The 57,671-nt window shown below is 41.5% G+C and carries 62 protein-coding genes (2 of these 62 running past the window's edge); 7 read left to right on the plus strand and 55 right to left on the minus strand.

Annotated features, from left to right (window positions below):
* The 5 genes from NSQ52_RS11675 to NSQ52_RS11695 all read right to left on the minus strand — a co-directional run.
* Positions 1-648: the 5' portion of an ROK family protein gene (locus NSQ52_RS11675; protein ID WP_342473352.1), read on the minus strand. It extends 270 nt beyond the left edge of the window; the window shows 648 of its 918 coding nt (coding positions 1-648); the start codon lies at positions 646-648; its stop codon lies beyond the left edge, outside the window.
* Between the two features lie 140 nt (positions 649-788).
* Positions 789-1,217: a Fur family transcriptional regulator gene (locus tag NSQ52_RS11680; protein ID WP_003217433.1), complete on the minus strand. Its 429-nt coding sequence runs from the start codon at positions 1,215-1,217 to the stop codon at positions 789-791.
* Positions 1,195-2,055, minus strand: coding sequence for a metal ABC transporter permease (locus NSQ52_RS11685; RefSeq protein WP_007501274.1), 861 nt, complete (start codon positions 2,053-2,055; stop codon positions 1,195-1,197). The genes NSQ52_RS11680 and NSQ52_RS11685 overlap by 23 nt, the downstream gene beginning before the upstream one ends.
* Complete coding sequence (locus NSQ52_RS11690) at positions 2,055-2,831, minus strand: ABC transporter ATP-binding protein (protein WP_008342368.1); 777 nt, start codon at positions 2,829-2,831, stop codon at positions 2,055-2,057. Before NSQ52_RS11690 ends, NSQ52_RS11685 begins: the two co-directional genes overlap by 1 nt.
* 135 nt (positions 2,832-2,966) lie before the next feature.
* Positions 2,967-3,848 carry a YitT family protein gene (locus NSQ52_RS11695; RefSeq protein ID WP_017367617.1) on the minus strand — a complete coding sequence of 294 codons (882 nt, stop codon included), beginning with the start codon at positions 3,846-3,848 and terminating at the stop codon, positions 2,967-2,969.
* Positions 3,849-3,988: 140 nt separating this feature from the next.
* Here NSQ52_RS11695 and NSQ52_RS11700 point away from each other — a divergent pair, with 140 nt between their 5' ends.
* Positions 3,989-4,243 (plus strand): DUF2624 domain-containing protein, encoded by a 255-nt coding sequence (locus tag NSQ52_RS11700; protein ID WP_008342377.1) that lies wholly within the window; start codon positions 3,989-3,991, stop codon positions 4,241-4,243.
* 49 nt (positions 4,244-4,292) lie between these two features.
* On the opposite strand, the gene NSQ52_RS11705 is transcribed toward NSQ52_RS11700, so the two are convergent.
* Together NSQ52_RS11705 and NSQ52_RS11710 are read right to left on the minus strand one after the other, a co-directional pair.
* A complete protein-coding gene (locus NSQ52_RS11705) occupies positions 4,293-5,186 on the minus strand; it encodes a deoxyribonuclease IV (protein ID WP_017358005.1) in 894 nt (297 codons plus the stop codon).
* Positions 5,187-5,195: 9 nt separating this feature from the next.
* Complete coding sequence (locus tag NSQ52_RS11710) at positions 5,196-6,515, minus strand: DEAD/DEAH box helicase (protein ID WP_024718822.1); 1,320 nt, start codon at positions 6,513-6,515, stop codon at positions 5,196-5,198.
* A gap of 155 nt (positions 6,516-6,670) precedes the next feature.
* Here NSQ52_RS11710 and vrrA point away from each other — a divergent pair, with 155 nt between their 5' ends.
* A complete protein-coding gene (vrrA, locus tag NSQ52_RS11715; RefSeq protein WP_144679327.1) occupies positions 6,671-7,384 on the plus strand; it encodes a VrrA/YqfQ family protein in 714 nt (237 codons plus the stop codon).
* Between the two features lie 156 nt (positions 7,385-7,540).
* Positions 7,541-8,485, plus strand: a complete 945-nt coding sequence (locus NSQ52_RS11720) for a 4-hydroxy-3-methylbut-2-enyl diphosphate reductase (protein ID WP_007501283.1) — start codon at positions 7,541-7,543, stop codon at positions 8,483-8,485.
* Positions 8,486-8,521: 36 nt separating this feature from the next.
* Here the strand turns inward: NSQ52_RS11720 and NSQ52_RS11725 are convergent, their stop codons facing one another.
* From NSQ52_RS11725 to rpsU, 25 genes are all read right to left on the minus strand, one after another.
* A complete protein-coding gene (locus NSQ52_RS11725) occupies positions 8,522-9,643 on the minus strand; it encodes a Nif3-like dinuclear metal center hexameric protein (RefSeq protein WP_327855307.1) in 1,122 nt (373 codons plus the stop codon).
* On the minus strand, positions 9,636-10,352 hold the full coding sequence (locus NSQ52_RS11730; RefSeq protein WP_327855306.1) for a tRNA (adenine(22)-N(1))-methyltransferase TrmK: 717 nt from the start codon (positions 10,350-10,352) through the stop codon (positions 9,636-9,638). Before NSQ52_RS11730 ends, NSQ52_RS11725 begins: the two co-directional genes overlap by 8 nt.
* A gap of 120 nt (positions 10,353-10,472) precedes the next feature.
* Positions 10,473-10,832 carry a cytochrome c550 gene (gene cccA / locus NSQ52_RS11735; protein WP_008342390.1) on the minus strand — a complete coding sequence of 120 codons (360 nt, stop codon included), beginning with the start codon at positions 10,830-10,832 and terminating at the stop codon, positions 10,473-10,475.
* Between the two features lie 301 nt (positions 10,833-11,133).
* Positions 11,134-12,255: an RNA polymerase sigma factor RpoD gene (gene rpoD, locus NSQ52_RS11740; RefSeq protein WP_008342392.1), complete on the minus strand. Its 1,122-nt coding sequence runs from the start codon at positions 12,253-12,255 to the stop codon at positions 11,134-11,136.
* A gap of 204 nt (positions 12,256-12,459) precedes the next feature.
* Entirely contained in the window at positions 12,460-14,289 is a 1,830-nt protein-coding gene (gene dnaG / locus NSQ52_RS11745; RefSeq protein ID WP_008342393.1) for a DNA primase, read from the minus strand.
* Positions 14,290-14,322: 33 nt separating this feature from the next.
* Positions 14,323-14,823 (minus strand): YaiI/YqxD family protein, encoded by a 501-nt coding sequence (locus tag NSQ52_RS11750; protein ID WP_008342395.1) that lies wholly within the window; start codon positions 14,821-14,823, stop codon positions 14,323-14,325.
* A 261-nt stretch (positions 14,824-15,084) separates the two neighbouring features.
* Positions 15,085-15,906 (minus strand): pyruvate, water dikinase regulatory protein, encoded by an 822-nt coding sequence (locus NSQ52_RS11755; RefSeq protein ID WP_008342399.1) that lies wholly within the window; start codon positions 15,904-15,906, stop codon positions 15,085-15,087.
* A gap of 25 nt (positions 15,907-15,931) precedes the next feature.
* Entirely contained in the window at positions 15,932-16,570 is a 639-nt protein-coding gene (locus tag NSQ52_RS11760; RefSeq protein ID WP_024423017.1) for a helix-turn-helix transcriptional regulator, read from the minus strand.
* Positions 16,571-16,736: 166 nt separating this feature from the next.
* Positions 16,737-18,782: a glycine--tRNA ligase subunit beta gene (gene glyS, locus NSQ52_RS11765; RefSeq protein ID WP_342473354.1), complete on the minus strand. Its 2,046-nt coding sequence runs from the start codon at positions 18,780-18,782 to the stop codon at positions 16,737-16,739.
* The gene (gene glyQ, locus NSQ52_RS11770; protein WP_003217487.1) at positions 18,775-19,662 is read right to left on the minus strand and encodes a glycine--tRNA ligase subunit alpha; all 888 of its coding nucleotides are present in this window, start codon (positions 19,660-19,662) and stop codon (positions 18,775-18,777) included. The genes glyS and glyQ overlap by 8 nt, the downstream gene beginning before the upstream one ends.
* Before the next feature lie 329 nt (positions 19,663-19,991).
* Complete coding sequence (gene recO, locus NSQ52_RS11775; protein WP_008342406.1) at positions 19,992-20,762, minus strand: DNA repair protein RecO; 771 nt, start codon at positions 20,760-20,762, stop codon at positions 19,992-19,994.
* A gap of 35 nt (positions 20,763-20,797) precedes the next feature.
* A complete protein-coding gene (locus NSQ52_RS11780) occupies positions 20,798-20,941 on the minus strand; it encodes a YqzL family protein (protein ID WP_008342408.1) in 144 nt (47 codons plus the stop codon).
* Positions 20,942-21,088: 147 nt separating this feature from the next.
* Positions 21,089-21,994 carry a GTPase Era gene (gene era, locus NSQ52_RS11785; RefSeq protein WP_007501305.1) on the minus strand — a complete coding sequence of 302 codons (906 nt, stop codon included), beginning with the start codon at positions 21,992-21,994 and terminating at the stop codon, positions 21,089-21,091.
* Positions 21,987-22,385 (minus strand): cytidine deaminase, encoded by a 399-nt coding sequence (locus NSQ52_RS11790; protein ID WP_008342410.1) that lies wholly within the window; start codon positions 22,383-22,385, stop codon positions 21,987-21,989. The genes era and NSQ52_RS11790 overlap by 8 nt, the downstream gene beginning before the upstream one ends.
* 112 nt (positions 22,386-22,497) lie before the next feature.
* Entirely contained in the window at positions 22,498-22,884 is a 387-nt protein-coding gene (locus tag NSQ52_RS11795) for a diacylglycerol kinase family protein (RefSeq protein ID WP_024718818.1), read from the minus strand.
* Positions 22,862-23,341 (minus strand): rRNA maturation RNase YbeY, encoded by a 480-nt coding sequence (ybeY, locus tag NSQ52_RS11800; protein WP_007501310.1) that lies wholly within the window; start codon positions 23,339-23,341, stop codon positions 22,862-22,864. Before ybeY ends, NSQ52_RS11795 begins: the two co-directional genes overlap by 23 nt.
* Positions 23,342-25,432 (minus strand): HD family phosphohydrolase, encoded by a 2,091-nt coding sequence (locus NSQ52_RS11805; protein WP_173408463.1) that lies wholly within the window; start codon positions 25,430-25,432, stop codon positions 23,342-23,344.
* Between the two features lie 138 nt (positions 25,433-25,570).
* On the minus strand, positions 25,571-26,530 hold the full coding sequence (locus NSQ52_RS11810; RefSeq protein ID WP_008342419.1) for a PhoH family protein: 960 nt from the start codon (positions 26,528-26,530) through the stop codon (positions 25,571-25,573).
* Between the two features lie 3 nt (positions 26,531-26,533).
* Positions 26,534-27,724, minus strand: a complete 1,191-nt coding sequence (gene yqfD / locus NSQ52_RS11815) for a sporulation protein YqfD (protein ID WP_217966988.1) — start codon at positions 27,722-27,724, stop codon at positions 26,534-26,536.
* A gap of 18 nt (positions 27,725-27,742) precedes the next feature.
* On the minus strand, positions 27,743-28,024 hold the full coding sequence (gene yqfC / locus NSQ52_RS11820) for a sporulation protein YqfC (protein WP_012010618.1): 282 nt from the start codon (positions 28,022-28,024) through the stop codon (positions 27,743-27,745).
* A gap of 206 nt (positions 28,025-28,230) precedes the next feature.
* On the minus strand, positions 28,231-28,728 hold the full coding sequence (locus NSQ52_RS11825) for a hypothetical protein (RefSeq protein ID WP_024718815.1): 498 nt from the start codon (positions 28,726-28,728) through the stop codon (positions 28,231-28,233).
* A 31-nt stretch (positions 28,729-28,759) separates the two neighbouring features.
* Entirely contained in the window at positions 28,760-29,752 is a 993-nt protein-coding gene (gene floA / locus NSQ52_RS11830; protein WP_008356247.1) for a flotillin-like protein FloA, read from the minus strand.
* 27 nt (positions 29,753-29,779) lie between these two features.
* Positions 29,780-31,093, minus strand: coding sequence for a nodulation protein NfeD (locus tag NSQ52_RS11835; RefSeq protein ID WP_058336632.1), 1,314 nt, complete (start codon positions 31,091-31,093; stop codon positions 29,780-29,782).
* Positions 31,094-31,234: 141 nt separating this feature from the next.
* Positions 31,235-31,684 carry a GatB/YqeY domain-containing protein gene (locus tag NSQ52_RS11840; RefSeq protein ID WP_007501319.1) on the minus strand — a complete coding sequence of 150 codons (450 nt, stop codon included), beginning with the start codon at positions 31,682-31,684 and terminating at the stop codon, positions 31,235-31,237.
* A gap of 14 nt (positions 31,685-31,698) precedes the next feature.
* Positions 31,699-31,872: a 30S ribosomal protein S21 gene (gene rpsU, locus NSQ52_RS11845; RefSeq protein ID WP_003152957.1), complete on the minus strand. Its 174-nt coding sequence runs from the start codon at positions 31,870-31,872 to the stop codon at positions 31,699-31,701.
* 184 nt (positions 31,873-32,056) lie between these two features.
* On the opposite strand from rpsU, the gene NSQ52_RS11850 reads away from it, so the two are divergent.
* Complete coding sequence (locus NSQ52_RS11850) at positions 32,057-32,986, plus strand: Na/Pi symporter (RefSeq protein WP_138278734.1); 930 nt, start codon at positions 32,057-32,059, stop codon at positions 32,984-32,986.
* Between the two features lie 40 nt (positions 32,987-33,026).
* Here the strand turns inward: NSQ52_RS11850 and mtaB are convergent, their stop codons facing one another.
* The 12 genes from mtaB to gpr form a co-directional block, all read right to left on the minus strand.
* Positions 33,027-34,385, minus strand: coding sequence for a tRNA (N(6)-L-threonylcarbamoyladenosine(37)-C(2))-methylthiotransferase MtaB (mtaB, locus tag NSQ52_RS11855; RefSeq protein ID WP_342474112.1), 1,359 nt, complete (start codon positions 34,383-34,385; stop codon positions 33,027-33,029).
* Entirely contained in the window at positions 34,385-35,155 is a 771-nt protein-coding gene (locus NSQ52_RS11860; protein ID WP_024718812.1) for a 16S rRNA (uracil(1498)-N(3))-methyltransferase, read from the minus strand. The genes mtaB and NSQ52_RS11860 overlap by 1 nt, the downstream gene beginning before the upstream one ends.
* A gap of 23 nt (positions 35,156-35,178) precedes the next feature.
* Positions 35,179-36,114 carry a 50S ribosomal protein L11 methyltransferase gene (prmA, locus tag NSQ52_RS11865; protein ID WP_017358022.1) on the minus strand — a complete coding sequence of 312 codons (936 nt, stop codon included), beginning with the start codon at positions 36,112-36,114 and terminating at the stop codon, positions 35,179-35,181.
* Positions 36,115-36,136: 22 nt separating this feature from the next.
* Entirely contained in the window at positions 36,137-37,270 is a 1,134-nt protein-coding gene (gene dnaJ, locus NSQ52_RS11870) for a molecular chaperone DnaJ (RefSeq protein WP_017367628.1), read from the minus strand.
* 165 nt (positions 37,271-37,435) lie between these two features.
* Positions 37,436-39,274: a molecular chaperone DnaK gene (gene dnaK / locus NSQ52_RS11875; RefSeq protein ID WP_327878413.1), complete on the minus strand. Its 1,839-nt coding sequence runs from the start codon at positions 39,272-39,274 to the stop codon at positions 37,436-37,438.
* Between the two features lie 24 nt (positions 39,275-39,298).
* The gene (gene grpE / locus NSQ52_RS11880; protein WP_342473355.1) at positions 39,299-39,856 is read right to left on the minus strand and encodes a nucleotide exchange factor GrpE; all 558 of its coding nucleotides are present in this window, start codon (positions 39,854-39,856) and stop codon (positions 39,299-39,301) included.
* A 63-nt stretch (positions 39,857-39,919) separates the two neighbouring features.
* Complete coding sequence (gene hrcA, locus NSQ52_RS11885) at positions 39,920-40,951, minus strand: heat-inducible transcriptional repressor HrcA (protein WP_008342473.1); 1,032 nt, start codon at positions 40,949-40,951, stop codon at positions 39,920-39,922.
* Between the two features lie 81 nt (positions 40,952-41,032).
* Positions 41,033-42,172: a radical SAM family heme chaperone HemW gene (hemW, locus tag NSQ52_RS11890; RefSeq protein WP_342473356.1), complete on the minus strand. Its 1,140-nt coding sequence runs from the start codon at positions 42,170-42,172 to the stop codon at positions 41,033-41,035.
* Between the two features lie 114 nt (positions 42,173-42,286).
* Entirely contained in the window at positions 42,287-44,125 is a 1,839-nt protein-coding gene (lepA, locus tag NSQ52_RS11895; protein ID WP_008342476.1) for a translation elongation factor 4, read from the minus strand.
* Between the two features lie 165 nt (positions 44,126-44,290).
* Positions 44,291-44,623 carry a YqxA family protein gene (locus NSQ52_RS11900; protein WP_017358024.1) on the minus strand — a complete coding sequence of 111 codons (333 nt, stop codon included), beginning with the start codon at positions 44,621-44,623 and terminating at the stop codon, positions 44,291-44,293.
* 13 nt (positions 44,624-44,636) lie between these two features.
* Positions 44,637-45,845: a stage II sporulation protein P gene (locus NSQ52_RS11905; protein ID WP_007501337.1), complete on the minus strand. Its 1,209-nt coding sequence runs from the start codon at positions 45,843-45,845 to the stop codon at positions 44,637-44,639.
* Between the two features lie 66 nt (positions 45,846-45,911).
* On the minus strand, positions 45,912-47,027 hold the full coding sequence (gene gpr / locus NSQ52_RS11910) for a GPR endopeptidase (protein WP_342473357.1): 1,116 nt from the start codon (positions 47,025-47,027) through the stop codon (positions 45,912-45,914).
* A gap of 198 nt (positions 47,028-47,225) precedes the next feature.
* Here gpr and rpsT point away from each other — a divergent pair, with 198 nt between their 5' ends.
* Positions 47,226-47,492: a 30S ribosomal protein S20 gene (gene rpsT / locus NSQ52_RS11915; protein ID WP_008342485.1), complete on the plus strand. Its 267-nt coding sequence runs from the start codon at positions 47,226-47,228 to the stop codon at positions 47,490-47,492.
* Positions 47,493-47,626: 134 nt separating this feature from the next.
* Here the strand turns inward: rpsT and holA are convergent, their stop codons facing one another.
* On the minus strand, positions 47,627-48,646 hold the full coding sequence (gene holA / locus NSQ52_RS11920; protein WP_017358025.1) for a DNA polymerase III subunit delta: 1,020 nt from the start codon (positions 48,644-48,646) through the stop codon (positions 47,627-47,629).
* 238 nt (positions 48,647-48,884) lie between these two features.
* Here holA and NSQ52_RS11925 point away from each other — a divergent pair, with 238 nt between their 5' ends.
* Entirely contained in the window at positions 48,885-49,019 is a 135-nt protein-coding gene (locus NSQ52_RS11925; RefSeq protein ID WP_008342491.1) for a YqzM family protein, read from the plus strand.
* 39 nt (positions 49,020-49,058) lie between these two features.
* On the opposite strand, the gene NSQ52_RS11930 is transcribed toward NSQ52_RS11925, so the two are convergent.
* The 3 genes from NSQ52_RS11930 to NSQ52_RS11940 form a co-directional block, all read right to left on the minus strand.
* Positions 49,059-51,386, minus strand: coding sequence for a DNA internalization-related competence protein ComEC/Rec2 (locus tag NSQ52_RS11930; protein WP_342474113.1), 2,328 nt, complete (start codon positions 51,384-51,386; stop codon positions 49,059-49,061).
* The gene (locus tag NSQ52_RS11935) at positions 51,379-51,948 is read right to left on the minus strand and encodes a ComE operon protein 2 (RefSeq protein WP_008342495.1); all 570 of its coding nucleotides are present in this window, start codon (positions 51,946-51,948) and stop codon (positions 51,379-51,381) included. The genes NSQ52_RS11930 and NSQ52_RS11935 overlap by 8 nt, the downstream gene beginning before the upstream one ends.
* A 65-nt stretch (positions 51,949-52,013) precedes the next feature.
* On the minus strand, positions 52,014-52,643 hold the full coding sequence (locus NSQ52_RS11940; RefSeq protein WP_326242667.1) for a ComEA family DNA-binding protein: 630 nt from the start codon (positions 52,641-52,643) through the stop codon (positions 52,014-52,016).
* 90 nt (positions 52,644-52,733) lie between these two features.
* Between NSQ52_RS11940 and comER the strand changes: the two genes are divergently transcribed.
* Positions 52,734-53,582, plus strand: a complete 849-nt coding sequence (gene comER / locus NSQ52_RS11945; protein ID WP_008342498.1) for a late competence protein ComER — start codon at positions 52,734-52,736, stop codon at positions 53,580-53,582.
* Between the two features lie 48 nt (positions 53,583-53,630).
* Here the strand turns inward: comER and NSQ52_RS11950 are convergent, their stop codons facing one another.
* The 7 genes in view from NSQ52_RS11950 to yqeH are tightly spaced (at most 21 nt apart) and all read right to left on the minus strand, a layout consistent with a single transcriptional unit that may run on beyond the window.
* Positions 53,631-54,374 (minus strand): class I SAM-dependent methyltransferase, encoded by a 744-nt coding sequence (locus NSQ52_RS11950; RefSeq protein ID WP_342473358.1) that lies wholly within the window; start codon positions 54,372-54,374, stop codon positions 53,631-53,633.
* Positions 54,371-54,727: a ribosome silencing factor gene (gene rsfS, locus NSQ52_RS11955; protein ID WP_008342502.1), complete on the minus strand. Its 357-nt coding sequence runs from the start codon at positions 54,725-54,727 to the stop codon at positions 54,371-54,373. The genes NSQ52_RS11950 and rsfS overlap by 4 nt, the downstream gene beginning before the upstream one ends.
* A gap of 12 nt (positions 54,728-54,739) precedes the next feature.
* Positions 54,740-55,303: a bis(5'-nucleosyl)-tetraphosphatase (symmetrical) YqeK gene (gene yqeK / locus NSQ52_RS11960; RefSeq protein ID WP_058336622.1), complete on the minus strand. Its 564-nt coding sequence runs from the start codon at positions 55,301-55,303 to the stop codon at positions 54,740-54,742.
* On the minus strand, positions 55,293-55,862 hold the full coding sequence (locus NSQ52_RS11965) for a nicotinate-nucleotide adenylyltransferase (protein ID WP_342473359.1): 570 nt from the start codon (positions 55,860-55,862) through the stop codon (positions 55,293-55,295). The genes yqeK and NSQ52_RS11965 overlap by 11 nt, the downstream gene beginning before the upstream one ends.
* 13 nt (positions 55,863-55,875) lie before the next feature.
* Positions 55,876-56,166, minus strand: coding sequence for a ribosome assembly RNA-binding protein YhbY (gene yhbY / locus NSQ52_RS11970; RefSeq protein ID WP_008342507.1), 291 nt, complete (start codon positions 56,164-56,166; stop codon positions 55,876-55,878).
* A complete protein-coding gene (gene aroE / locus NSQ52_RS11975; RefSeq protein WP_061419622.1) occupies positions 56,160-57,002 on the minus strand; it encodes a shikimate dehydrogenase in 843 nt (280 codons plus the stop codon). The genes yhbY and aroE overlap by 7 nt, the downstream gene beginning before the upstream one ends.
* A 21-nt stretch (positions 57,003-57,023) precedes the next feature.
* Positions 57,024-57,671, minus strand: partial view of a ribosome biogenesis GTPase YqeH gene (gene yqeH, locus NSQ52_RS11980; protein ID WP_007501357.1) — the 3' portion only. 453 nt of this gene lie beyond the right edge of the window; only the last 648 of its 1,101 coding nucleotides appear in the window; its start codon lies beyond the right edge, outside the window; the stop codon is at positions 57,024-57,026.

Here is a 57,671-nt window from a genome sequence, read left to right on the forward strand (position 1 = left end):
GATCATCTTCTCAATGGCCGGATCTTGCTTGGCTTTTTCAAAGATTTCTTGACCGTCGATTTGCTGACTTTGTGGAATGCCCTGCTGCTCTTTGTAACTTCGTATCAATCCAGCTGTCGAAGCACTGCTGTTGAGTGTGGTAAACTGACCATTTTCTGTTTCTGTCAGCATCATGCCAAATTCACCGCCGCGAAAAGAGGCACCGCGAACAAGCTCGCCACCAGCAAAAATACCACCGCCGACACCAGTACCAAGCGTCATACATATAAAGCTGTCACACTCTTTCGCATGACCACTAAATTTTTCAGCCAGAGCTGCACAGTTCGCATCATTTTCTACTTCTACACGAAGTGATGTTTTTTCTTCCAAAAGCGTTTTGACATTTTGGCCATTTAAAGCAATAATCGCTCCTGCAAATTCCGTATAACCCGTTTGACTGTCAACAAAACCCGGAAGACTCATCGCAATCCCTTTGATATCCCAAGTCCTTTGATACTCTTTCACCACGTTCTCCATGTCCTCTAAAAACGGCTCAAGTTGTCGGCAGTTTGTTTCGTAGTCGCCGCTCGTGATCAGCTCACCATTTCGATCCATGACCCCATGCTTTGTTTTTGTTCCGCCTACATCGAAAACAACATAATACGCCACCTTTGACCACTCCCCTATTTCAAAAGACTCATTTATGTTTCAATAGATGATCTATTGTTCTCATTTTAATGAAACAGCTATCCTTTGTAAAACGTTTTCAAGATCACAAAACAAAAAGCCAGCCCATCGGCTGGCTTCTTTCACGAATGAACTTCTTTCGGTTCGCAAGAAGGACACGTTCCGTAAATTTCAAATTTATGTCCGCTAATGTGATAATCCTCTAGATCAGCATCAAGCTTGTCCATAGGGCAAGCGTCGATTTCCTTTGTTTTACCACATGTCAAACAAATAAAGTGGTGATGATGATGGGAAAACGAACATTTAAAACGGAACAGTTTCTCCCCTGATAATTCCGTTGTCTCTAATATCCCAAGATCTTCATATAAAGACAGGTTTCGATAAATCGTATCAAAACTAAGCCCTGGGTAATCTTCACTTAATGCTGTTAATACATTTTTAGCGGTCAAGTATTTATCAGAATCAGAAAACAATTGAAGCATATCTTCACGTTTGCTTGTATATTTATAGCCTTTTTCCTTTAATAAATCAAGCGCTTCTTGTACGTTCATGATGATTCCCCCTTCTGAATTTCCCAATACTAATACACCCGATTAAAATCAAAATAGACAGCATCACAATGGTTCCACCCGGCGCTAAATCAAGATAATAACTTAAAATCAAGCCGACCATAACAGACAATTCCCCAAATAAGATGGAAAGGAAAATCGCCTGTTTAAATCCTTTGGCAATCCGAATACTTGCCGCAACAGGCAGTGTCATGAGTGCGGACACTAGGAGTGTACCGACAATACGCATCGATGCTGCGATGACAAGTGCAACAACTAAAATAAAAATAAAATGAATCCACTTCGCTGAAATACCAGAAGCCTTCGCATGTTCTTCATCAAAAGAAAGCAAAAACAATTCTTTATACAAGAGCACAACGACTAATACAACGACAAGTGAGATCCCAACAATAATCCAAAGATCGAGTCTTGAAACCGCACTGACACTTCCGAACAAATAACTGAACAAATCTGTATTAAAACCATTTGCAAGTGAAATGAAAATAACAGAGATCCCAATACCACCTGATAAAATAATGGGAATCGCCAGCTCCTGATAATGTTTATACACAGAGCGCAGACGTTCGATAAACAATGAGCCAGCCACAGAAAAAGCCATTCCTAAGTAAAGCGGGCTAACCCCTGTCAAAAGTCCAAACTTTTTATCAAGGAATAAACTCGCCGCTATCCCAGCAAGTGACACATGACTAAGTGCATCTGCGATGAGAGAGAGCCTTCTCACGACAATAAATACACCAAGTAAGGGCGCAATAAAGCCGATCAGCATACCTGCGATAAACGCATTTTGTAAAAATTCATAATGAAAAAATGGAAATAGCATTATTCATGTCCCCCATGATGGTGATGATCGTGATGAATCACTTGAATGTCATGTCCGTAAAACTGAGAAAGCGCCTGATCATCCATCGAATCAAACGTTTCCGCATCTCCATGAAAATGAAGTGTCTGATTTAAACAAGCCACATGCGTGACTTTGTCAGAAACGGTTCCTACATCATGTGTAACGAGAATTAAAGACATTCCTTTTTCTTTGTTCAATGTTTCTAACAGCTGATAAAAGCCCTCTACTGTTCTTTGGTCTACACCTACAGTCGGTTCATCTAAAATAAGCAGCTTCGGCTGACTGACGAGTGCACGGGCAATAAATGTACGCTGCTGCTGACCGCCTGAAAGCTCACCAATGTTTTGATGTTTTAAGTCTTGTATGCCAACTGAGCGGATCGCCTCATCTACTTGAAGCTTATCCTGCTTACTCATGCGTTTGAATAAACCAATCTTCGCAGTTAAACCACTTGCCACGACCTCGTATACAGAAGCAGGAAAACCTGTATTAAAGCTATTCGCCTTTTGAGAAACAAATCCAATTTGATCCCAGTCTTTAAATTTTTGAGCAGGTGTGCCAAAGAGCTTCAATTCTCCCTGCTGGGGTTTAATCAAGCCAAGCAGGCATTTTAATAAGGTTGTTTTACCAGATCCATTCGGTCCAACAAGTGCTAGAAAGTTTCCTTCCTCTACTGTTAAATGAATGTGATCGATGACATTTCGCTGTCCATATGAATACGAAATGTCCTTCATTTCAATAATTGGCTTTGCCATAAATCTTCCACCTTTAATCCAATATAAAAAGAATGATTACGATTTATACAACAAAAAGAAAATGGCAAAAGCCATTTTCTTTGTCCATACATACATTTCATTATATAAAAGAAAGATAAAAAAGTAAAATAAAAGCTAATGAATGGCTGTTTTGAATTTACCGCCTTTTGTTTCATGCGTATCCATAATCGTAATAAAGGCTTGACCATCAATTTCAAACACGATAGATTTCAGCTTCGTAATTTCAAGTCTTGTCACGACGGCGTAAATGACATCTTTTTCTTCATCGGTATAACCGCCTTTTCCTCTAAGCTTGGTGGTTCCCCTGCCGAGACGATGAAGGATCGCATCTGAAATTTCATCATAATAATCCGAAACGATAATGACCGCTTTTGTTTCATCAAGCCCTTGAATAACAGCATCAATTGTTTTCATTGCCAAATAATATGTCATGACAGAATACATAGCTTGCTCCGGTCCGAAGACAAAGCCCGCCCAAATAAAAATGAACACATTGACGATCATGACAAACTCACCGACGGAGAAAGGAATTTTTTTCGTCAGAAGAATTCCTAAGATTTCCGTTCCGTCCATTGAGCCTCCATTCCGTATCACAAGCCCAACGCCAAACCCGAGTAACAGCCCTCCAAATACAGTAGCTAAAATCGGCTGCGTCGTAAATGCTTCTACATGATGAAGTGAAGATTCAATCACGGCCAAGCTGACAATCCCAATCACAGTGGAAACCAAAAAGGTTTTCCCAATATGTTTGTATCCTGATATCATAAATGGAATATTTAAAATGACAACAATCGTCGCGAAATTAATGAATGGGTTATCCGTAAAAAGATAATCCAAAATAAGCGAAATACCGATGATGCCTCCATCAATAATATTGTTTGGCACTAAAAATAATTCAATGCTGACTGCTGCACATGCAGCTCCTACTAGAATCAGAAAAATTCTCAAAATAAAATGAGGCACTGATTCCTTTTTATGCTGTTTACTATTTGCCATACGTTCTCCCTTCTACACATGTTTAGTTTTCAATGAACATTTTATTCACTTTACTATTTTATCATTTCACAGAGTAAAATAAAATTTTTTGCACATTTTCCGTTTTCGCCCATACATTGATACAGAGGGGAGGAATGGAATTGATTTTAATTCAAAAAATTGTGTTGCAGCGTCTGAATCAGATCACAGCAAATGACTTGTTAAGGTATGCAAAACAGTATGGGGTCAGCTTAACATCCAATCAGGCTGCAGAGGTCGCCAAACTCATGAATGGGAAAAACGTCAATATTTTTAATGATGCAGAGCGCAACCGGCTGCTTAAGCAAGTGGAAGCGATTACGTCTAAACAGACAGCACAGACCGTCAATGATCTGTTTAATCAATTCACAAATTAGGCAAAAAAGGGCCGCATTTAGCGGCACCTCATCACATTGCATGCACTTTTTATTGACCCGTAATCTTATCTAGTAAACCTTCATCAAATTGCTTTTCTTTCAGCATCGCAATTTCGAATTTATAAGGTGGTTTCTTGTTCTTTTTATCTTCACCTACATAAGGCGTTTCTAGAATCTTCGGCACATCTTGAAGCTGTGGATGATGAACGATATAGCTCAGGGCATCAAAACCAATTTCTCCAAAACCGATATTTTCATGTCGGTCTTTTCTTGCGCCTTGTACATTTTTACTATCATTAATATGAAGAACTTTGATTCGGTCGATCCCGACAATTCGATCAAATTCTTCTAAAACTCCATCAAAATCACTCACAATGGGATAACCTGCATCGTGCGTGTGACACGTATCAAAGCAAACAGAAAGTGCTTCGTTATGTGTCACACCGTCAATAATTTGGGCAAGCTCTTCAAAGCTTCTTCCGCACTCTGATCCTTTTCCCGCCATTGTTTCCAGCGCAATTTGAACCTCCTGCCCCTTCACAATGACTTCATTGAGACCTTCAATGATTTTTTGAATTCCAGCATCTGCACCTGCTCCAACATGCGCACCCGGATGAAGAACAATTTGTCTTGCACCTAGCGCTTCTGTACGCTCTATCTCAGAGCGAAGGAAGTCCACTCCAAGCTCAAATGTCGCTGGATTCACTGTGTTCCCAATATTGATAATATACGGTGCATGAACGACGATATCTGTCATACCATGCTCTTTCATATGCGCTTGTCCAGCTTCAATATTGAGATCTTCAATTTTTTTACGGCGCGTATTTTGTGGTGCACCTGTATAAATCATAAAAGTATTTGAACCATAAGAGGCAGCTTCCTCACTCGCTGCAAGTAGCATATGTTTTCCGCTCATGGATACATGTGATCCAATCTTCAACAATGTGTCCCCCTACTTTCCGTTACGCTTTGACTTTCTACGTTCTTGTCTTTTGATCTTATCCATCTCACGTGTCATTTTCTTTTTATATCCAGGTTTGACGGCTTTCGGTTTTCTGACAAGGCGTTTTGCTTTTTCTTCAATTTCATTTGGTGCTTTTTTACGTCTTTGACGCTTCAAACGATCATCTGCATCTCGCCATTCTCCATGAACAATTGTTTTGTTTTCAAACACAACACCCATTTTTTCAATTTGAACGAGTGCATCCTCATCAGCGAGATCATAAATGGTCATTGCAATGCCAGATGAACCAGCGCGAGCCGTTCTTCCCACACGATGAACATAAAAATCAAGATCGGATGGGAGCTCATAGTTAATCACGTGGCTGACGCCCTTAATATCAATCCCACGGGCAGCAAGATCAGATGCCACAATATAGGTGAACTCCAAATCTTCAATTTGTTTCATCACTTTTTTACGTTCACGAGGCGTTAAACCACCATGAAGTACCCCAATTTTCATTCCTTTTTCCTGTAGGAATGAGGCAATTTCATCAACAGTTGATTTCGTGTTGGCAAAGATGATCCCTAAATAAGGCTGTACATTCGTCACCATTTCATGAAGTAATTTTAATTTATCACGCTGTTTAGATGGAACTAAAATATGCTGAATGTTTTCAGCCGTAATGCGTTTCGGTTCAACATGTGCATATTTCGGATTATCCATATATTTTTTGAGGAAAGGTTTTAATTTTTCTGGAATAGTTGCTGAGAACACAAGCATTTGCAACTGTTCTGGCATTTGTGAACCAATACGATCCACATCTTCTAAAAAGCCCATATCCAGCATAAGGTCTGCTTCATCAATGACAAGAGATGTCGCTTTGTACACATTCAGCGCTTGCTCATGAATAAGATCAGCAATACGTCCAGGAGTGCCGACCACTAAGTGCGGCTGATTCTTTAGCTTTTGAATGGATTTCTGCTTGTCCGTTCCGCCAATGTAAAGCTTTGCCTTGATTTCTTCTTCTGGAGGCGTATTTTTTAAGATCGTTTGTGCTTCTTTAAAAATTTGATTCGCTAATTCTCGTGTTGGTGCAGTAATGACCACTTGTACTTGCTCTTTGCTTGGATCAATTGAATGAATAAGCGGCAATAAATACGCATGGGTTTTCCCTGTCCCTGTTTGAGACTGTCCAATCACGCTTTCACCTTTTAAAACAGCAGGTATGATTCTTTTTTGAATATCAGTCGGCTCATAAAAGCCCAGTTCATGAATAGCATCTATAATAAAAGACTTTAATTCATATGTCGTAAATTTCGTTTCTTTCATGTTTTCACTCCTTAAGGCAATGCCTTTTTGCTCATCTCCTCATTATAGCTGATTTTCCGCAAAAAAACCATGTCCGCTTTTCTCACAGGAAACCAAATGATACTTCCCTGCATAACCTATGAAGAGAAAGAGAATGCAGTAAGGGAGGTACAAGTATGTTAGGGCAAAGGCCTATGGGCGATTTTCAGCCGCATCGCCCCTCACGCCGGCACCTTGGAAATGGCGGACAGCCCGGGATTTTTCAACGGAGACAGCAGGCTCCGATCGAACAGCCTTTTCAAGGGCAAGGCAACCAATTTCAACAAATGATGCCTCGCTCTCCGTCTGTACAAGGCGGCGGTCTACGCGGGATGGGTGGCATTCCTGGAGGCGAAAGCCGTGCACTAGGCGGCGGAGCCGGAATTAAGGGCATGCTGGCAAAATTTCTTCCTGGAGCTGGAGGAGCAGGGATCTCCGGCGCTGGAGGTGGTGCGGGATTACAAGGAATCCAGAGCTTCGCAAACCCTGCGAACCTTTCAAGCATGTTAGGAAATGTTCAAAAAGTACTCGGAATGGCGCAGCAATTCACGCCTATGATTCAGCAATACGGTCCTTTAGTCAGAAATTTGCCTGCCATGATTAAACTCTATAGCCAGCTTGGCAGTGCGGATGACGATGAAACAAATACGAATGATGCAGACGAAGAACCAAAAGAAATCACTGCAGAAACAGACGTTCCGCACGAACCAGTTGATGATGAAATAGAAGAAGGAAAAGAAGAAGAACCAGAGGACATCCTTGTCAAAAAAGGGACTGTACACACATCAGCTGCTCCTGAAGCAAAACCGAAAAAAAGATCGGGCAGTTCCATTCCGAAACTATATGTCTAGTGATCTTTTAAAGGCGAAGTGTTTCCCATGTATAACAATCTTTGATATATGCGCTTACTTTGGCTATAATGAAGGAAGAGAATGATCAAAAGCCGTTTTTCACGGCTTTTTATATTGTTCTTCTCTAGCAGCACTTCCCTACAGGAGGACGAATAAATGAATGTAATTAAAATTTCGCCGCGTGGCTATTGCTATGGCGTTGTAGATGCAATGGTCATTGCTAAAAATGCCGCACTTGATAAAAACTTGCCACGCCCAATTTATATATTAGGTATGATTGTGCACAACAAACATGTCACAGATGCCTTCGAAGAAGATGGAATATACACACTGGACGGACCAAACCGTCTGGATATTTTAAAACAGGTTGAAAGTGGCACAGTGATTTTCACCGCTCACGGCGTATCTCCTGAAGTCCGTCAAATTGCAGAAGAAAAAGGCCTTGTCGCCATTGATGCGACCTGTCCAGATGTCACGAAAACACATGAACTCATTTCAGAAAAAACAGCTGATGGATATGACATTATTTATATCGGGAAAAAGGGTCACCCTGAGCCAGAAGGAGCCGTCGGTGTTGCACCTGACAAAGTGCACCTTGTCGAAACAGAAGCTGATATTAAAGCGCTCGATTTAACGTCAGATAAACTGCTCATCACCAATCAGACGACAATGTCTCAGTGGGATGTTCATGATCTGATGGAGCTCATTAAAGAAAAATATCCTCACGTCGAGTACCATCAAGAGATCTGCCTTGCGACACAGGTACGTCAGGAAGCTGTGTCACAGCAAGCAGGCCAAGCCGATCTGACCATTGTGGTCGGCGATCCAAAAAGCAATAACTCAAATCGTCTGGCGCAAGTGTCAATGGAGATTGCAGGAACGCAGGCTTACCGAATTGGTGATCTCAGTGAGTTAAAGCTTGAATGGCTCCAAGGGGTAAAAACAGTTGCCGTTACTGCAGGTGCTTCCACACCAACACCTATTACAAAAGAAGTCATTCGTTTCTTAGAAAACTACGAACCTGATGATGAATCGACATGGAAAATTGAACGGACGGTTCCTCTTTCTAAGATATTACCTCGCGTGAAAACAAAGAAATAAAAAAACGTCAGAGCTGCTATGCTCTGACGTTTTTGCTTACACAAATTGAAACGGGTTTGTGTTTGATTCTGATACAAAGAACTGCACATCATATTTTTTATCTGTACATAGCGATTCTAGTTTTGTCTTCACGCCTTCTTTCATGATCTTTTCTGCGTAATGACCCGGGTCCACTACATTCAGTCCGAGCATCATGGCATCGTGAGCGACATGGAAATAAAGGTCGCCAGTCACGTACACATCTGCCCCCATTCTTTTCGCTTGATGGATATATTTATTTCCGTCTCCTCCAAGCACAGCTACTTTTTTCACGACCGCTTCCTGATCTCCTACAAAACGCGCTCCATTCACATCTAACTTCGTTTTCACAAATTGAGTGAAGTCTTTAAGTGTCATAGGTTCTTTTAATTCTCCAATACGGCCAAGGCCTTTTTGAATAGGAGGAAGATCTGTCGTGTGTACACTGTAAGCCACTTCTTCATAAGGGTGTGCTTTGATCATTTCACGAATCACTTGTTTTTCAATACTTGCTGGGAAAATGGTTTCGATTCGTACTTCTTTCACAAATTCCAATTTACCCGTCTCACCAATAAATGGCACAGCTTCTTCTGATGGCAGAAAACTGCCTGTCCCTTCATTTGAAAAAGCGCAATGACTGTAGTTGCCAATATGGCCAGCTCCCGCATTTCCTAAAGCCGTCCTGATGGCCTCTTCAAATTCCACTGGGACATACAAGGCTAGCTGCTTAATTGGATCTTCGTATGTTGGAACTAGCACTTTTGTTTCCCCGAGCTCTAAAGCCTCTGCAAGCAAGTCATTGACTCCTCCATCAGCCACATCCAGGTTTGTATGTGCTACATACACCGCAATATCATGTTTGATGCATTTCTCAATGATCCGTCCTGCCGGCTGATCTGTCGTCACATGTTTTAATGGACGGAAAATTGGCGGATGGTGGGCAATAATGAGATCCACCTTCCGCTCAATTGCCTCATCTACCACATTTTCTAATACATCTAAGGTGATCATGACATTGGTCACTTTTTTATTCAGCGTTCCAATCTGGAGCCCGATTTTATCACCTTCCACCGCATATGCCTTTGGTGAAAATTGCTCAAATAATTGGATGATTTCATGCCCGTTCACTGTTTTAGCCAACAGTCAAAACCTCCTTTAGAATTTTTATTTTCGCATTCAGCTCTTTCAGACGTTCTTTGTTCTCTTCCGTCGGCGCTGCTTGTTGAATCTGGCTTTCTATATGCTCCATGTGCTGAAGCTCATTCATCCATTTGCGCCGGAAGACATCATTTTGCTCTTTGGCAAGAACCGGACCAACGAGCATGCCTGTTTCAATCGACATGCCTTCATAGGCTTTATCTTTGTCGCCAGTTTCGGCAATGATGATTTCGTATATTTTGCCATCCTCTTCTAAAATCACTTCATCCATCAGTTCATACCCCTCTTGATAGAGCCATAAACGAATATGGTGGGCATGAATATTAGGCTGAAGAATAAGCCGCTCCTGCCCTGTGAGCTTGTGTTTACCTTCATTTAGAATGCTTGCAATGAGTGCTCCGCCCATTCCTGCAATTGTGACAGCATTCACCTCGCCTTTTTCAATCACTTCAAGGCCATTGCCTTTTCTGACTGAAATCTGCTCATCTAATTCAAGCCTATGTACTTGCTGCTTCGCAGATTGAAGCGGTCCATCAGTAATTTCACCAGCAATGGCTTTCAATGCTTTATGATGTAATATCGCATAACATGGCAAATAGGCATGATCTGAGCCGATATCAGCAAAGACCGCCTCTTTTGGTAAAAAGTCTGCGACTCTTTTTAATCGTTTTGACAAATTCATTTCATTCATCCATATCACTACTTTTCTTTAATGTTCATACTTGTCTATCTTATATAAATTATGGACTTTTTAAAAGTCGTTTTCAAATGAAAAAAGCTCTTCTGATGAAAAAGAGCTTTTTGCGCTTTATTATTTAATTTTGGATACCCATTCTGACATTTCATCGAGCTTTTCATTCGGAATTAACCCGCCCGGCATCCCATTTCCGCCTTCTTGAATTTTCTTCTTGATGTCTGCTACTTCAAGCTTGTCGCCAACACCTTTTAATGCAGGACCAGCGCCACCTTCGTAGTTTTCCCCATGACAGCTAATACAGTTCTGCTTATACAATTCTTCCGGCGTTGCATTTGCGGTCTCTTCTTGCTTTTGCTCTTTGCCCCCAGAGGCAATTTTGTCTTCATCTTTCAGCCCCTTCATTGATAAGAAAAAAGTGAGTCCAATACCTAAAATGGCAATCAATAAGAATGGTATAAGTGGATTCCGTTTCATTTCTTTCATCCTCCCCTTTGTGAAAAACCCCTTTGAGACTATGCAAACAATTCTAATTCTACTTTAATTTTACAAAAAGTAAACGAATTATGATACAAAACTTTGGTCAAGTTCACAGATTAGACAAAAATGATTCAAAATGAGAAAAGAAGCCTTCAGCACATTTAGATGTATTTTTTATACATCTTTTCTCTAAGAACGTTGCAAATTCATTTGTTATTCAGTAAAATATAATCAGATCAAAAAAGCGTTTTCATTTTGATGAAGAAAGAACGGATCTCTCTCAAGATCCGTCCGGTTTCTATTCTAAGAAGTCTTTTAATCGTTTACTTCTGCTTGGGTGTCTTAATTTGCGAAGAGCTTTCGCTTCAATTTGGCGAATACGCTCTCTTGTTACGCCAAACACCTTTCCTACCTCTTCTAATGTGCGTGTTCTTCCGTCATCTAGTCCGAAACGCAGTCTCAGCACATTTTCTTCACGGTCCGTTAGCGTATCTAATACATCTTCAAGCTGCTCTTTTAAGAGCTCATAGGCAGCATGGTCTGATGGAGAAGTCGCCTCTTGGTCTTCGATAAAATCACCAAGATGCGAGTCATCTTCCTCACCAATAGGTGTTTCTAAAGATACTGGCTCTTGCGCAATTTTAAGAATTTCTCTTACTTTCTCTGGTGTTAAATCCATGTCTTCCGCAATTTCCTCTGGCGTTGGTTCTCTACCTAGATCTTGTAGAAGCTGTCTTTGAACACGGATTAATTTATTAATGGTTTCCACCATATGAACCGGGATCCGGATTGTTCTCGCCTGATCGGCAATCGCACGTGTGATCGCCTGTCTAATCCACCAAGTCGCATACGTTGAGAATTTGTATCCTTTGCGGTAATCAAACTTCTCAACCGCCTTCATGAGCCCCATGTTTCCTTCTTGAATCAAGTCAAGGAACAGCATACCACGACCAACATAACGTTTCGCAATGCTGACAACGAGACGAAGGTTAGCTTCCGCTAATCTTCTTTTTGATTCCTCATCGCCTTCTTCAATCTTTTGAGCATACGTAATCTCTTCTTTAGCAGATAGCAAATTGACGCGCCCGATCTCTTTTAAGTACATACGAACAGGATCATTAATTTTGACACCTGGTGGTACGCTTAAATCATTCAGGTCAAATTCCTCTTCTGCCTTAGCCAGCTGCTGAACATTTGGGTCTTCAGTCTCTTCATTTTCACTGATGAGTTCTACACCCTGTTCGCCTAAGTATTCATAGTATTCATCCATCTGGTCTGATTCAATTTCAAAGCTAGACATACGCTCTGCAATTTCTTCGTATGTTAAAACGCCCCGTTTTTTACCCGTTTCAGTGAGCTTATCTCTCACCTGTTCAAAGGTTAATTCAGTTTCAGTTTCGTGGGCTTGTTTATCAGCCATTATGGATCCCTCCTTCCAAAGCTTGCAACGAATTCTAAAGTAACTTGCGATTTGCTTCTGCTCTGCCTTTCTCTCTCTATCAAACAGAATGAGCAAATAGGAATAAAAATAAATAATGATGAAGGCAAGATGCTTGCGGTCTTATGCTCCTCCCATTAAAGGATTCATTGCCAGCCGTAAGTCTTGTCATAAATAGTAGACGTATTACTTCAGCGAACGGTTCAACTGAATAATTTCTTTTGCAAGTGTTGCCGCTTTGAAGAAATCTTTTTGCCTCTCCGCCTCTGCACGTTCTAGTTCTTTTTCCTTTATCATTGACAAATTCCGATGATTCAACACTTTTTTTACATAATCACTTAATTCAGCTTCACTTAGTTCGTCTCCAACTTGAATCATGAATATATCCGTCAGGAGCTGATTAATCACATCATCTTCTATACGGTTCATCAGATGCTGCGGGGTCGGCTCCTTGCCTTCTTCATACAATGCATAAATGTATGTTGCCAGCGCTCTGTGCGAATCTATATTAAATTCAAACCCTATCCTATCAAGCACTTTTCGGATCACGTCATCATTTTTCAACATATGTGCAAGGAGCATTCGCTCTGCGTTTTCATATGCCGGCCTTAGACGTTTTCGTCTTACCTGTGTTGACAGATGTGCACGCCGCTTTTCAAGTCCATTTTCTTCTTGCGAGCTCTTGGCCTCTTGTCGCTGCTGCTTTTCAAAAAGCTCCAATTGCTCCTTTAATGAGTCAAGTGAAATGGAGAACTCCCCAGCCAGCTGCTTCATGTAAATCTCTTGTTCCAAGGAACCGTTTAATCGGCTAATTTCTCGGAGAACCTGCTTCATGTATGTCAGGCGGTCTCCTTCGTCAGACAAATTCTTTCCTCTTCGGAAAAAGTTCATCTTAAATGTCATTAATGTCACACTTGCATCTATGATGTCATTCCTAAATTTCTCGCCGCCATATTTACGAATGTAATCATCTGGATCAAGTCCATCTGGTATCATGGCAACGCGAACTTTACATCCTCTTTTTCCAAGCAAATCTGATGCTTTCATGGTCGCTTCATACCCGGCCGTGTCAGAGTCATAACATAAAATGATCTCTTCAACGTTCCGCCTAAGAAGCTTTACGTGCTCTTCTGTTAAAGACGTACCCATTGTTGCAACACTTTCGCCAACACCACTTGTGACAGCCGAGATGACGTCAGCAAATCCTTCGAAAAGGACTGCACGTTCGCGTTTTCTAATATGCATACGCGCGTCATGAAAGTGATAAAGCAGCTTACTTTTATGAAAAAGTGGTGTTTCAGGACTATTCATATACTTTGGCTGCTGATCACCAAGTGATCTTCCAGAAAAAGCGACGACCGTCCCGTGATGATCATGAATTGGAAACATGACACGATCTCTAAAGCGGTCAAAAAAACCTGTGCCGTTTTCTCGTTGAATCAAAAGACCAGCCTTCTCCATCATCGCAGGATCAAACCCTCGTTTTTCTAAAAACTTGGTCACAAAATCCCACGAGTCGAGAGCATACCCGATCTCAAACTTGGCAATTGTTTCATCCGTAAAGCCCCTGGACCTTAAATAATCGAGTGCGTTTTGACCTTCCTTTGTATTTACCAGCAAATGGTGGTAAAATTTCTTAAGAAGCTCATGCGCCTCAATCATTTTATGATCTGCTGTATCCTCTTGCTGTGAGGAACTGATCTGCGCATTCGCTACATGATCCGGCAAATCAATATGGTACTTATCAGCAACATGTGAAACGGCTTCAATAAATGAGTAGCCTTCCATTTGTCTGAGGAACGAAAATACATTGCCTCCTGCACCACAGCCAAAACAATGGAAGATTTGCTTATCTGCTGAAACAGAGAATGAAGGAGTATTTTCACCATGGAATGGACAAAGACCGAAGTAATTCCGACCTTGTTTTCTAAGCTGTACGTATTCTCCAATCACTTCGACAATGTCTGCGTTTTTTTGGATTTGCTCCAAAAGTTCATCTGGTATACGTTTGCTCATCCTAATAACACTCCGTCGTACATTATTCGCCTTTTAATTCAAAAATCCTTCATGATTCGACAGGATTTTTTGTAGTTGGGCAATAAATCGCTTTTTATCCTCTTCTAAAAGCTTTTTGGGACCTTTTCCGTATACACCTTTTCTTCGCTGTTTACTGGAAACATGCCTGCGTTCCAAATCAAAATCAATTGTTTCGTTTGTGTACATTCGTCCTCTTTCAGACAGAACAATGACTTGTCTTGGAAGCAGTAAGGAGGCCAGACCAATATCCTGGGTGACAACAATATCGTGCTTGACAGCTAAGTTCGCAATGACTAAATCTGCTGCTTCCTTATGCGTATCAACAAACCGCCAATCTTCAAGTGGTGATCGTTTGGTTTGAAAATGCTCATATGAAGCAATGAAAGTCACAGGTACTTGAAATTGAGATGCGACAGAAAGGATTTCGTCTTTTACAGGACAAGCATCTGCATCGACATAAATCGTCCTTTCTTTTTTACGTTCATTCAGGTGACTAATTCTCCATCCCTCCACCTTATTCCTGCTTTAGAGAAGCAAAAAGACCATACTTTTCCCCCATAAAGCAATCAACAGTAAAACTCATTTTGTCGAAAAGTTATGTTCAGAATCACTTGACTTCTGCCAATATTAGTTTATTCGTTCTTGACTTAACTTAAACCTAAAATCAATCATTTTATCACAATTTTTTATTATAATACAAATGCAGCAAATATGCCATTGTTTTTGTTTACCCGTTTCCCACCATAGGAAAAACCCAGGAGGAGCATCCTGAGTTTATTCGGAACCTCTTTTGGTCAGCATTTGATGAATGACATTTGCTGTCTCCTCAACTGCTTTATTCGATACATCCACAACTTGACAGTTAATTCGGTCAACCACTTTTTCGAAATATTCTAGTTCCTCTTTAATCCGCTCGATATTCGCATAAATGGCACGGTCATTTAAACCGAGTGATTTTAAACGTTCTTTACGGATATGATTTAGTTTGTCTGGACTAATTTTCAGACCGATGCATTTTTTTGGATCAACTGAGAATAACTCCTCTGGCGGATCAACTTCAGGAACAATCGGAACGTTTGCTACCTTCAAGCGTTTATGTGCTAAGTACTGAGAAAGTGGTGTCTTAGACGTACGCGATACACCAATCAGCACAATATCAGCCTTTAGAATACCTCTTGGGTCCCGGCCATCATCATATTTCACAGCGAACTCAATGGCTTCTACCTTTTTAAAATAGTCCTCATCTAATTGACGTACACGACCTGGCTCATGTTTCGCTTCATTTCCATATGCCGTCTCCATTTTATCAATAAGTGGACCGATAATGTCATAGTACACGACGCCATTCGCTTCTGCTTCTTCTATTAAGAATTGGCGCATTTCTGGCACAACAAGAGTAAAGCAAACGATCCCATTATCTGCTTTCGCCAATGAAATCACTTCTTTAATCGTACCGACATCCTCTACATATGGGATTCTTCTAATATTTGAATGGTCGGATGAGCCGCCATCAAATTGGCTAAGTGCCGCTTTGACCACGAGCTCTGCCGTTTCTCCTACTGAATCTGATACAACAAAAATTACGCGATTACTCATAACATCCCCTCGCAGTCTTCTGTAATTAGATAATTTCGTTCTCTGATAAGCTAACAAGTATTTTCGTCATGTTTGTTTTCGTAATTCTGCCGACCACTTCAAAGCCTTTATCCGTATCTTTTATAACAGGAAGTGCATCTATTTGCTTTTCAATCAAGTGCTTGGCCACATCCATAATAAAATCTTCTTTGCGGCAAACGGTAATGTTCGGCATTCTTGTCATAATAATATGGACAGGTATAGATGGAAGCTCTTGTTTCCCAATACTTGCTCGAAGGAGGTCTTTTCTTGATAACACGCCTGTTAAAATAGAGTGATCGTCCACAACGAATAATGTGCCCACATCCTCTAAAAACATCGTACAAATCGCATCATAAACCGAAACATTCTCGTGTATCACGACCGGAATGGACTGAAAATCTTTCACTTGAAGTTTTTTCAGCTTATCTGCCAGAAGCTGCGTGCCTGTTTTGCCTGTAAAAAAGTAGCCGACCCTTGGTCTTGCTTCTAAAAAGCCAGACATCGTTAAAATGGCTAAATCCGGTCTGAGGGTAGCCCTTGTTAAGTTCAGCCGATCGGCGATATGCTCTCCAGTGATCGGACCATTCTCTTTGACAATCTGTAAAATCTGCTCTTGCCGTTTATTTAACTCGATTGTACTCACCACCTTTAAATAGAGAGAGCGAATCCTTACTTTATGTATATCAATTTCATAACTCATCATATTATAGCGCATCTTCGTCCGAATGAAACAAAAATCCACTCAAAAACCGTGAATTAAATGAGTAAAAAACGATTGCCCTTCGAAAAAGGCAACCGTTCTTAGGTATTTATTTTACAATTAAATTGTTCATATTCGCAAATGATTGAATGACTTTTGCAAGTTTGACCATTTGTGCCAAACGATTTTGTTTCAGTTTTTCATCATCGGCATGAACCATGGTATGGTCGAAATAATGAACAATTGGTGCTTTTAACGTATCTAACGCTTCAAGTGCTGATTGGTACTGACCTTTTGCCATATACTCGCTGACGGCTTTTTCCGCTTGCTGATACGCTTCAAATAGCTTTTGTTCGTGTTCATTTTCAAACAGTTCAGGCTGAATCTGTGCGTCTTCCCCTTTTTTACTGATTGAAATGACGCGGCCTAGTGCCTCAGCCGTTTCTTTGAAACTCTCCTGTTTCACGCTCTCTTCAAGAACAGCCGCTTTTTTCACAACCGCATATGGTTCAATATTTTCAACATCAAGGACTGCTTCCACCACGTCATGACGGATATGTTCTGCTTGGAGAACATATTTCAAACGGTGTGTTAAAAATTCAATGAGAGCCGCTTCATGTTTTGCATCTACTTGAGCTAGTGCTAAAAGCTCTTTAAATGAAAGATTCCATTGGCGGTCGAGCAGGATTTGAACGATACCGCTCGCTTGTCTTCTTAATCCATAAGGATCTTGAGAGCCCGTTGGAATGACATCAATTGAGAAGAATGAACAAATAGAATCTAACTTATCCGCCACTGCAACAATCGCCCCAATAAGTGTTGACGGCGCATCGTCACCGGCAAAACGCGGCATATAGTGCTCGTTGATACTCTTTGCCACTTCTTCATGCTCGCCAAGTGCTCTAGCATATTTTTCACCCATGATTCCTTGCAGTTCTGGGAATTCATAGACCATCTGAGTCACAAGGTCAAATTTAGAGATACTAGCTGCTCTTGCAGCGCGTTTAGACGTTTCTTCATCTGCACCCACATGACTAGCAAGGCGGACGGCAATGTCTGTTACTCTTTTCAGCTTGTCGCCAATCGTGCCAAGTTTCTCATGGAATACGACTTTATCAAGCTTTTGAATGTTGTCTTCAATGACGAGTTTTTCGTCTTCTTTATAGAAAAATGCCGCATCTGATAAACGTGCACGAAGGACCTTTTCGTTCCCTCTTGCCACATTTTCAAGTGCCTCACTGTTCCCGTTTCTGACCGTAATAAAATGCGGCAGTAATTCCCCTTGTTCATTTTTCACTGGGAAATAACGCTGATGCTCTTTCATTGTCGTGACAAGCACTTCTTCTGGCAGCGCAAGAAATTCTTCTTCAAAAGAACCAAATAGAACGGTTGGATATTCAACGAGATCGTTCACTTCTTCTAGAAGCTCAGGATCAACTGGAATGACCCAGCCTTTTTCGGAAGAAAGGGCATGTAATTGCTCAGTAATTAATTGTTTTCTTTTATCTGAATCAACAATGACAAATTGATCTCTTAATGTTTGCTCATAAGAAGCTGGTGTGTCAATGCTGGCTGTCGTCCCTAGGAAACGATGTCCTCTAGTCTCCCGTCCGCTTTTCACTCCTGCAATTTCGACAGGAATGATCTCTTGACCAAATAAGCAAACAATCCATTTAATTGGACGGATATAGCGTAAATCCTCGCTTCCCCATCTCATGTTCTTTGGAAAACTCAATGAAGCGGCAATGTCCCCCAATGCTGGAAGAAGGTCTTTGACTTGCTTACCTTCTTGAAACTTTTGGACATGGACATAATCCACACCTTTGATGTCTTTGAAATACAGATCATCAGTTGAAGCGCCTTGTCCGCGGGCAAAACCTTCGGCAGCTTTTGTCCAATTGCCTTCAGCATCTTGAGCAATCTTTTTAGCCGGTCCTTTTGCTTCTTCTTTGATGTCCTCTTGTTTTTCTGCAACACCTTTGACGAGTACAGCTAGACGTCTTGGTGAATTAAATAAAGCAACGTCTTCGAATGAAATATTTTGCGCTACGAACCAAGCTTTTACTTTGTCACCTAGCTGCTTTGTGCTTTCTGGCATGAAACGAGCCGGCATCTCTTCTAAGCCGATTTCAAGTAATACATCTTGTTTATTCATGAGAAGCCGCCTCCTCTTTTAGCATAGGGAATCCTAGTTTTTCTCGTTCTTCGTAATATGTTTTGGCTACTTTTCTCGCTAACTGACGTACTCTTCCGATATAGCCTGTTCGCTCAGTCACAGAAATCGCGCCTTTGGCATCAAGCAGGTTAAATGTGTGAGAACATTTGAGTACATAATCATATGCTGGGTGAACAAGCCCTTTGTCCATTTGGCTATGTGCTTCTTTTTCATATGTTGTAAATAAATCGAACAGCATATCCGTATTAGATGTTTCAAACGTATACACAGAATGCTCGTATTCAGCCATTAAGAATAAATCTCTTACAGTAAAGCCATCTGTCCATTCAAGGTCAAATACATTTTCTTTGTCCTGGATGTAAGAAGCAAGACGCTCAATTCCGTATGTGATTTCAACAGAAACTGGCTTACATTCTAAACCGCCGACTTGCTGGAAATACGTAAATTGCGTAATTTCCATTCCATCAAGCCAAACTTCCCAGCCAAGTCCTGCGCAGCCAAGAGATGGGTTCTCCCAGTTGTCTTCCACAAAACGAATATCATGTTTCAGCGGGTCAATGCCAAGCGCCTTCAATGATTCTAGATACAGTTCTTGAATATTGTCAGGTGATGGCTTAATGATCACTTGAAATTGATGATGTTGATACAATCTGTTTGGGTTTTCTCCATATCTACCGTCAGCCGGGCGTCTTGAAGGTTCTACATAGGCTACCTTCCATGGCTCTGGCCCAATGCTTCTGAGGAACGTGTATGGACTCATCGTTCCAGCACCTTTTTCTGTGTCATATGCCTGCATTAATACGCAGCCTTCATTTGACCAATGCTTTTGCAGTGTCAAAATCATGTCTTGAATATTCAATGATCGCACCTCCATCTTTTTTACACCATCCGCTATGTATGGCGGTGGGGCCTAGAACCTTTTTGCAAAACACAAAAACTCCCGTCTCTATGCTCACAAGGTTCCTTGCAAACATAGGGACGAGAGTTTTTCCCGCGGTTCCACCCTATTTGCTGGTGTCGTAGCACCCAGCCGCTTTGTTTTACGTTGCTCAAGAATGCCTTTCGTTACGTGTCCATCCTTAGCTCACACCGCCCTAAGGTCGCTTTTATGGCTGATACGTAAGTACTTCTTTCTGTCAATGCAACATATTTGATCTTAGATGATCTTACAAAAAGTCACGAGAGATGTCAACTTTTGTTTTCACCGTCCATTAGCTTTTTCATGGATTCCATTTGATTCATGAATTTTTTTGATTTTAAATAAAGACCTGAATACTCTTCATAATAATGATCGAGCACTTGACGAATTTCTTGTTTCGTTTGTGGTTTCACGTCAACCTGACCAAGCCTTGATAAATCAAAATAATGAAACAAACGGAGCAGTCTTGCTGCTGCTGGGGATAAGGGCAGTTTATATGGATCTTTAGAAAAGCATTGCTTACAGATGAATCCGTTATCTCTAATTGAGAAATGGAACTGCCCTTCTTTTTGACCGCAGTGTACACATTGGTCCAGTTCAGGCTTCAACCCCATCACTGACAGCATTTTAACCTCTACGATAAATAAAATAATATCAGCATCTGTGCCTTCATTGAGATGGCGTAAAGATTGAAGAAGAAGTTCAAACAAGTAAGGGTTTGGCTTCTTTTCTTCTGTTCCTTTATCAAGTAATTCTGTCATATATGCGGCATATGCGGTCAGAAATAAATCTTCCCGAATGGTTCGCATGCTTTCCATCATTTCACCTTGCTGGAGCGTTCCAAGTCCTGTTGATGATTGGATCAGGAAGGTTCCGTATAAAAACGGCTGGCTTATGGCTGACAGGCGGCTGTTCGATTTCTTAGCGCCCCTTGCCATCACACCAATTTTCCCATGTTCTCTAGTGAGCAGCGTGACAATTTTGTTTGTTTCGCCATAATCTGTTGTTCTAAGGACGATTCCTTCACTTTTAATGAGCATTTGTCTACACTCCGAGCGTTGGAGGGGGTCAAGAATTATAAGATTGGAAAATCAAGTCGTGCTATTTCTTCTTCAAGTACATCGGGTCTTTCCAGGTTCTCCTTTTCTAACTCTTTGAAAAGCAGATACGTGTCAACGCTTCCTGTTTGTGAAAATACGTTCCATGTAAAATTCAACATAAAAACCCCACCTTTCTTTATTAGAAGCAGCAACGCTACATCCAACATATTAACTTTATCTTGACCAGGCTACCTCCATTTCATGATAAACAATTTTTACTAATCGAACCGCACCATTGTCAGATCTACTAACAACTGTATCGGTTTTTAATATTCGTCTTCTCTAAATCCGAAATCACGAAGATGTGTGGATTTATTACGCCAGTCCTTCTGCACTTTTACCCAAAGCTCTAAATACACCTTTGAGCCTAAAAGTGCTTCAATGTCTCTGCGCGCTTTTTGTCCCACTTCTTTTAATAAGCTGCCGCGCTTACCAATCACAATCCCTTTTTGTGAATCACGTTCTACGACGATGGTCGCTGCAACATGAATCTTGCCGTTTTCATCTGGCTTGATCGATTCAATCGCAACCGCAATACTGTGAGGGATCTCTTCTCTCGTTAAATGCAGCACTTTTTCACGAATTAATTCAGAAATAATAAATCGCTCTGGGTGATCTGTTACTTGATCTGCCGGATAAAATTGAGGGCCTTCTGGAAGATAACCTTCAATTTGCTGAAGAAGCGTATCAATGTTGTTGCCTTCAAGTGCTGAAATTGGCACAATTTCCTTAAATGGGTAACGTGTGCGGTATTCATCAATTAAAAGGAACAGTTCATCCGGATGAATTTGGTCAATTTTATTGACGACAAGGAACACCGGTGTCGATGTTTGCTTTAGTCGTTCAATGATGAATTCATCACCTTTTCCATAGCCTTCCTGTGCGTTGATCATAAACAGGATCAGGTCGACTTCCTTGAGTGTATTTTGAGCCACCCTCATCATAAAATCGCCAAGTTTGTGCTTCGGTTTATGAATTCCTGGTGTATCGATAAAAATCGTTTGTGACGTGTTCGTTGTCAGAACACCTTGCACTTTGTTTCGAGTCGTTTGGGGCTTATCACTCATAATCGCAATCTTTTGTCCAATCACACGATTAAGAAAGGTCGATTTCCCTACATTTGGTCTTCCAATAATTGATACAAATCCTGATTTGAAGCTTTCGTTAGTCATTTAAATCCTCCGGTGAAAATGCGCCTGGCAATAGTTCGTTTACTGTCGTTTCGTATATATGTCCTTTTAAGTTCGTTAGAATCACTGGCATATCAGGTGCACATAGCTCTGAAATGACCTGTCTGCATGCGCCGCATGGTGAAACAGGTCGATCTGTATCAGCCACTACTGCAAGCATTTGAAAAGATGTGATGCCCTCTGAGTAAGCTTTAAAAAGTGCTGTTCTTTCCGCACAATTACACATACCATATGCTGCATTTTCAATATTGCAGCCGCCATACACTTTTCCGTCATGCGATAATAATGCTGCACCGACTTTGAATTTAGAATAGGGTACATATGCAAAATCTCTTGCTTTGACTGCTTCTGAAATCAACTCTTGTTTGTTCATTCTAGTTCCCACTTTCAGAAGAAATGGTACCACTGTCACATTTATATTTTACATAATTCACGTGACATTTTCACGCCCATTTCTAAAAATGTTAATAAATAGTAATATTGTTCTATTGCATGATCTTCGGTAAGAAGATCATCAACCCAATCATAACCGAAATGGCGGCGTAAACGCAAACAGCGCCTGCTGCCGCGTCCTTCGCTCTCTCAGCAAGAGGATGCTTCTCTTCTGTGAAAAGATCTACTGTATGTTCAATCGCTGTATTCACAAGTTCTAACGCAAACATCCCGCCGCATAAAAGCAGAATGATCATCCATTCAACCGGATGAATGTGAAACCAAAAGCCGCAAATCACCACGATGATGGCTGCGACTGTGTGAAACCGAAAATTCCGTTCATTCAAGAAAGTTCGCCATATTCCTCTAAATGCATAATAAAAACTCCGAAAAAAACGGACAAGCGGCGTTCGCTTCTTACGATGATCTCGAAAGGCCATAATCATCCAAGATTTTTGTCTGTTTGGCGAACATTTCTTTTTCATCTTCTTCTGTCATATGATCATAACCAAGCAAATGAAGAAAACCATGAATCGTTAAAAATCCTAGCTCTCTCATAAAGGAATGTCCATATTCCTCTGCTTGCTCTTTCGTACGATCAACACTAATGATAATGTCACCAAGTACAGGCGGAATGTCATCAGCTCCAATGATTTCAATTTCCCCTTCGCCTTCTTCCTCAAGGGCAAATGAAATTACATCTGTTGGTGCATCTTTTCCTCGGTATTCTTTATTAATTTGATGAATTTCTTCATTTGAAACGATCGATACTGATACTTCTGCTTGATCTTTTACTTCAAGAGCATCCGCAGCAAATTGAAGAAGTTTTTCCACTTCTTCAAGCTGCTCTTTCGATACTTGTCCTGTTTCATCTATTAAATCGATTAACAATGTCATTTACTTCACCTTCTGCTTCGGGGCATCTGGATATTCAATCCGAGAATGGAAAATCCCCTTTAATGTTGTACAAATTGTTTGGCTAATAATATTTAATTCTTTAAATGTCAGATCACATTCACTAAATTGTCCATCCTGCATCTTATCTGAAATAATGCCCTTCACAAGCTTTTCAATCCGCTCAGGGTTTGGATTATGCATCGAACGAACCGCCGCTTCCACGCTGTCAGCTACAGAAATAATGGCCGCTTCTTTCGATTGCGGTTTTGGACCAGGATAACGAAATTCTTCTTCTGTCACCTGATCATCCCGTTCTTTTGCCTTATAGTAAAAGAACTTCAGCAGGGACTTTCCGTGATGCTGTTCTGCAATGTCCACAAGTTCCTCTGGAAACTTCTTTTCTCTCAGCATTTCAGCACCATCTGTCGTATGGGCAATAATAATATTCTTGCTCAGCTGAGGAGAAAGCTTGTCGTGCGGATTATCAATGTTCATTTGGTTTTCAATAAAGTATTGGGGTCTTTTCGTTTTTCCAATGTCATGATAATAAGCTCCAACCCTCGCTAACAATCCATTTGCACCGACTGCTTCACATGCAGCATCCGCTAAATTCGCCACCATGACACTATGATGATATGTACCTGGCGTCTCTGTTAAGATCTTTTTCAGTAGCGGATGATTCGGGTTCGATAATTCAATAAGCTTCATGGTCGAAAGAATGCCAAACATGCTCTCAAAGACTGGCATTAACCCAATAACCAGAATAGCCGATGCAAACCCTGACACAATCGCCATGATGAGGTTCACACCTATTTCAAGCCCTGATGGAGAAGAATTTTGAATCAGCGTAATGGACAGCACGACAAGTACATTCACCAAAGCTACCCAAAGCCCCGCCTGCAAAATTTTCGATCTTGCATTGTGTTTTCTCAAAAATAAAATTCCTGCCATCCCGCTTATTAGATAATAAGCACAGATGACATAGTTAAAGACACCTGTTACTCCTTGATTAAACATCATACTGCCGCAAAGGGCAAATACAAGGCCGGAGAAGATTGCCAGCCGCTCATTGATCAGCAGCTTAATCAGCATCGTACCAAGTGCAACAGGCACGACATAGCCTATGGTCGTATACTTCGTTTCCTGGAAGAGACTGAATACTTCCATGATGATTAAAATGATGGTGAAAATGAGCGAGTACAGCAGTAATGATTTATTCTTATGGACGAGCGACTTTTTCCTCGATTCCAGTGAGTGGACAATCGCCGCTAAGAAGAGACCGATTAAGATGATAAGACCGCTTACAGGCTTAAACAAATTGGAGCTGTTTAAAAGGCCGGTCAGTTCTAATTTGCGATAAACTTCGCGGTCAATGAGCTCTCCTTCTTCCACTAAAATTTGCCCTTGCTTGATTTGAACCGGCTGGATATTATCAGCTGCTTCTTGTCTTTTCTTCTCTGTTGCGACCGGGTCAAATACATAGTTTGGAATAATCGCAAATTCACCAATTTCTTTCGCTGCATTTAAATATTTTGATGGAATCGAATTGTTTTCAAGCTCTGCTTTCACTTGTTTCTTTTCATCTTGCAGCTTAGAAGCTGTGATTTCTTTACCCATGAGAGAATTGACCACTGTGATGATGGAATCCTTTGTAAAAGAAAGGTTTTCGTCACTTGCTTGGAGCAGTGCTTTAATCGATTGATCCGAAACAGCTTCCTGCATATCCGTTGTGAGTTTTTCTTTTACACGCTTCACCATCTCTTGATCTGTTGGCGGGTTCTCTTTATCATCAGCTGCTGCTTTCTTCTCTTCTTTAATGGCTTCAAAGAGGGATGAAATGAGGTCAACACGATTATCAGAATACGCTTTTTTGAGTGTATATTGGTCTTCTACTTGATCCGTTGCTTCTTGTTTCTTTTCTTCTGTTGCTTCTTGATCATCAACGGTAGACGGAGAATAGATGGTCTGCTCGCTCACTGAAAACAAATCTAGGTCGAGCGATTCAGGCTTTACATGGAAGAAGAGCACCACAAACAGAATGGCTGCTAAACCAGCGTATAGCAGTACGTTTAAATAGCGTGAGCGCTCCATTTTTTGAGGTTCTTTTTTAGACAGCAGTCTTTTTCGCTTACTGCCTTTCTGATTCTTTCTCAAGGAAAGTACCTCCTTTTTTACTTTAAACCACGATCGAAACAAAATGACCCGATTAAGGCGATCGGGTCACTCAGTTCATTTTTGCTTTTCGTATGCTCCAATGATCTTCGCCACAAGCGGGTGTCTGACCACATCTGTCTGATCTAATTCAATGAATGAGATACCCTTGATCTCAGCAAGCATGTCCTTTGCAGCCGCAAGACCTGACTGCATACCTTTAGGCAGGTCAATTTGTGTAATATCTCCTGTAATGACCATTTTAGAACCAAAGCCTAGTCTCGTCAAAAACATTTTCATTTGAGCTGGCGTTGTATTCTGCGCTTCATCTAAAATCACAAATGCATCATCAAGCGTCCGCCCTCTCATATAGGCAAGAGGGGCAATTTCAATCACTCCGCGCTCAATTAAACGTTCCGTATGATCACTGCCAAGCACATCGTGCAGAGCATCATATAGCGGTCTTAAATAAGGATCGACTTTTTCTTTTAAATCTCCTGGCAAAAAGCCAAGACTTTCCCCTGCTTCAACAGCTGGCCTTGTCAGGATAATCCGTTTGACATGTCCATTTTTCAGGGCATGTACGGCGTTGACCACTGCCAAATACGTTTTACCTGTACCAGCAGGTCCAATCCCAAAGACCAGATCATCTTTTTTCATTGCCGCAGCATATTCACGCTGGCCGATCGTTTTGACTCTGATCGACTTTCCTTTGGCATTTTTCGTAATTTCATCTTCATACATATTTTCAAAATAATTGAGCTTGTCTTTTTGCGCCATTTTAATGGCATAGACGACATCCCGTTCAGAAATCTCAATTCCTTTACGAATGAGATGTAAGAGAGATGTAATCAAACGGCTCACAGTATCTCTTGATGCTTCCTGACCAGAAACATACACTTTCTCTCCACGTGTGATAATGGAGACATTCAGCTCGTTTTCCATCAGTTTCAGATAAGCATCTTGATTGCCAAATAAAGCAATGGCTTCGTTTGGGCTATCCAATTTTTGTTGAATCTCAAGTAAATGTTCTGTCATTCTCTAGTCTCCCTGAACAATAGGTGTTGGTTGAACAATATCTTCTATTACTTGGTAAAGGATGATTAACTTAACTTTACCATTCCCTGTTGTCTCGTGCAAAACTTTTTCACTTTTCACCTCACCTGTTTGACCTAGCTTTTCTTCTAATTCTTTTTTACCCATTTTAATCCCTGCTTGAACCGCTTCTTTATTTGTGTATTCTCGATTTATTTTTTCACTTTCTCGTGTGATTTCCTTTTCATAGGAGAAGGGCAGCTCAATATTTAAGAAATGAAGCGGGTGAACTTCTGTTTCTGTTTTCGGCTGCTGAAAATCATCTTTTTTAAAGGAAAATCCCCAAAATGGGATGGAGCCTCCAAATAAGGAGAGCTTGTGCTTTGTCTTCATTTTACCCGTAAAGACATCAAAAGATGTTCGGAGAGGGACAGAAACTTCAGATCGGTACCATGTTTCACCATAGATTTTCGCTTTGGCTCCGACCGTTTTTTTCTGATCTTCACTCCCAATTAAACCTGAGACGAGCATCTGCCCTTTTTTCACATGCTCATCGACCTGGGCAAGCGGTTCCCCCTTTTCTACATACATTCTCGTGATGACCGCCTTTTTCTTGGCAACGATGTGCTGAGGACTCGTATATTTCTCCTTTTCAGGTTCATTTTTTTCGACCACTTTCATTTGAAACGTCGTTCCGTTCAGTTCAACTCCGACCCATGTAATGCTCTGAATATTGGTCGTCAATGACTTTTGTATTTTTTCAGGGGTCCCCATGAGAAACTGAAAACGCCCTTTTTGTACCCCTATTTCGTCCAGATGCTTTCTCATTTGGTGTTCTGTTTCTGGATTCGCACCTTTAATCTCAATTTTCCACACCATATTTGAAAGAGCCAATATCGTCACTAGGAAAAAAGCCATCCCGAGGGTAAATCCAATATTTCTTCTCGACCATAGAAGAAGAAACGGGAACCCTTTCTTTTGATGAAATGAACATTTCACCTCATGATGTCTGCGCACTTTTCTAAAGGCATGTACATCTGAGAGGCGAATAAATAAGCGCACGCTGTCTTGACGGCGGCTCACTTGAAAAATTGTGATCCCCTGTCTCGTGCACTCATTGATCAGCCGCTCAATACCGCTTCCTCTTATCTCTACTTCCACTCTGCCAATAAAATAGGCAAACCATTTGTTCTTCACGTTTCTCCCCTCCGTCAGTTAAGAATCAATATAACGGACCTCATCGATTTTCCCCTCTAATAAGATCTCTTCTGGCAAAATCGTTTTAATCACAAAGTCTTTTCCTGAAATAATGCACTGTCCTTGCTTGAGCATCAGCCTTACCTCTTGATCACTGAAAAGTAAAAGCCCTTTATGGTTCTCTATGTAAATATGGAGTCTGCCAACCATCGTAATACGGGGAAGATCCATCATCACGTCCGGAGGGATTTCAAGTGTTCTTGTCAGCCATGCTTTAAGTCGATTTTTTCTTTTGCCCATTCAATAAGAACCCCTTCCCACCTCATGTGTATGAGATCAAACTGAAAGATGGTGAGACTGATGAGAAAGCCTCTATATCATCCTATTCCTCAGCGGTTCATATCATGCTAATGAATCCCGTAAAACAGCCGTTTCATCATTTTGACTAAGAAAAGTCTCCATTACGCAACAAAAAAGCCCCCTTAAGGATGAGGGGACTTACTTCTTTATCTTTTATATGGTCGTTTCATCGTTCGATGCGGCTTTTTCGCACGAGGCTCTCCAAATACTTCACCAAGGATCATCCCTTGAACGACCGTATCTTGGTTGAGTTTCTCAATCATTTTTGGCTTCATTCCAGCAGATGCTGCTTTTGGCCTTGTAAGTTCTCTTTCAAGCGATTGAAACTCTTTATTCAGCTCGCTTTTTCTTTCTTCCATTTCGGCAAGTGTAGCGGTATAACGATCCTGTAAGGATTGTGAACCTTGTTTCTTCATCCCGCCATGATCATGTACATCGCCAAAATCGTCAAGCTGGTCCGTTACGACCGGATCTGGACTTGTTTGTTTTGTTTGCTTTTGCGGCACTGGTTTACGCTGAGGAGCCGGTTTGTTTTGCTGGTTCTTTTGTTCGTTCTCCTCTTGTTTACCGATTTTCCCAAAGACCGCAGAGATAATACCGATGATAATCGCTATTAGTAACGGATTTTCAAATAGAATGTCCAATGGGCTCCCTCCTTAAAGCGTGAGAGGATGCTTATTTGTTTTCATTATCAGATGGACCTTTTGTCATTTTGCCAAATGAATCTCTCATATCCGTATCAGCATCGATATTCTTAATGTTCATGTAGTCCATGACACCGATATTACCTTCACGTAGTGCTTCGGCCATTGCAAGTGGTACTTCAGCCTCTGCTTCTACTACTTTCGCGCGCATTTCTTCAACTCTCGCACGCATTTCTTGTTCTTGTGCAACAGCCATCGCGCGGCGTTCTTCTGCTTTCGCCTGTGCAATGTTTTTGTCGGCTTCTGCTTGGTCTGTCTGCAGGATTGCCCCGATGTTCTTACCGATATCAACATCTGCGATATCAATCGAGAGAATTTCAAATGCTGTACCTGAATCTAATCCTTTACCAAGAACGGTTTGAGAAATCATATCAGGATTTTCAAGAACCTTTTTATGATTATCTGATGAACCGATTGTCGAAACAATCCCTTCACCTACACGAGCAATGATCGTTTCTTCCCCTGCACCACCGACAAGCCTGTCAATGTTTGCACGAACTGTAATACGTGCTTTTGCTTTTACTTCAATCCCGTCCATTGCAACACCTGAGATAAATGGTGTTTCAATGACTTTAGGGTTTACACTCATTTGGACAGCTTCAAGTACGTCACGGCCTGCTAGGTCGATTGCCGCACAGCGAGCAAAGTTCAATTCGATATTCGCACGCTGAGCTGCGATCAGTGCGTTGATCACGCGGTCTACGTTACCACCTGCAAGATAGTGGCTTTCTAATTGGTTAATCGTCGCATCAAGACCTGCTTTATGCGCTTTGATGAGCGGGTTGACCACTCGGTTTGGAATCACTCGGCGAAGCCTCATTCCTACAAGTGTAAAAATGCTCACTCTTACGCCAGCCGCTAGGGCAGAAATCCACAGCATCACCGGTACAAAGGTGAAGAAGATCGATAGAACGATCAAACCTGCTGCGATAATCACAAATAATAGTAAAGTAGATGGATCCATTTTATTCCTCCTATAAAATCAGTATATCTATACTTTCCTCACGACAATGCGTGAGCCTTCCGCTTTCACAATTTTTACTTGTTCATCCTTATCGATAAAAGCACCTTCTGACACAACATCAATGCGCTCGTCTCCGAATACAATCGTACCAGATGGACGAAGTGCTGTTGCTGTCACTGCGATTTGTCCTACAAGATCATCTCTTGTTTCATTTGAGACATAACCACTTTCTTTATTGGTTGAATCGGTTAAAATGAACTTTTTAAAAAATTTCATACGTTTCCCCAACACCTTTGTCAATAAAATAACTGCTATGATTGAAACAGCAGTGGCAATCAAGATGGAAATCGCCATTTCTGTAAAGCTTCCAGCTGCTAAAAATAAGCTGACAACGACACAGATTAGTCCAATGACACCCACGATTCCCCCTGGCAAAAATAATTCCAGAATGATCAACACAATCCCTGCCAAAAACAGGAACAATGTCTCATATCCTGCAAAACCTGCCACGAGATGACCATAAAAGAATAGAAGAAGCGCTGTGACTCCCATGGTGCCTGGGACCCCAAAGCCCGGAGAATATAATTCAACAATTAACCCTAAGCTCGCGATGGATAAAAGGATAGGAATGACGATCGGATGCGTGAGAAAACGCGCAACCTTTTCAGCAAAGCTCACTTCATCGTATTGAACAGAGGCACCTGCTAAGTTCAGTTTCTGAAGCAAGTCATCCATATTTTTCGCTTCTCCTTCCGCATAACCGAACTGAAGCGCCCGATCTGTGTTAAAGGTCAGCAGTTCTCCTTTTGGTGCACCAGCTTCTTTTGCGTCTATATCTACATCTGCCATCGCAAGAGCATATTTTGGATCACGCCCCTGCTTTTCAGCAGCGTCACTCATTTCAGCAAGCCATAGAGATTCAGATTTTTGATCGGCAGCGTTGCCTTCACCGTCAATGATCGCAGCAGCCCCCATCTTTCCGTTTGGGGTCATATAAATTTGATCGGCATTTAGGGCAATGAATGCCCCGGCTGAAAGCGCTCTATGATTCACAAACGCTGTCACTGGGATGTCGGATGCACGAATGGTATCGGCTATTTCAAGCGCCGCATCGACTGCACCACCTGGTGTATTGATGTCGAGAATGATGTGCTTCGCCCGTTCCGACTTTGCCTGCTCAAATGATCGTTCAATGAATTTAGAAAGTCCTTTTTCTACTGTATCTTCAATTGGGATAACATGAACTTTCTGATCTGCTGATTTCGCGGTCAATTGAACCCCTAATAACAAGCATATTATAAAACAACTGAAGAGAGCAATAGAAATTTTCATTTTTTTCATCTATTTGGTGATCCCCCCTCTCTTTCTTTCATTTTACCGTTCCTTTACATACGTTACAAATGTATCATAGGTTTCATTTTTATATGACAAGTTTATGGAGGCATAAAAAAAGTACCCTTCTAACATGAGAAGGATACTTTTTTATTGAGACAGTTGCTCGCTGACAAGTCTGTTAATCACAGCCCCATCAGCTTTACCTTTTACTTTTGGCATAATAGCGCTCATCACTTTACCCATATCAGCTTTCGATGAAGCACCGGTTTCGGCGATTGTTTCTTTCACAACCGCCTGCAGTTCTTCTTCAGAAAGCTGTTCAGGTAAATAAACGTCTAAAATGTCAATCTCTTTTTGAACTTTATCTACTAAATCTAAGCGATTAGCTTTCGAAAATTCATGGAGGGAGTCTTTACGTTGCTTAATCTCGCGGGAAAGGACGGTTAGTTCCTCATCTCCGGTCAAACTGTCTTTCTTAAGCTTTATTGCTTCATTTTGCAGTGAAGCCTTTACCATACGAATGACAATAAGCTTGTCTTTCTCTCGGTTTTTCATAAAAAGCTTCATATCAGAATTTAATTGCTCAAGAAGACTCATAAAATCCACCCTCTTTAGAATTTACGTTTTCTAGCAGCTTCAGACTTTTTCTTACGCTTTACGCTAGGCTTTTCATAAAATTCACGCTTTCTTGCTTCTTGCAATGTTCCAGTTTTGGATACACTGCGTTTAAAGCGACGAAGAGCATCTTCAAGCGATTCGTTTTTTCTAACGACCGTTTTTGACATTCTCTTTCCCTCCCTCCGAATACACCAATCGACTGCATTAAAAAAAGATATACATATGCAAAACATGTACCTAGACATTATAATATAAGCCTAGGTTGAGGTCAACTAAGTGATTTGGAAATATATTTTCGTCATGAGCAGGTAGACAAGTCCATATATTCATTGGTAAGAGGAGGACTTTTCTATGATGGCGATCATTTATTTTTGTGCACTTATTTTCATTTTTTTATGGGCAATGGGTTTGCTTAGGAAAGGATTAATGGCACTCACGTCGTCTCGTATTGAGAAATCACTTCTTCTCTTTACAGATCATCCAGTCAAAGCATTCTTGGTCAGTATTGTGTTTACAGGGGTTCTTCAAAGCAGTTCGGCGTTTATGGTTATCGTTATCGGCTTTGTGAGTACAGGCATTCTCACGTTTAAAAAATCCATACCCATGATTCTTGGAACGAATATCGGCTCAACATTTACGACAGAATTTATTGCTATTAAGATGGACGTGTTTATGTGGGTTCTGATTGCAGCTGGTCTTTTATGTATCATTTTGGGCAGGAAGTCTTTTCGATATGCAGGAAAAAGTTTATTTGGGCTTGGCATGATCTTTTTTTGTATTCAAGGTTTTTCAAAAATTGCAGGTATGATGACTAGTCAGCCAGAGACACTGCGTTTCCTTGAAATGATGCAGCATTCCGATTGGACAGCTCTTCTCTCTGGTACAGTGTTCACGGCCATTGTTCATTCAAGTTCTGTATGTATCGGTATTTTGATGGGATTTATGAATGAAGGGACTGTCGCCCTAAAAGAAGGCATCAGCTTTGTTTTAGGGTCCAATATCGGAACATGTATTACTGCCGTGATGGCTGCTATCTCTGGCGGTTATGCAGCCCGCCAAACCGCGTATGCACACGTCGTGTTTAATGTTCTAGGTGTACTTTTATGTCTTCCTTTTCTCACCTTTATCACAGAGTTTGTTGCACTTTTAGCAAGCTCTCCTGCCCAGCAGATTGCGCACTTTAGTCTGCTGTTTAATGTTGCAAGTTCTCTCCTCTTTTTCCCGTTCATCCGCCCTTTTCACGCCTTGATTTTGTTCCTTCTTCCAAATCGGTCAACATAAAAGAAACCGGCTTGCCTAATGGCTACCGGTTTTTCATTCATTATGAGGTCATTCTCACTTGATCCGTCTGCACGTCATCACTTATACGGACGAACTGTCCTTCGTTATAAGGATAACCTACTTTTGTAATCTTCACTTTTACCAAACGGCCGATCATGTCCTCTGTTCCTTCAAATACGACCTTCATGTAGTTATCAGTATATCCTACATACAGATTGTGCGTTCCGTCTTGTTCTTTGAAGGATTCTTCTGGAATAATCTCTAAGACGTCGCCTTCATATGCCGATGCATATTCTTTCGCAAGCTGATCAGAAAGAGCAATGAGGCGGTGAACGCGTTCGTTTTTCACATTCTCATCTACTTGATCTTCCATTCTTGCAGCAGGCGTACCTGTCCGTTTGCTGTAAGGGAACACATGGAGCTCAGAGAATTGATGGTCTTTGACAAAATTGTATGTCTCCATAAATTCTTCTTCTGTTTCTCCTGGGAATCCAACGATCACATCTGAAGTGACAGCAAGACCTGGCAATGCTTTTTTGAGCTTCGTTAAACGCTCTGCAAAGAATTCCATTGTGTATTTACGGCGCATTCTTTTCAGTACAGTATTAGAGCCAGATTGAAGCGGAATGTGCAAGTGTCTCACAATTTTATCTGACTGATCGAGCACTTCAATCACTTCGTCTGTAATTTGACTTGCTTCAATGGATGAAATGCGGATTCGTTTTAATCCCGCCACACGTTCATCTAATTCTTTCAGAAGCTTAGCAAAGTTATAATCCTTTAAATCTTCACCGTATCCACCTGTATGAATACCTGTTAATACAATTTCTTTGTAGCCAGCATCGACAAGCTGCTGCGCTTGATTGATGACTTCTTCTGGATCGCGAGAACGCAGTAATCCGCGAGCCCAAGGGATAATGCAGAATGTACAGAAATTGTTACAGCCTTCTTGGATTTTTAATGAAGCACGTGTTCTGTCAGTAAACGCAGGAACATCTAGTTCTTCAAAGACCCGTGCTTTCATGATATTGCCAACTCCGTTGATCGGCTGTCTTTCTCTTCTGTATTCTTCAATATAACCAAGCAGTTTATGCCTGTCTTGTGTGCCAACCACAATATCAACACCAGGAATCGCCATGATTTCTGCCGGAGACGTTTGTGCGTAACAGCCTGTTACACAAATGACACCATCAGGATTATGACGAATGGCTCTTCTAATGACTTGGCGGCTTTTTTTATCGCCTGTATTGGTGACGGTACATGTATTAATGACATATACGTCTGCTTTTGATTCATAATCTTTTCTTTCATAGCCAGCTTCTTTAAACAGCTGCCAGATGGCTTCTGTTTCGTAGTGATTGACCTTACAGCCAAGTGTATGGAACGCTACTGTTCCCATCATGATTCACCTCTTAATAACTCTGTTTGATAAGATATAGCAGAAAGCGCATAAAGAGGAGCTGTTTCTGTTCTTAAAATGCGTGGTCCAAGCCCGCAAATGACTGCACCATGCGCTTCAAGTTCTTCAATCTCCTTTTCTGCTAAACCGCCTTCTGGACCAAAAACCACTAATAAGGTTTGTCCGCCCTTCATCTGTTGGAGCACCGTTTGAAACCGGCTTTGCTCGCCTTCTTTCGATGATTCTTCGTATGCAACGACACATTTATCGAATTCACCGGCCAGTTGAATCAGCTCTTTAAATGTTGATACTGGATAAACGCGCGGAATGATATTCCGGTAAGACTGCTCGGCAGCTTCTTTCGCAATTTTTTCCCAGCGATCTCGTTTTTTTAATGACTTTTTTTGGTCAAGTTTTGTAATCGAACGAGTCGCTTGAAACGGAATAAAAGCACTTGCACCAAGCTCGGTGCCTTTTTGGATAATCCATTCAAGCTTATCCCCTTTTGGCAGACCGCTTGCAATCGTCACCTTGATCGGAAGTTCTCGATTCTGATTCGTCCAGCCTTCCAAGTGACAAATCACTTCTTCCTTTGTTATTGTATCAATTTTACTGAGCGCTTCAAAGCCGTCTGTCGTTAAGCAAAGGATGTCCTCCCCTGCTTTCATCCGCATGACGTTTGCAAGGTGATGAACATCTTCACCCTTTATGACGATGTTTCCCTTTTCCGTCACTTCTTCTTTTGTGAGGTCGATAAAATATCGTTGCATACGTGTCCTGACACCTACTCGCTTTATTTTTTCGCTATGATGCTGACCCAATCTTCCATTGACAGCACTTCAACAATCTCAAAACCGGCTTCTTCTAAAGCAGTTTTGACTTGTAATTTCTTTTGTCCGATAATGCCTGATGTAATAAAGTAACCGTCTTTCTTCAATAGATCATACGCTTGATCTGTAAAGCGCATGATAACCTCTGCAAGGATGTTGGCCACAATCACATCGCGTTCACCTGAAATCCCATCAAGTAAATTATTTTGTTTTACCGTTACTTGCTCGCTCACACCATTTAATTCGATGTTCTGCTTTGCACTTTCCACTGCAACGGTGTCGAGATCAAATGCATGAATGTCTTTTGCACCGAGCATTGCAGCGGCAACACTTAAAATGCCAGATCCTGTTCCAACGTCAATCACCGTGTCGTTTTCCTTCACATAGCGCTCAAGCGCCTGAATGCAAAGAACCGTTGTTGGATGTGTACCGGTTCCAAATGCCATTCCAGGGTCCATTTCGATGATCAATTCATCAGAATGAACGGGTGTGTACTCTTCCCATGTTGGGACGATGGTAAATTTCTCAGAGATTTTCACAGGATGATAGTATTTCTTCCATGCAGTCGCCCATTCTTCTTCGTTTACTTCACAAATTGACAGTGTATTTCGTCCAAGGTCAATATCGTATAGAAGAAGATTATTGATGGCTTCTTTGATCTCATCTACCGTTTCCATCAAAAAGCTATTCATCGGAAGGTAGGCTTTGACGATGACCCCTTCCTCAGGATAATCATTCGGATCGAGCTGGTAGATCTCACCGTATACATTTTCACGTTCCTTGACTAAATCAAGCGGGTCCTCAATCACGACACCACTTGCACCTGCTTCATGCAAAATATTGGTGATCGGTTCCACCGCTTCATTTGTTGTATGGACGCTAATTTCTGACCACTTCAATACTACCAACTCCTTATCCGTCTTACTCGCCTTTAAATGCGCGTTTCACCTTATCGAAAAAGCTCATTTCTTGTTCGTCCGGTTTATTTCCGCTCACTTCAGCAAATTTTCTAATGATATCTTTTTGATTTTCAGTTAAATTCGTCGGTGTTACGACGCGTACAACGATATGCTGATCGCCTTGACCATAACCGCGTACATTTTTTACACCTTTTCCTTTGAGTCTAAACTTCGTACCCGTTTGTGTGCCCGCAGGAACTTTTAATTTGACTTTCCCATGTAATGTCGGCACTTCAATTTCATCACCTAGTGCAGCCTGCGCAAAGGTAAGCGGCATTTCGCAGTAGATGTCATCTCCATCTCGTTCGAAGAATTCATGCGCCCTCACATGGAAAACAACAAATAGATCGCCTGGAGGTCCTCCATTTACACCTGGTTCACCTTGACCAGATACTCTAAGCTGCTGACCATCGTCCACACCTGCTGGGATCGTCACATTGATTTTCTTACGCTTACGCACTTTACCAGATCCACCACATGTTGAACACTTATGTTCAATTTGTTTACCAGTTCCGCTACAGTAGTTACATACTCTGCGGTTGACTACTTTACCAAATGGCGTGGATTGCTCGACATTTAGTTGACCTGATCCGCCGCAATGTGAGCATGTCTTCGCCTGTGTTCCAGGTTTTGCACCTGATCCATGACACGTTTCACATGATTCCTCGCGGGGAATCTCGATCGTTGCTTCTTTCCCAAATGCCGCTTCTTCAAATGAAAGGGTCATTGTATATTGTAGGTCCGCTCCTTGACGCGGTGCATTTGGATCTCTTCTTCTGGCTCCGCCGCCAAAAATACTAGAGAAGATGTCATCAAAGCCGCCGAAGCCGCCAAAGTCTCCTCCACCGCCAAATCCGCCGCCACCAAATCCTTGGTTTGGATCAGTGTGACCGAACTGGTCATAATGTGAACGTTTTTGATCGTCAGAAAGGGTTTCATAGGCTTCTTTTACTTCTTTGAATTTCTCATCTGAGCCAGCTTCTTTATTAATATCAGGGTGATACTTTTTTGAAAGCTTGCGGTATGCCTTTTTGATTTCGTCCTTTGAGGCGCTCTTACTCACGCCAAGCACTTCATAGTAATCACGCTTACTCATCTCTTCACACTCCCGATTTTCTCACATAAATACGATTGTATCATTTTAAATTGATCTTTTTCAATTCCTTTTCATCGTTGAAAAGAAAAAAGTCAAAGCCAAGAGATCCTGACTTTGACTTTCTGACGAGTACGTTTCAGCAGTCTTTTTCAAAAGTAAAGGTGATTATTTTTTCTCTTGATCGTCGTTTACTTCTTCGTATTCTGCATCCACTACATTGTCATCTGCTTTTTGAGCACCTTCAGCGCCTTCTTGCTGAGCTTGTGCTTGTTTTGCAGCTTCTTCATAGAGCTTTGTCGTTAATTCTTGAACGATTGTTTGTAGCTCATCTTTTTTCGCTTTGATGTCTTCAAGCTCGCCTTTTTCGATCGCAGCTTTTAGCGCATCTTTTGCTTCATTCGCTTTTTTCACTTGCTCTTCATCGATTTTGCCTTCAAGATCTTTTAATGTTTTTTCTGTTGTAAACACTAATTGATCTGCTTCATTGCGCACTTCGATTTCTTCTTTTTTCTTTGCATCTGCTTCAGCATTTTCTTCTGCTTCTTTGACCATTTTTTCAATCTCATCATCAGAAAGACCTGAAGAAGATTTGATTGTGATGTTTTGTTCTTTTCCAGTACCCATATCTTTCGCACGTACGTTTACGATACCGTTTTTATCGATATCAAAAGATACTTCGATTTGTGGTACGCCGCGTGGTGCTGGTGGAATGTCAGTCAATTGGAAACGACCTAATGTTTTGTTGTCTGCTGCCATTGGACGCTCACCTTGTAAGACGTGAATGTCTACAGCAGTTTGGTTGTCAGCAGCCGTTGAGAATACTTGAGATTTACTTGTTGGAATTGTTGTATTACGTTCAATCAGCTTTGTGAATACGCCGCCCATTGTTTCAATTCCTAAAGAAAGTGGTGTGACGTCAAGAAGAACAACGTCTTTGACATCTCCTGTGATAACTCCACCTTGAATTGCCGCACCAAGTGCAACCACTTCATCAGGGTTTACGCCTTTATGAGGCTCTTTACCTGTTTCTTTTTTGATTGCTTCTTGTACTGCAGGAATACGAGTTGATCCACCAACAAGGATAACTTTATCAATCTCGCTAGCAGATAGACCAGCATCTTTCAGTGATTGACGTACAGGTGTCATTGTACGCTCTACAAGGTCTGCAGAAAGCTCTTCGAATTTAGCACGCGTTAGCGTTAATTCTAGGTGAAGAGGACCTGCATCTCCAGCTGTGATAAATGGCAGTGAGATTTGTGTAGAAGATACACCAGAAAGATCTTTTTTCGCTTTTTCAGCAGCATCTTTTAAACGCTGAAGCGCCATTTTATCTTTAGAAAGATCAATGCCGTTTTCTTTTTTGAACTCAGCCACTAGATGATCGATGATGACTTGGTCAAAATCGTCTCCACCTAGACGGTTGTCCCCAGCAGTTGAGCGTACTTCAAAGACGCCGTCTCCAAGCTCAAGGACTGATACGTCAAATGTACCGCCACCAAGGTCATATACAAGGATCGTTTGATCTTCATCTGTTTTATCTAAACCATAAGCAAGTGCAGCTGCTGTTGGTTCGTTGATGATACGTTCTACTTCAAGACCAGCAATTTTACCAGCATCTTTTGTTGCTTGGCGCTCTGCATCGTTGAAGTAAGCAGGAACTGTAATAACCGCTTTTGTTACTTCTTCGCCAAGATAAGCTTCAGCGTAAGATTTAAGATGTTGAAGGATGATTGCAGAGATTTCCTGCGGCGTGTAGTTCTTGCCCTCAACTTCTACTTTATAATCTGTACCCATATGTCTTTTAACAGACATGATGGTGTTTGGGTTTGTAATTGATTGACGTTTTGCTACTTCACCTACTTGGCGCTCTCCATTTTTAAAAGCGACAACAGATGGTGTTGTACGTGCTCCTTCAGCGTTTGCAATAACTTTTGGCTCGCCGCCTTCGAGTACTGCAACGCATGAGTTTGTTGTTCCTAAGTCAATACCAATGATTTTACTCATATTCGATGACCTCCCATTATGTAGTTATTGATTTACTTTTACCATTGATGGACGAATAACTCGGTCTTTGAGTTTATAGCCCTTTTGCAATTCTTCTACAACGATGTTTGAATCGTAGTTTTCATCTTCAACTTGCATGACGGCTTGATGAAGGTTTGGATCGAACTCTTTGCCGACAGCTTCAATTGGTTCAACGCCTTCATTTTTCAACGCTTCTACCAGCTGGCGGTAAACCATTTGCATACCTTCTAACAAACTTTTCGTCTGCTCATTGTCTGGATCGATTCCAAGCGCTCTTTCAAAGTTGTCGAGAGCTGGGAGAAGGTCGCTGACAACATGTTGAGAACGATATTTTTGCACGGTCTCCACTTCAGTTCGAGCACGGCGTTTATAGTTTTCAAAATCTGCTTGAACACGCAGAATTTTGTTTTCTTTTTCATCTAGAAGCTGCTGCAATTCATCAATCTTCTCTTGGAAGGCAGACTGTTCATCGTGATTTACTTCCTCAGTTTCTGCTTGAACTGCTTCTTCTTGTGCTTCAACCTCTGCTGCTTGCTCAGGTGTCTGTTTTTCTTCTGACATTGTGTTCACCTCCCTCAAAAGATTCAATTATACGAAGGGGCTGTGCCCCCACCTTTTATCACCCTACTCATCATACAAATTGGAAAGTGCGTTTGACAAGTCTTTTGATACATGATGCAAAAGACTAACGACTCGCCCGTAATCCATACGGGTTGGACCAATGACAGCGATGGAGCCGAGTGATTTTTGATCAATCGCATAAGTTGCTGTGATTAAACTGCAGTTCTCCATTGCTTCCAAATTGTTTTCTGAACCGATTTTAATGGTGATTCCTTGCTGATTTGGATGAAACAGCTGCATGACATCATTCTTTTGTTCAATCAGCATCATGAGTGAACGAATGCGGTCAATGTCATGAAACTCTGGCTGGTTCAACATATTAATCTTCCCGCCAAAGAAAAGTTTTGATTCATTTTGTGTTGAAGTGAATGTGTTACCAAGCGCATCTAAAATATGATCATAGTCTTTTAAATGCGTGCGAAGGAGCATCACTACTTCTTTATACATCCTGTCCTTCAGCTGATCCATCGGGACTCCGGCTAAGCGGCTGTTTAAAATATTCATCAGCTTCTCAATATCGGAGACATCAAGATGCTCAGAGAAGGTAATGGTTTTGTTTTCAACATGCCCGCTGTCTGTAATCATAATCGCTACTGCTTTATTAGGCTGGACAGGGACAAGCTGAATTTGCTTCAATCGATTTTCACTTAGCTTTGGACCAAGGACAATCGATGTGTAGTTTGTGAGATCTGATAAAATTTCCGCCGATTTTTGAACTGTTTTTTCCAGCTCAAAAATTTTCTCCTGAAATACTGACTGGATGAGCACAAGCTCTTTAGATGACAGTTTTCGCGGAGAGAGCAAATGATCTACATAATAACGATATCCTTTTTCGGAAGGAATTCTTCCTGATGAAGAATGGGTCTTTTCAATAAAACCGAGTTCCTCCAAATCAGCCATTTCGTTTCTAATCGTCGCAGAGCTGAATGTAATGTCTTCTTTTTTGGAAAGAGTCCTTGATCCAACTGGCTGCGCCGAACGAATAAAGTCATTAATAATGACTTGTAGAATCAAAAGCTGACGATTTGTTAACATCATCATCACCCCTGTTAGCACTCTCTTTCAACGAGTGCTAATTGTATAAACAAAATTACCAAACTCAAATTAAAATGTCAATTATAACTCACCGAGAAACGCTTGAAATACTTCATTCCCTAACAATTTTCCTTTTCTTGTTAAACGAATGCCAATCCCATCCTGTTCAATGAGACCTTTTTCTGCTAATTCTTCAAGAACGGCGGGAAAGAGTGCTTCTGGTGATGCTCCAAATTTCGCTTGAAAGTGAGCACTTTTCACGCCTTCAATTTTCCGCAAACCTAAGAACATTTCTTCTTCGATCTGTTCTGCTTTTGTCACCTGATGCGTTTCCTTATATGGAAACCCTGTTTGTTCAATGAGCTCTAAGTAATGCTTCACTGGTCCAGCGTTCACATTGCGGACGCCATCTACATACCCGTGCGCTCCTGCGCCAAAACCAAAGTAATCTTCGTTGCTCCAATAGGTAAGGTTATGCTGGCTTTCAAAACCTGGTTTGGCGTAATTGCTAATCTCATATTGTTTGAGTCCGTGCCGCTCCATTTCATCCATGACGAGCTCATACATTTCAGCCTCACGTTCTTGCGGTGGTAAATGCAGTTTCCCTTTTTGCATCAAATTGTAAAAGACCGTCTTTGGCTCGACAATCAGCGAATAAACCGAATAATGTTCTGCACCTAATGAAAAAGCGGTCTCTAGTGAATGCATGACATGATGCTTCTCTTGATGAGGCAAACCAAACATAAGATCAAGACTAATGTTGTCAAACCCAACTGCTCTTGCTCGCTCGAAAGATGTGAGAACATCTTTCTTTTGATGAACCCGTCCGATTTTTTTGAGCAGGTCATCTTCAAATGTTTGAACACCAAAGCTCAGCCGATTAACGCCTGCTGATTTTAAGACATTCAATTTCTCAAGCGATAGTTCGTCTGGGTTTGCTTCTACTGCAAACTCGATTAAGTTTTTGGTTGGTTTTAATACGCGGTGAATGCTGTCCATAAGCTGATCTAACTGGCTGGTTGTCAGTGATGTCGGGGTTCCTCCGCCAATAAAGATCGTCTTTAGTTCTTGCTCCCCTTTTTGATCGATCGTGTGCTGCATTTCTTTTTCAAGAGCGACTAAGTATTCATCGACCGGCTGGGTTTTAATGAAAAATTTATTAAAATCACAATAGTGACAAATGTGCTCACAAAATGGAATGTGAATGTATGCTGCTTTCATTTGTTGACACCTTCTTTACAGGTAAAGAGCCGCAGTTTATCGCTGCGGCCTCTTCGTTTGTTTTCGACTATAAACGTCAAGGCGAGCATTGTAAAGCAGGTTGCCTTGAGGATGTTATTTTTTCGGTGTGCTGTCGTCCATTTTCAGCACGGCCATAAATGCTTCTTGTGGGACTTCTACAGAACCCACTTGCTTCATGCGCTTTTTCCCTTCTTTTTGCTTCTCAAGAAGCTTTCTTTTCCGGGAAATATCTCCACCATAACACTTCGCTAGTACGTTCTTGCGCATTGCTTTAATGGTAGACCGAGCAACAATCTTTTGACCGATCGCTGCCTGAACTGGTACTTCAAAGTGCTGGCGCGGAATCAGTTCTTTCAGCTTTTCTACAATGATCTTTCCGCGTTCATATGCATAATCGCGGTGAACAATAAAGGAAAGTGCATCGATTTTTTCGCCATTAAGCATGATATCCATTTTCACTAGAGTGGATGGGCGATAGCCGATCAGCTCGTAATCAAAGGATGCATACCCTTTTGTATTGGACTTTAATTGATCAAAGAATTCGTATACGATCTCTGCCAGAGGAATTTCGTACACAATGCTCACGCGGTTTGCATCAAGATATTGCATATCAATGAAATTGCCGCGCTTTCCTTGGCAAAGCTCCATCACAGAACCAACATAATCATTTGGCACCATCATTGTTGCCTTCACGTATGGCTCTTCAATTCGCTCAATCTTTTGCGGATCAGGCAAATTGGACGGGTTATCTACGACGATTTTTTCTCCGTCTGTCATATACACATCGTAAATAACACTTGGCGCTGTCGTAATAAGGTCGATTTTAAATTCACGTTCAATCCGTTCTTGGATGATTTCCATATGAAGCATGCCAAGGAAGCCGCAGCGGAAACCGAAGCCCAGTGCTTGGGATGTCTCTGCCTCATATTGAAGTGAAGAATCGTTTAATTCAAGCTTTTCTAACGCTTCACGCAAGTCGTTATATTTCGCTGTGTCAATTGGATAAAGGCCGCAGTACACCATTGGGTTCAGCTTTCTATATCCAGGTAGAGCTTCTTTCGCAGGGTTTACCGCACTTGTGATCGTATCCCCTACACGTGTATCGCCAACATTTTTAATAGCAGCTGTTAAATAGCCAACATCTCCAACAGTGAGTTCGTCTGTTGGCATTGCTTTCGGTGTAAATACGCCGACTTCAAGCACTTCAAATTCTTTGCCTGTCGCCATCATCTTGATTTTTTGACCCGGTTTAACGGTTCCTTCGACAATTCGTATGTAAGCAATGACGCCACGATACGCATCGTAGAGAGAATCAAAAATGAGGGCTTGAAGTGGTGCTTCTGGATCTCCAGCTGGTGCCGGCACCTTTTCGACGATTTGTTCTAAAATATCCTCGATCCCGATGCCCGCCTTAGCAGAGGTAAGAACAGCTTCAGATGCATCCAACCCGATGACATCTTCAATTTCTTGTCTTACACGTTCAGGTTCTGCACTCGGCAGATCAATTTTGTTAATGATCGGCAGGATTTCTAAGTTGTTATCAAGAGCTAAATAAACGTTCGCAAGTGTCTGTGCTTCAATGCCTTGTGCTGCATCCACCACAAGAATTGCACCTTCACAGGCAGCTAGGCTTCGAGATACCTCATAGGTGAAGTCGACATGCCCTGGTGTATCAATCAGGTGCATTATATATTCTTCTCCATCCTTCGCCTGATATTTCAGCTGGACAGAGTTTAATTTGATCGTAATGCCGCGTTCACGCTCTAAGTCCATGGAATCAAGTAATTGTTCTTTCATTTCTCGTTGCGTAATCGCCGCTGTTTTTTCCAAAATACGGTCAGCCAATGTGGATTTCCCATGGTCAATATGGGCGATAATGGAGAAATTTCGAATTCTTGATTGCCGTTCTAATCGTTTTTCTTTATCTGTCACAATCTATCACTCCTACTATAAAACGCGGGTTGCGCTAGGTTAGATTATATCAATAGGGCTGTAAAGATTCAATCGAAATCAAGAAAAGCCGCTCATCGGTTAGCGGCTTTCATGAAAAGGTGTGATATCTTATGAAATAACATCCAACATGATGCTTACAACAGTTTATTTACCATTCACCCAATCATAAAGTGTACGGGCTGCATGCGTCATACCATCTGATAATGCTTTTCCGGCCTTAGAGAAGGCATTAAAGCTCTCCATTTCTTCTAGCTGCTTTTGCTTTTCTGCTAAGTCTTTTTGTGTGACAGCTGTTCCGAGGATAGAAGCTTCTTTTTCTTGATCATCATTCGTTTGGACAGTGAAGGCCCCTTTTAATTGCGGATCATGATACCCTTTCATTTGCAGCATGCCATTATTGGCTTGCTGCATTCCTAAAAAGACACCGAATAGCAATACGAGCGATAAAATAATGGTTTTTCCAATAAATGAGCCCATGTCCTCCACCACCTTAAGACCGTTTTTTCTCATCCTTTGCTTTGCCGTCTACCTTTTCTGCGTCCCAGAAAATTTCACTGAACACATCAGCTGCTGCATTGGATGCGTTTTTCAGTTCTTCCATATTATTATCCACACCGCCAAATTCTAATAGGAGGGCTTTGTCAGATAAATCTTGATTATAGATTCCATTATCACCAATTTCTCCTTTGGCAAACACACCGACACTAAGGCCTTTATATTTTTTCTCCATCAAATGGTGGAACTCTGTCGCCAGCTTTAAGTTTTTCTCATAGCTTTGATTCTTCTTCCCTACAACAAACGCGATTCTCGCATATTTCTTGCCTTTGATTTCTACTGTCGTATCTTTCTTTCTTCTTGAATCCCGGTGAATATCGATTAAGTAATCTAAGTCATCATTTTTAGCGAGAGCTTCTTTTACAACCAATCTGGATTCATTATACGATTGCGGGTACTTCAACCCTTTTTTCAGCAGTCTTTTTTCAATTTCTGTTTTATCCACTGTGTTGCCGATTCCTTGCTGATCGAGCGCTTTACCAAACATCTCCCCGACAAGGGTGACGTTCACTTTTGAGTGGCGCGCATTGTTTGGGTTTGTTTCCCCTTTTAAAAATGGTAAATATGATTCCGTATTATGTGTGTGATAAATGTACACAGCTTTTCGTTTTCCTGTCGACTGGTCCGGCTCTTTTGCAGGCGTTTTCGGTTCATCTTCATCAAGCTTGTCCAGCTCAGCTAGATTTGCTTCTTTTTCATCTTTGATGACTTCACTTGGAGGCGGCGATTCCATTGGCATATTCGTATAGTCTGTACCTTCACCTGCTAGGATGATTTTTGTATCAAAATGTTCAAAGCCTGGCAGCTCTCTTCCTAGAAAACTGCGGGGGTCTTCTAAATTGATACTTGTGGCAAGTTTGAGTGACAGCCCGGAGAAATGAAATCCTTTTTGATCTTCAGGGACTGCTGAGGCAAAATATTGATTTTCCATCCCCATTAGAGTTGCAAAGAATGCCCCTGACAGCTCATCTGCCACACCATATAATGATGCTTGAGGCCTAAGCTCAGGTTTTAAAGACGTCAAAGCCCCTGACATGACAAACACAACCACCAGAGAGACAATAAACAAAAAAATACTTTTCACTACTTTTGTTCCATTAATCGCAACGACCAACTGTCGAGGACGGCGAGGTCTTTTTTTCATGATTTACTCCCTCCAGCACGCTTTCTAGTAATTACACTATGAGCGAGCTAGAGAAAGTAGAACTGATTAATGATTATAGGAACCCATGTTGTCTTGAGAGATTTTTTGATGAAGTGCTGTATTTAACCCATTGGCGAGTACGTTCGCCATGTCATCAATGAATGTATCCACTTCCTTCGGTGTGACCATTAGATTTTGTCCAAGCGGTGCAAGCACTTCATGGATCAACTGTCTTTTTTCTTCTTCAGGAAGCGTTCCGACGATTCCTAAAAAGGATTGACGCGTTTCATCATCTGGCAAATCTTCTTCATTCAGCACTTTTTTCTTCCCAAATGTCAGACCCGCTGGTACTAAAGATCGGGAAGGTCTATCATCTTTCAGTTCTCTACCAAAATGCTTTAACACGTAATCAATCGTGTCACTTGCGATCGTCACTGCATCGACCACTGTCGGTACACCAATGGCAATGACTGGAATCCCCAAGGTCTCTTTGCTTAATTCTTTTCGTTTATTTCCGACACCCGATCCTGGATGTATACCTGTATCAGAAATTTGAATCGTCGTATTCACCCGTTCTACTGCGCGTGCAGCTAGTGCATCGATGGCGATCACAAAATCTGGTTTAGATCGTTCAATGACACCTTGTATAATGTCACTTGTTTCTATACCAGTCAGCCCCATGACTCCAGGCGATAGTGAAGACACCGGGCGATAGCCTTCCTGCACATTCTCAGGCTGTAATTCAAATAAGTGGCGTGTCACCAGCAAATTTTCAACTGTGAGCGGCCCTAAAGCATCCGGCGTGACATTCCAGTTTCCGAGTCCTACGACAAGACAGCTCGCATCTGCCTGAATCCCGTGATCTTTTAAAAACTGAGCAAAATGATGGGCAAAAACTTCAACCACTTTTTCTTGCATCTCAGAGTCTTTCTCCCGAATTCCTTGCGCCTCAAGCGTCAAGTATGTCCCTGCCTTTTTTCCGATCAACTCTTCTCCTTCTGTCGTAATCTCCACAGTGCGGATGCGGATGCCGTGCTCTTCCTTCTCCTTCTCAACAATTCCTTGAATACCGTCCTTTTTGACCACATTCGGATCGTTCTCTTGTTCTAGTATCTCTTTTGTTTCAACGGCCAAATCGGTCCGGATTTGATAAGCGCTTAAATCGAGTTTCTGTTTCTTCATGAAAAGGCTCCTTCCATCAAGTAATTAACAGTAGTCTTTCCATCTCTTTCAAGAAACATTCGAGCGCTTCATCAATGAAAAATACTTTACATTTATATTGCATTCTAAAGGTGTGTTTGATAGAATACAATTTGTTCTATTGTGAAGATTTAACCTTAAGACAATTGTGTTTAGGTTGTATCTTAGGAGGTGAAACACATGCCAAATATTAAATCAGCGATCAAACGTACAAAAACGAATAACGAACGCCGTGCACACAACGCAACAATCAAGTCTGCGATGCGTACTGCGATTAAACAAGTTGAAGTTTCTGTAGCTAACAACGATGCTGAGCAAGCAAAAGCTGCTCTTTCTTCTGCTGCAAAACGCATTGACAAAGCCGTTAAAACTGGTCTTGTACACAAAAACGCAGCTGCGCGTTACAAATCAAGACTTGCGAAACAAGTAAACGGACTTTCTGCATAATGTTTGCAACGCCTCAGTGATGAGGCACCTGTTTAACTGTACGTCCGTCCTGAACGGCTCAGCCATAAGGACAGACTGGCAATTATACATCTAAACAAAAACGACCCTCTTTTGAGAAGGTCGTTTTTTTATGTTCAAGCCCCTAATAACCGAAGCAGGAACAATTCTAATAATAGCTGCTTGTCCTTTTTACCCGTTTTCATTTCATAATCAATCGTGGAGAGCTCTTTGACGATGTACTTTAGCTCTTCTTCTGAAAACAGTCTTGCCTGATCCATCGCGAGTTTGACCCGAAATGGGTGGACTTTCAAGTTTGACGCAATTTGTTTTTGCCCGTATCCCTGTTGAGCAAAGTACTTTGTCTGCAATATCAACCGAAATTGATTTGAAATGAGTGCCAATATTTTAATGGGCTCCTCATTTTGCTTTAGGAGATCATAAAACATTTGCATCGCTTCAGACCGGCGCCTGTTCACAATTTGGTTAATCAGTTCGAAAATATTCTGCTCCAAACTTCGTGCAACGAGCTGATTGACATCCGCCAGCTCAATTTCCTCTCGCTGCCCAATATATGTACTTAGCTTTCGAACCTCTTGAAAAAGTGAGGACAGGCTCCCGCCACATAACATGACAAGCTGTTCTGCCGCTTCAGCCGAGATTGTTTTTCCTTCTGTTTTCACCAGCGTGATGGTGAAATCTGTTGTTTCTTTCGGATTTAACTCTTTCGCCTCAACCACAGCCGCTTTCTTTTTTAACAATTTGGTGATTTTCTTACGTTCGTCCAGTTTTTCATATGGTGCTAATAACACGAGAATCGTGTAGGGTGCTGGCTTTTCTAAATAAGCTTCTAACACAGAAAGCTGATGCTCGATCTTTTCTTTTTTCTTTTCTGCAGTGAGGAAATAAGGGTTCTTGATCACAACGAGACGCCGCTCTCCCATAAACGGAAATGTTTCTGCGTCCGTCACAGCCTGCTCAAGCGGCACCTCTTCCATATCGAAGACAGAGTAATTAAAATCCTTTGTTTCTTCGTCGACGACAGCTTGTCTCAATTTTGCAGCTGTCTCTTGAAGTAAATACGTTTCTTTTCCATATAAGCAATAAACGGGATGGATATCCCCTTTTTTTAAATTGTTCCATACTTCAAAGACCATTCGCTTAAATCCCTCTCTTTCACTTCCTCCTCTATCCTAAAGCGTGTAGAGACATTAGTAAAGAGGAAGCTGAAAGTGCCGCCTCCTCATTTATAGTAAACGTCTCACGTAAGCTCCCGGGTCAGCTTACAGTCAGACGATATTCACAAAATGATCATGAAAATGGAAAACGGTTACTTTACCTTCTAGCAATTCCAAATGAGTTCAAGTATACTAAAAATAGCCAGGAGGGATGAAAATGAATGAATTTGAAAAGAATGTTCAAAGCAAGCGGAATGATGTGACCGACTCAGCTGTTGGTTTTATCGTCACATTCGGATTTTTCGCCTCAATGTTTATTTTGGCAACAGTGATACACCTCGTTGGATCTTAACTACATGAATGCAAGATGACTGCCGTTTTGGCAGTTTTTTTATTGATTTTGTAAGATATCATATGGAGGATGAGCGTAAAATGTTCCATCCTCTTCAAGAAATTCATAGGTCACACTTCCATCGATATCTGTACGATACACCTTTGTTTGATGCTCATTTAATTTTTTCAAAACTTCTTGATGAGGATGGTGATACCGATTTCGTTCACCTGCTGAAATCAGTGCATATGACGGGTTCAAATGCTGAAGCCATTCTTCACTTGTTGATCCTTTACTCCCGTGATGCCCAACCTTCAAGACATCCGCTCGTAGCTTGGGGTAAGCTTGAATGATGTCTCGTTCCCCTTCTTGTTCAAGATCCCCAGTCAGCATAAAACGCTTGCCACCAAGCGTAAAGGTGAGGACCAGTGAATCATTATTTTTACTCGTCACCTGGTCACGTGCGGGATGCAGAACGTCAAATTTTTGTCCTCCAATTCTCAGTTGATCCCCTCTTTCCAACTCATCTACAGGAATCCTTTGATCAACCGCTTCCTTTAAAAGCTGTGCATCCTCTGGATTTCGAGCAAAGCCTTTTGGGATTGCAACGCGTTTGACTTTATTTCGCTTTATTAACCGCATCGCTTCTCCCATATGATCTTGATCTGCATGGGTAAGGATGAGGACATCAAGTTTTGCTATGCCTTTAGAATGCAGAAATGGAATAAGCGTTTGATCCCCAATTGTAGATACTTTACGTCTTTTTTTCCATGGCTCTTCTTCAAAAGAAAGTCTGCCTCCTGTATCGACTAATATATGCCCGGTTCGATAAGGTAACTGAATAAACAAACTATCCCCTTGTCCTACATCTAACATCGTGACCTCTCCTTTTTGAAGAAAATTCGGCGTGAAATAGTGTACAGCCAGCACACAAACGAGAATCAAAATCGGCACAAGATAAGATTTGATAGAAGTTTTACATTCCATCACAATGAATAGAAAAACAATGGAGGAAACCTCTAGGAGCACATGCCACCATGTCGATTTCATAAAAATGAGAGTAAGACTATCGTAAGCAGCCATATGTGCTGACAATTGATGACTAAACTGGATCACCCAATCAAGCAGTTGAAACAGTGTTTGTCCAAGCGGAAGATAAATGATAGATAAAAGAAAAAAGAATAAGGACAGAGGCATGACAACCATTGTATAAAAAGGAACAAACATCATATTTAAAGGAACACTCAGCAAGGAAAATTGCTGAAAATAATATAAAAGAACAGGAAGCGAAGCAAGCTGTGCAATCAAGGAAATGAGGAATAACTGCATCACCGAACTTTTTGCTTTTGATAAAATACTAGTGGATAGCAAAATAAATAAGGTCACCACAAATGACAGTTGAAAACCGACATCAAATATATAAAGTGGTTGAATGGCTAATAAAAGCAAGAACGCTGCACTTAACACGACCGCAGAAGGCTGTTTCATTTCTTTTGGCAGGCTTGTGATGACTAAATAAATTCCAGCCATGAGACAGGCTCTTAACACAGACGGTGCAGCACCTGTTAAACAAGCATAAACCGGCAAAAAGGATAATAAAAGAATACGCGCTGTCTCTCTTGTCACGCCAGCGCGGAGTAGACACCAAAATAGACAAGCCAGCAATGTTTGAACATGAAGTCCTGAAATGGCTAATAAATGAATGATGCCAAGCATTTGATAATCTCTTAATGTATCAGGGTCTATTAAATCACGATCGCCAAAAATAAGTGCCTGCACAATCCCAACAGAACTCTTCGGAACGTGATCTTCTAGAAATTTCAACCCCTTCTGCCTAATAGATGAAAGATAATGTGAAGGGCTGTCATGTTTCGTGCAGCTTTTCATAGACTGCGTTAAGAAAATAGCATCAATGCCTTTTATTTTTAGAAATTGATCATATTGAAAGCCATTCGGTATGGTTGCATGTTTGGGCAATCGCATCTCACCTGTCATATGACAGCTCATACCTGGCCCAACATCTTTTAGCGCTTCTTTTTCACGCTCCGTTTGAATCGTATAAAATGCCGCTAGTCGACGATTCTCTGATGAAACAGTCGCTGAAAAGCGATTGCCATCTATTTTCGGAATCGTTTCAATCACAACCGAATCAGAAAATGCTTTTTCTTGTACAGGATGATCCGTTTCAAAAGACTGATGCACCATAAAAATGATCATATAGATCATTCCACACAAACTGACCATTAGAAAGAGCTGGGGTGTTTTTTTCAGCAGACTGAAAAGAAGACATACAAGAAGAAAAAGGAGAAAATACAGATGAAGATGATATGCGGCCAGAGCAATCCCAACAGCTGCTGAAATCGCCCCGAACGGCAAATACTTAAACATAGGAAGTAAATAATTGATTCGCCTTTTCATGCATTTGGCGAATTTCTGTTTCGCTACGTCCTGATTCACTTAGTTTGCCTATTAAATCCGCAACAAAGGCTAATTTTTCTTGGTTTTTTAAGTCAATAATCATCTCATCTAGTTCAACCTGTTCTGTTTGAACTCCGGCCTGTTCAAATAAATCAACAGCATATGGATGATTTTTATAATCCTTCGCATAATACACTGTTCGAATACCTGCTTGAATAATCGCTTTACAGCACTGCAAGCAAGGAAAATGCGTCACATATATTTCAGCATCAGCCGTTGGTGCACCAAATTTGGCACATTGTAAAATAGCGTTCATCTCCGCATGGATTGTACGAACGCAGTGATGATCTATCACATAGCATCCTACATCTGCACAATGTACGTCGCCGGCAATGGATCCATTATATCCACCTGCAATGATGCGCTTGTCTCTTACGATCGTTGCCCCAACAGCTAGCCGCTCACAGGTGCTTCGCAAAGCAAGCAAATGGCTTTGAGCCATAAAATATTGATTCCATGAAATTCTCTCCACGAGCTGATCCCTCCAGAATGATGTATGGTATTAAGTGTACATGCCTTTCTTCTATACCGTCAATTCTACTTAACCGTCAGTTGATTTTTCAGCCGTTCAATGGTCTTCTCTCCAAAACCCGAAATATTCCGCAAATCTTCAATTTGCTGAAATTCTCCATGTTCTTCTCTATACGCAATGATGGCTTCCGCTTTGGCTGGGCCTATTCCGTTAATGGTCTGCAATTCCGCTGCATCAGCTTGATTGACATTCACCCCTTGACTCTGTTCATTTCCGGGCGGCGTATCAACCGCTGCTGTTTGTCCCTGCTTGTCACCTTCCCCCTTCTTTCGTACATAAATCATCATACTGTCCTCTAATTTTGCTGCTTGATTGATGTCAACTGTATCTGCCTTGCTCGTAAAACCACCTGCTCTTTTAATCGCTTCTTCAACTCTGTCCTCAGCCATAAATGCATAAACGCCCGGCTTCCGTACAGCTCCTTTGACCTCTACTACGATGGATGTTGGCTCTTTTTCTGCACTCTCTTGTTTTTCTTCTAATGTGACCCGCGTTTCATGTTGTTCTTTCAATACACTTGGCTCGGCGCTGCCTTTCTCTTTTCCTACTAAAAAGCAGAAACAGATGATGATAAGGATGATGATTCCCGCTATCAGATAAAGACGGTATTTTTTCAACGAATTGAGCTGCTTCACTTGTTCACGCTTCTTTCAATCATATTTTCACGCTGCTTCACATACTGTTTAGAAGATAACAGATCCTATGCGTCTAAGGAGGGAGAACGTTTGAATATAGGGTTAATCGGTACAGGAAACATGGGTACCATACTTACTGAGGCATTTATTGAATCAAAAGCAGTCAATCCCTCATCCATCACCATTACAAATCGGACCATCGAAAAAGCGTTCAATATAAAAAAGAATCACCCAGAGGTCGAAGTGACGAAACAGCTTTCAGGAGCTGTAACAGATAAAGATTTCATCTTTGTTTGTGTCAAACCACTTGATATTTATCCGCTTTTAAAAGAGCTGAGCCCACTTTTAAAAGAACAGCAAACCATTGTCATCATTACAAGTCCGGTTCATCCTGAACAGCTTCAAGACATTGTTCCTTGTCAAACAGCCAGACTGATCCCAAGCATCACCAACCGCGCATTATCAGGCGCATCACTTTTAACATTTGGTTCATCATGCAATGTCACGACAAAAGCAGCGCTCAGACAACTCGCTTCCCGCATTTCAACACCAATAGAAATTCATCATTCAATCACACGGGCAGCCTCAGATATTGTCAGCTGCGGTCCTGCCTTTATTAGCTTTCTTGTTCAGAAAATGATTGAAGCCGCTGTTGAAGAAACGGATATTTCAAAAGAAGAAGCCACCACCTTATCAGAAGATATGCTTGTAGGACTTGGCCGTTTGATTGAAAAAAGGGTGTATACCCTGCCTACACTGCAAGAGAAGGTGTGTGTAAAAGGCGGCGTCACCGGCGAGGGCATTAAAGCACTTGAAGCAGGTGTTCAAGATATGTTCCATCAGCTTTTTCAGAACACTCATGACAAGTTCGATGAGGATGTAGAAGCGGTTGCGCATCAATACCCACCGAGTGTGTTTACTGATGATCTCAGAAATTAAACATGTTCGCAACAAGCGAAAAAAGGGTTTTAAAAAAACCATCGTCCATTAAACGATGGTTTTTGGTTTCTTCGCTGAAATAAAATATCTTTCTGCACATTCCTGAGGTGCTTCATTTGTAAAATCAGCGGTCACTTCAATCTGTTCAAAGCCAGCGGACTCAAGGAACGCTGCATAAGTTTCAAAAGGAAATGTACGTTGTTCGTGCGTTTCATCATAACGCTCATACACGTCTCCGTCTTTTACAAAAAAGCTTAAATCATGAATAACCGAATATGGGTCATCCCCTTTATCACTCTGCCAAATGTAGCTGATTTCTTCATCTTGATCGGCATAAGTAGAGCCAGGAAATACCTCTTCCATTTTATAAGGGGTATGAACATCAAACAGTAAAACCCCACCTGTCTCTAAAAGCTGAAACATGTTTTTAAAGGTTTTTTTGACGTCATTTTCGTTTTTTAGATAATTCAAAGAATCACAGCAAATAACCGCTGCTTGAAAAGTTTGTTCAAACCCCTCAAGCTCTCTCATATCTTGATGTAAAAATTGAATAGACTGCTTATGAGCCTGTGCTTTTTGCTGCGCAAATGCCAGCATCTCTTCACTTAGGTCAATTCCTGTGACCATGTGACCTTTTGCAGCTAACCGAAGAGAGATCTCTCCAGTTCCACAACCTACATCGATAATCGCACTATTCGGCCTGATATACCGCTGTATCCACTGAACCCATTCATCATAAGGGGCATGTGTCATGAGCTCATCATACACACCTGCAAACCCTTGATAGATCATGAGTTAATGCCAAGCGAAAGTGTTTCTCTCGGCGCATCTCCCCAAAGCTTCTCTAAGTTATAGTATCCTCTTTCCTCTTTGTGGAACACATGAGCAATGACATCTCCTAAATCAATCAAGACCCATCTTGCTTCGTCAAAGCCCTCCATCTTTTTAACTTCGATGCCGCCTTCTTCTGCAAGGTGTTTCACTTCTCTTGCAATGGCCTGTACTTGTTTGTCAGAATTCCCGTGACAAATGAGAAAATAATCTGCAACAAGTGAGATCCCTTGCATATTCAGGGCAATAATGTCCTCTGCCCGTTTATCATCGCACGCTCCTGCTGCGATGTTTAAAATTGATGATGCATCCATCAAAATTCCTCCTTAGTTGTTCTTTTGCACAAGTGAGTTATAAGTAGCAAGTGTATCTGGGAAAACTGGCTGATTCTTTTTCATTAAAAAGCTGACGGTGTTTTTTAAAGATTGAATCAAGGCAAGGTCCAAATCCTGCTCTGCTAACTCTCTTACTTCCTCTACACCAGGAAAATGGCGTCCTGGCTCTATATAGTCGGCGACATAAATCACTTTTTCAAGCAATGTCATGTTCGGTCTGCCGGATGTATGGAATTCAATGGCTGTTAAAATATCTTGGTCGTCAATTCCAACTTCTTTTTTGACCAAATAGGCACCAACTGGGGCATGCCAAAGCTCAGATGAATATTTAAGCAATAGAGGGTTCATCTGTTCTTGCTGGATGATGCCCTTCATTTCTTCTTTCGGTCTAAATTTAGCATAATCGTGGAAAATAGCCGCGACCTCTGCTTTTTTCACATCTGCACCAAAACGTTCAGCTAATGAAATGGCCGTCTCCATTACCCCAATTGTATGTGTATATCTATGCTCTGTTAACTGCTGTTTGACACAGTTTAAAGCTTCTTCACGATTCATATAAATGATGCTCCTTTATATAACACTCAACCGCTTTCGGAATCAAATAATCAACAGGTTGCCCCTGCTTCATTCGCTGCCTAATCAATGTCGATGATACATCAAAAGCCGGAACATCTGCAAACAAAAGAGGATACGCCGTACTTCCTTCATAACCTGATCTTTTCATCCCAATAAAGGTGATCATCTGAAGCAAATCATCGATTCTATGCCATTTCGGCAAATACTCGACCATGTCCGCTCCAATCATAAAAAAGAACTCATCTTCAGGATGGCGCTTCTTTAACAGCTCAACCGTATCTACTGTATAAGATGGGCCCTCCCGCTCCATTTCAATAAGCTCAACTCGAAAATGAGGATTTGTCTGAATCGCTTTTTCCACCATTTTTACGCGGTGATGACTCTCTGCTCGTTTTCGGCCCGTTTTATGAGGGGGCTGGTGATTTGGGATAAACCAAATTTCATCAAGCCCTACTTGGAAACGCACCTCACTTGCCATCAGCAAATGCCCATTATGCGGGGGATCAAACGTACCGCCGAACAATCCTATTTTTTTCATATCATATCCACCTTTACGGCAGCTTAATTTGTTTATTTTCCTTTGATTCCTTATAAAGGACAATCACATTTCCGATCGTTTGAACGAGTTCAGCTTTTGCACCTTTTACAAGTGCTTTTGCAACCTCTGTTTTGTCCTCGTCGCAGTTTTGCAATACGCTAACTTTCAAAAGTTCTCTTGCTTCAAGCGCCTCGGAAATTTGCTTGACCATATTGTCATTTACCCCGCCTTTTCCAACTTGAAAAATAGGTGATAAATGATGTGCTTGCGCACGTAAAAAACGTTTTTGCTTACCTTTTAACATGGTGTTCCTCCTAATTTCTCTATGACAATTGACTTCATTTTTCGGGCGTCAGGTGTAATGCCAGTCCACAGTTCAAAGGCTCTTACCGCCTGACCAACAAACATGCCGACGCCATCGACTGTTTTCAAACCTAACCCGGCTGCTTCGCTTAGCAGCTTTGTTTCTATTGGATTATACACAATATCACAAACGACCGCTGTTTTTTTTGCGTTCGCTAAAGAAATTGGGGTTTCTTCAACATTCGGATACATACCAATTGAGGTCGTATGGATGATGACATCATATTCCCCAAGCCCCTCTTCTGCTGTATTTAATGCAATGGCACGAGATGTGATTTTCCCATCGGCACTTTCAATTAAAGCCTCAGCTTTTTCAATGGTGCGGTTGGCGATATCAAATTGTTTCGGTGCATACTCAGCAATCGTCGTGTAAATCGCTCTTGCTGCTCCACCAGCACCAAGCAGGAGAAATGACAGCTCTGATAACGGCTGATCCAACGCTTCAAGCAATGAATGAAGAAAACCCTCTCCATCTGTATTGTACCCAACGAGCTGACCATTTTCGAGGCGAACCGTATTGACGGCACGCAGGCGTTCAGCTGTCACATCAATTTTGTCAAGGTACTGCATGATGTCTACCTTGTGCGGAACAGTGACGTTAAAGCCGCTGATTCCTAAGGCTTTCATACCGTTAATGGCATCTTTCAGGTCGTTTTCTTCTACTTGAAAGCCATGATAATGTCCATCAATTCCAGCATCCTTTAATGCTGCATTATGAATATCTGGAGACATTGAATGGCCAACAGGGTTACCGATTACTCCGTATAAAGGTTTCAAGGTCTCTCCCCCTCTGAACATTTAAATTAACGAACGTCTCATAAACACGTGCACGCCTTTTGGCGCATACACTTTGATTTGTTTCCCAGCATCATTCGCCGTCACCCAGCCTAATCCTGAAAAGACAATGTCCATTTTTGGCTGATCGATGGTGAAAGTGTGCGGAACGAGCGGCGGGAAATCTTCCATTCCCTCTTTTGATGGCGGTGAAAGCAGTTCACCTGCATGCTTTTCATATAAGTCATCTGCATTCTCCATCTTTGTCCTGTGAATGTTGAGTTCATTAGGCATGTAGCAAACAAAGGATGTTCTGCCGCCTTTTACATAATCAAATCGAGCCAGTCCGCCAAAGTAAAGCGTTTGAGCTTCATTTAACTGGAACGTTCTCGGTTTCAATTCTTTTTTCGGCGTTAAAATCTTTAAGTCATTTTTGCCGACATAGTGCGCCATTTGATGGCGGTTGATGATCCCCGGTGTATCGAATAAAGCAGACCCGTCATCAAGCGGGATCTCAATCGCATCAAGTGTTGTCCCTGGGTATTGGGATGTGGTGATCACATTCTCTTCTCCAGACACCTCTTTGATAATGCGGTTAATAAATGTTGATTTTCCAACATTTGTACAGCCGACAACATAGACATTTCTGCCCTCACGGTAATGATCAATGGC

The sequence above is a fragment of the Bacillus sp. FSL W8-1141 genome, assembly GCF_038593205.1.
Lineage (GTDB): Bacteria > Bacillota > Bacilli > Bacillales > Bacillaceae > Bacillus > Bacillus altitudinis.

What these genes read in the sequence shown, in the direction of transcription:
- era (WP_007501305.1), bottom strand. Translation starts at nt 21,994, where the DNA reads ATGACTAACGAAAGCTTCAAATCAGGATTTGTATCAATTATTGGAAGA.
- NSQ52_RS11930 (WP_342474113.1), bottom strand. Translation starts at nt 51,386, where the DNA reads ATGTTTAAGTATTTGCCGTTCGGGGCGATTTCAGCAGCTGTTGGGATT.
- yqfC (WP_012010618.1), bottom strand. Translation starts at nt 28,024, where the DNA reads ATGGGCAAAAGAAAAAATCGACTTAAAGCATGGCTGACAAGAACACTT.
- glyS (WP_342473354.1), bottom strand. Translation starts at nt 18,782, where the DNA reads ATGAATAAACAAGATGTATTACTTGAAATCGGCTTAGAAGAGATGCCG.
- dnaK (WP_327878413.1), bottom strand. Translation starts at nt 39,274, where the DNA reads ATGAGTAAAATCATTGGTATTGACTTAGGAACAACAAACTCATGCGTT.
- mtaB (WP_342474112.1), bottom strand. Translation starts at nt 34,385, where the DNA reads ATGGGAACAGTAGCGTTCCATACACTTGGCTGTAAGGTCAATCACTAC.
- NSQ52_RS11710 (WP_024718822.1), bottom strand. Translation starts at nt 6,515, where the DNA reads ATGAAAGAAACGAAATTTACGACATATGAATTAAAGTCTTTTATTATA.
- yqeK (WP_058336622.1), bottom strand. Translation starts at nt 55,303, where the DNA reads ATGAATCGTGAAGAAGCTTTAAACTGTGTCAAACAGCAGTTAACAGAG.
- dnaG (WP_008342393.1), bottom strand. Translation starts at nt 14,289, where the DNA reads ATGAGCAAACGTATACCAGATGAACTTTTGGAGCAAATCCAAAAAAAC.
- NSQ52_RS11905 (WP_007501337.1), bottom strand. Translation starts at nt 45,845, where the DNA reads ATGAAAAAAAGACCTCGCCGTCCTCGACAGTTGGTCGTTGCGATTAAT.
- NSQ52_RS11810 (WP_008342419.1), bottom strand. Translation starts at nt 26,530, where the DNA reads ATGACAGAACATTTACTTGAGATTCAACAAAAATTGGATAGCCCAAAC.
- rpoD (WP_008342392.1), bottom strand. Translation starts at nt 12,255, where the DNA reads ATGGCTGATAAACAAGCCCACGAAACTGAAACTGAATTAACCTTTGAA.
- NSQ52_RS11755 (WP_008342399.1), bottom strand. Translation starts at nt 15,906, where the DNA reads ATGAGTAATCGCGTAATTTTTGTTGTATCAGATTCAGTAGGAGAAACG.
- floA (WP_008356247.1), bottom strand. Translation starts at nt 29,752, where the DNA reads ATGGATCCATCTACTTTACTATTATTTGTGATTATCGCAGCAGGTTTG.
- NSQ52_RS11690 (WP_008342368.1), bottom strand. Translation starts at nt 2,831, where the DNA reads ATGGCAAAGCCAATTATTGAAATGAAGGACATTTCGTATTCATATGGA.
- rpsT (WP_008342485.1), top strand. Translation starts at nt 47,226, where the DNA reads ATGCCAAATATTAAATCAGCGATCAAACGTACAAAAACGAATAACGAA.
- NSQ52_RS11805 (WP_173408463.1), bottom strand. Translation starts at nt 25,432, where the DNA reads ATGGAGCGCTCACGCTATTTAAACGTACTGCTATACGCTGGTTTAGCA.
- dnaJ (WP_017367628.1), bottom strand. Translation starts at nt 37,270, where the DNA reads ATGAGTAAGCGTGATTACTATGAAGTGCTTGGCGTGAGTAAGAGCGCC.
- vrrA (WP_144679327.1), top strand. Translation starts at nt 6,671, where the DNA reads ATGTTAGGGCAAAGGCCTATGGGCGATTTTCAGCCGCATCGCCCCTCA.
- ybeY (WP_007501310.1), bottom strand. Translation starts at nt 23,341, where the DNA reads ATGACATTGTTAATCGATTTAATAGATGAAACAGGACAAGTATCGAAA.
- NSQ52_RS11720 (WP_007501283.1), top strand. Translation starts at nt 7,541, where the DNA reads ATGAATGTAATTAAAATTTCGCCGCGTGGCTATTGCTATGGCGTTGTA.
- NSQ52_RS11780 (WP_008342408.1), bottom strand. Translation starts at nt 20,941, where the DNA reads ATGTTGAATTTTACATGGAACGTATTTTCACAAACAGGAAGCGTTGAC.
- NSQ52_RS11950 (WP_342473358.1), bottom strand. Translation starts at nt 54,374, where the DNA reads ATGATCTATCAAGGGTTTGCAGGTGTGTATGATGAGCTCATGACACAT.
- yhbY (WP_008342507.1), bottom strand. Translation starts at nt 56,166, where the DNA reads ATGTTAAAAGGTAAGCAAAAACGTTTTTTACGTGCGCAAGCACATCAT.
- NSQ52_RS11840 (WP_007501319.1), bottom strand. Translation starts at nt 31,684, where the DNA reads ATGAGTCTTCTTGAGCAATTAAATTCTGATATGAAGCTTTTTATGAAA.
- NSQ52_RS11965 (WP_342473359.1), bottom strand. Translation starts at nt 55,862, where the DNA reads ATGAAAAAAATAGGATTGTTCGGCGGTACGTTTGATCCCCCGCATAAT.
- holA (WP_017358025.1), bottom strand. Translation starts at nt 48,646, where the DNA reads ATGGTCTTTGAAGTATGGAACAATTTAAAAAAAGGGGATATCCATCCC.
- NSQ52_RS11835 (WP_058336632.1), bottom strand. Translation starts at nt 31,093, where the DNA reads ATGAAAAAAATGAAAATTTCTATTGCTCTCTTCAGTTGTTTTATAATA.
- rsfS (WP_008342502.1), bottom strand. Translation starts at nt 54,727, where the DNA reads ATGGATGCATCATCAATTTTAAACATCGCAGCAGGAGCGTGCGATGAT.
- hrcA (WP_008342473.1), bottom strand. Translation starts at nt 40,951, where the DNA reads ATGTTAACAAATCGTCAGCTTTTGATTCTACAAGTCATTATTAATGAC.
- NSQ52_RS11790 (WP_008342410.1), bottom strand. Translation starts at nt 22,385, where the DNA reads ATGAACAAACAAGAGTTGATTTCAGAAGCAGTCAAAGCAAGAGATTTT.
- rpsU (WP_003152957.1), bottom strand. Translation starts at nt 31,872, where the DNA reads ATGTCAAAAACGGTCGTTAGAAAAAACGAATCGCTTGAAGATGCTCTT.
- NSQ52_RS11900 (WP_017358024.1), bottom strand. Translation starts at nt 44,623, where the DNA reads ATGGGCTCATTTATTGGAAAAACCATTATTTTATCGCTCGTATTGCTA.
- NSQ52_RS11925 (WP_008342491.1), top strand. Translation starts at nt 48,885, where the DNA reads ATGAATGAATTTGAAAAGAATGTTCAAAGCAAGCGGAATGATGTGACC.
- NSQ52_RS11795 (WP_024718818.1), bottom strand. Translation starts at nt 22,884, where the DNA reads ATGGCCTTTCGAGATCATCGTAAGAAGCGAACGCCGCTTGTCCGTTTT.
- gpr (WP_342473357.1), bottom strand. Translation starts at nt 47,027, where the DNA reads ATGAAGAAACAGAAACTCGATTTAAGCGCTTATCAAATCCGGACCGAT.
- NSQ52_RS11685 (WP_007501274.1), bottom strand. Translation starts at nt 2,055, where the DNA reads ATGCTATTTCCATTTTTTCATTATGAATTTTTACAAAATGCGTTTATC.
- cccA (WP_008342390.1), bottom strand. Translation starts at nt 10,832, where the DNA reads ATGAAACGGAATCCACTTATACCATTCTTATTGATTGCCATTTTAGGT.
- NSQ52_RS11680 (WP_003217433.1), bottom strand. Translation starts at nt 1,217, where the DNA reads ATGAACGTACAAGAAGCGCTTGATTTATTAAAGGAAAAAGGCTATAAA.
- grpE (WP_342473355.1), bottom strand. Translation starts at nt 39,856, where the DNA reads ATGTCAGAAGAAAAACAGACACCTGAGCAAGCAGCAGAGGTTGAAGCA.
- NSQ52_RS11695 (WP_017367617.1), bottom strand. Translation starts at nt 3,848, where the DNA reads ATGGCAAATAGTAAACAGCATAAAAAGGAATCAGTGCCTCATTTTATT.
- recO (WP_008342406.1), bottom strand. Translation starts at nt 20,762, where the DNA reads ATGCTCATTAAAAGTGAAGGAATCGTCCTTAGAACAACAGATTATGGC.
- NSQ52_RS11860 (WP_024718812.1), bottom strand. Translation starts at nt 35,155, where the DNA reads ATGCAACGATATTTTATCGACCTCACAAAAGAAGAAGTGACGGAAAAG.
- hemW (WP_342473356.1), bottom strand. Translation starts at nt 42,172, where the DNA reads ATGAAAGCAGCATACATTCACATTCCATTTTGTGAGCACATTTGTCAC.
- NSQ52_RS11730 (WP_327855306.1), bottom strand. Translation starts at nt 10,352, where the DNA reads ATGAATGAAATGAATTTGTCAAAACGATTAAAAAGAGTCGCAGACTTT.
- NSQ52_RS11850 (WP_138278734.1), top strand. Translation starts at nt 32,057, where the DNA reads ATGATGGCGATCATTTATTTTTGTGCACTTATTTTCATTTTTTTATGG.